Raw genomic sequence first — 56375 nt, 5'->3', positions numbered from 1 at the left:
GGGAGATCTCGGCGTTGATGTCCTCGCGCCGGCGCACCAGGATCTCCAGCTCCCGCTTGCCCTCCTCGACCGTCCGCCGGGCCTCGCGGATCGCCTCCGCCTTCAGCTCCTCGGCCTCCTTGATCAGGCTGGCCTTCTTCTGCTCGGCCTCCTTGAGCAGGCCCTCCGCCTTCTTCACGGCGGCGATCCGTACCTTGCCCGCCTCCGAACCGGCGTCCGAGACCAGCTCCTTCGCCTTCGCCTCGGCCTTCGCCAGCTGCTCCTCGGCGGCCTTGATGAGCGCGTCGCAGCGGTCGCCGGTGGACTTCATCGTCTCGGCGGCCTCGCGGCGGGCCCGCTCGTGCAGCTCCTCGATCTCGCTGGTGATGCGGTCGCGCAGCTCCTCCGCGCGCTGCCGGATCGCGGTGGCGTCCCGGCGGGCGCCGACCAGGAGCTCGTCCGCGTCCGTGCGCGCCTTCTCCACCAGCGAGTTGCCCTCGATGGTGGCCTCGGAGACGATCCGCTCCGCCTCGCTGCGGGCCGCGCCGACCATCGTGTCGGCCTGCGACTCGGCGTCCGCGGTGGTCTTCAGCGCCTGCTTCTGCGCCTCGGTGAGCAGCTTGTCGGCCTCCGCCGTGGTCTCCGTGATGAGCTTGTCGACCTGCTCGGCCGCCTCCGAACGCCGCTTGTTGGCGTCCTTGCGGGCCTCGTCCAGGGTCCGCTCGGCCTCCTCGCGCGCGGAGCCGACGAGCCGCTCGGCCTCCGCCTCCGCGTCCGTCCTGGCGCGTTCCGCCTCGGCCCGCAGCCGCTCGGCGTGCGCCTGTGCGGAACCGACCGTCTCCGCGGCCTCCGCGCGCAGCCGCTCGGCCTCGTCGGTGGCCTCGGCGAGCAGCTGCTCGGCACCCGCGAGCGCCTCGGCACGCACCCGGTCGGCCTCGGCGACGGTCTCGGTCTGGAGCCGTTCGGCCTCGTTGCGGGCCTCGGTGATGAGGGTGTCGGCCTGGGTGGCCGCGTCGGAACGGATGCGGTTGGCGTCCTCGCGGGCCTCCGCGCGGGTACGCGTCGCCGCCTCGTTGGCCTCGGTGAGCGTCTCCGACGCCTCCGCGCGGATCCGCTCCGCCTCGGCGGCGGTCTCCGCCTGGAGCCGCTCCGCCTCCGCGAGCGCCTCCGTGCGCACCCGGTCGGCCTCGGCGACGGTCTCGGTCTGGAGCCGTTCGGCCTCGTTGCGGGCCTCGGTGATGAGGGTGTCGGCCTGGGTGGCCGCGTCCGAGCGGATGCGGTTGGCGTCCTCGCGGGCGTCCGCACGGGTACGGGCCGCCGCCTGGTCCGCCTCGGCCAGCGCGTCCGACGCCTCGGTGCGCACCCGCTGGGCGTAGTCGCCGGCGTCCGCGCGCAGCCGTTCGGCCTCCGCGATGGCCTCCGCCATCGTCCGCTCGGCCAGCGCCTTGGCGGCCTCCGACTCCTCGTCCGCCTCGCGCCGGATCCGGGTGGCGTCCTCGCCGGCCCGCTCCCGCTCCGCGTAGGCGTCGGCGCGGACCCGGTCCGCCTCCTCCTCGGCCTCCCGCTTCGCGCGCTCCGCCGCGTGCTCGGCGGCCGAACGCAGCCCGGCGATCTCCTCCTGCGCCTGCTCGTGCAGCCCGGCGACGGAGTCGCGGACCTGCTGCGCGTGCTGCTCGGCGGCGGTGACCATCTCGGTGGCCCGCCGGTCGGCCTCCTCCACCAGCCGGGTGGCCTCGGCCTGCGCCTCCTCCACCCGCTTGCGGGCGGACGCCAGCAGCTCCTCGCTCTGCTCCCGGGCCCGCTGACGCTCCTGGCCGGCCTCCTCGCGGGCCGCGCCGAGGAGCTCCTCGGCCTCGCGGCGGCGCCGGGCGGCCTCCTCCTGCGCGGCGGCCAGCGTCTCGGACGCCTCCGCCCCGAGCCGCTCGGCGGCGGCCTGCGCCTCCGCGCGCACCCGGTCGGCGGTGTCCTGCGCCTCCGCCTTCAGCCGCTCGGCCTCGGCGGCGGCCTCGGACCGCAGCCGTACGGCGACGGCCTCGCCCTCGGCGCGGGAGGCGGACGCGTCGGACGCGGCCTCGTCGCGCAGCCGCTCGGCCTCGGCCTCGGCCTGCTGCTGGAGCGTACGGATCCGCTCGGCGGACTCCGCGCGCAGCCGCTCGGTCTCCTCGGCGGCCTCCTTGCGGATCCGGGCGGCCGCCTCCCGGGCGTCGGTCAGCGCCTGCTCGGCCGAGGCCAGCCGCTCCTGCGCCTCCGTCTGCAGCCGCGCCAGCTCCTCGGCGGCCTCGGCACGGCGGGCCTCGACGGCCTTCTCGGTCTCCTCGCGCAGCTCCCGCGCGGCCTTCTCGGCGTCCGCGGCGACCGTCTCGGCCTGCTCGGCGGCCTCGGCGCGCAGCCGCTCGGCCTCCTTGCGGGTGCGCTCCAGGGTCTCCTCGGCCTGCCGGCGCAGGCTCGTGGCGCGCTCGATGGCCTCGGTGCGGACCTTCTCGCTGTCGGCGGTCGCGCTCTGCCGCAGCTCGTCGGCGTCCGCCTTGGCCTTCGCCAGCAGCTCCTCGGCGGACTTGGCCGCCTCCTCGATCTGCGCCACCGCCTCCCGGCGGGCCTCCGCACGGATCGACTCGCCCTCGGCGACCGCGTCGGCGCGCAGCTGCTCGGCCTCGCCGCGCAGCCGGCGGGCCTCCTCCTGCAGCTCGACCGTCTTGGCGCGGTACTCCTTGGTGTCGTCCTTGGCCGCGCCCTTGAGCTGCTCGGCGATGTCGTGCGCCTCGGCGCGCAGCCGGTCCGCCTCGGTCTCGGCCTCCGAGCGGATCCGCTCGGCCTCCTCGGCGGCGGCCCTGGTGGTCTTCCGGGCGTCCTCGGACGCCTTGTTGAGGACCTCCTCGGCGGTCCTGGCCGCCTTGGACAGCTGGGTGGCCGTCTCCTCGGCGGTGATCGTGCGGGCCTTCTCGGCGGCCTCGGCGACGATCTTCTCGGCCTCGGCCCGGGCATCCGCGACCAGCTGCTCGGCCTCGGACCTGGTGTGCTCGGCGTCCTTGGTGGCCTCCTCGACCAGCCGGGCGACCTGCTCCTTGGCGGTGCGCGTGCGGGTCTCGTTGGCGGCCTCGGCGCCGGCGAGGGCCTTGGCGGCGGCCTCCTTCGCCTCGGTGACCACCTTCTCGGCCTCGGCCTGCGCCTTGCGCAGCGCCTCCTCGGCCGCGGTCATCCGCTCCTCGGCGGCCCGGCTCAGTTCGGCGGCCTGCCGGCGGGCCGCGTCCGACTCGGTGACCGTCGCCGTGCGCAGCTGCTCGGCGTGCTCGGTGGCCTCCTGGGCCTGCGTGGAGGCCGCGTTCAGCAGCCGCTCGGCGTCCGTGCGGGCCCGGCGCAGGATCTGCTCGGCCTCCGCGCGCGCCGACTCGGCCTCGCTCTGCAGCCGCTCCCGGGCCTCCCGGGTCAGCCGCTCGGCCTCCGCGCGGGCGGCGGCCATCGCCTGCTCGGCCTCCGCGCGGGACTCCTCCAGCAGCCGGCGAGCCTGCTGCTCCGTCCGGGCGCGCAGCTGCTCCGCCCAGGCGACGTTCTCGTTGACGTGCGACTCGACGGTGGCGCGGCGCTCGGCCAGCTCCTGGTCGAGCTGCTGGCGCCGGGTCACCGCCTCCTGGTGCAGCTCGGCCTGGAGCCGGGCGGCCTGCTCGGCGTGCTCCTGGAGGATGCGCTGGGTCTGCGCCCGGGCCTGGCTCAGCTCCCGCTCGGCGTCCTGGCGCAGCTGCTCGGCCTGCATCTGGGCGTTGCGGAGCAACTGCTCGGCCTGGTAGCCGATGTCACCCGCGTCGTAGGCGGGCCGGGTCATGAGGGTGCGCCGCGCCTCGTGCAGCTTGGCGCGCAGCACCTCGACCTGGTAGCCGAGGTCCTCGGCGTGCTGGATCGCCTTCTCGCGCTCGGTCCTCAGCCGCTTCATCTCGGCCTCGAACCGAGAGAGGTGGTCGACGTCAGCCGCCGGCTCTCGCTCCTGGCTCTCGTAGCCCCGCACTGCGCGGTCCCATCCGTCCCCTGGTCAGCTTCTCCAACGAGCCTCGTCCTCCGCCGAACGGGGCCCCCGGGGAATGGTGTCAGATCAACGGCGGAGCACGGGCTGCTGCCCCGACGCACGTCCCCCGAAACCCGGACCCCGGCATGCGACCGTCCCCGTTTCGGGGACGATCGCCCCCAACCCTACCGGCCCTTATGTACGGGGGTCAGTGCTCAGGTGACTCAACAGGGGCCGAAGTGACCAGTTCTGTCAGAACACCATGGCAGTCCTTGGGGTGGAGGAAGGTGATCCGCGACCCCATGGAGCCCTTCCGCGGCTCCTCGTAGAGCACCCGGACGCCCTTGCCGCGGATCTCCTCGGAGTCCGCGTCGACGTCCGCCGTGCCGAAGGCGATGTGGTGGACGCCCTCCCCGTTCTTGGCGAGCCACTTGGCGACCGTGGAGTCCTCACGGGTCGGTTCCAGCAGCTGGAGGTAGGAGGCGCCGCCGTCCGAGGTCTCGTTGATCTTGAGCATGGCCTCGCGCACGCCCTGTTCCTCGTTGACCTCGGTGTGGAACACCTCGAAGCCGTACGTGGCCCGGTAGAACTCGACGGTCGCGTCGAGGTCGTGGCAGGCGATCCCGATGTGGTCGATTCGCGTCAGCATGAACTCAGTGCAGCGCTCCGGGGGTGGTTACGCAACGTGCGCGCGATCACACCGGCAGGCCGGTGACGCCGTGTCCAACCGCTCAGTACATTCGAAGTAAACCCTCGTTCACTCCTCGGCTGCGCGGCAGCTGGAAGGGGATCGCACCTCATGTCTTCTGGAACGACCAGCTCGGTGATCGTCGCGGGCGCCCGGACGCCCATGGGGCGGCTGCTGGGCTCGCTCAAGTCCTTCTCCGGAGCCGACCTGGGCGGCTTCGCGATCAAGGCCGCCCTCGACCGTGCGGGGATCGGCGGCGACCAGGTGCAGTACGTGATCATGGGCCAGGTCCTGCAGGCCGGAGCGGGCCAGATCCCGGCCCGCCAGGCCGCCGTCAAGGCCGGCATCCCCATGAACGTCCCGGCGCTCACCATCAACAAGGTGTGTCTCTCCGGCCTCGACGCCATCGCCCTCGCGGACCAGCTGATCCGCGCCGGCGAGTTCGACATCGTCGTCGCGGGCGGCCAGGAGTCCATGACCAACGCCCCGCACCTGCTGCCCAAGTCCCGCGAGGGCTTCAAGTACGGCGCGGTGCAGATGCTCGACGCGATGGCCCACGACGGCCTGACCGACCCGTGGGAGAACATCCCGATGGGCGAGTCCACCGAGAAGCACAACGCCCGCCTCGGCATCAAGCGCCCCGAGCAGGACGAGATCGCCGCGCTGTCCCACCAGCGGGCCGCCGCCGCACAGAAGAACGGCCTGTTCGAGGCCGAGATCACGCCGGTGGAGATCCCGCAGCGCAAGGGCGACCCGGTGCTGTTCAGCAAGGACGAGGGCATCCGCGGCGACACCACCGCGGAGTCCCTGGCCAAGCTCCGCCCGGCCTTCGCCAAGGACGGCACCATCACCGCCGGCACCTCCTCGCAGATCTCCGACGGCGCCGCCGCGGTCGTCGTGATGAGCAAGGCCAAGGCCGAGGAACTGGGCCTGACCTGGCTCGCCGAGATCGGCGCGCACGGCAATGTGGCCGGCCCGGACAACTCGCTGCAGTCCCAGCCGTCCAACGCCATCCGGCACGCCCTGAAGAAGGAGGGGCTGGACGTCTCCGACCTGGACCTCATCGAGATCAACGAGGCCTTCGCCGCCGTCGCCGTGCAGTCAATGAAGGACCTCGGCGTGTCCACGGAAAAGGTGAACGTCAACGGCGGCGCGATCGCGCTGGGCCACCCGATCGGCATGTCCGGCGCCCGGATCGTGCTCCACTTGGCGCTGGAGCTGAAGCGCCGCGGCGGCGGTGTCGGCGCGGCCGCGCTGTGCGGCGGCGGCGGCCAGGGCGACGCCCTGATCGTGCGGGTACCGAAGGCCTGAGACACCGTGGGCCTGGTCCCGGTACCCCAGGCCTGATTCCGGTACGTCGGTGAAGTGAACGGAGCTGTGATGCAGGACGTCTCCTCTCTGGTGGCCCAGGCCAGGGAAGGCCGGCCCCGGGCCGTGGCCCGGCTGATCTCCCTCGTGGAGGGGGCGTCCCCGCAGCTCAGGGAGGTGATGGCGGCGCTCGCGCCGCTCACCGGGAACGCCTATGTGGTCGGCCTGACCGGCTCGCCCGGCGTCGGCAAGTCCACCTCCACTTCCGCCCTGGTCACCGCCTACCGCAAGCAGGGCAGACGGGTCGGCGTCCTGGCCGTCGACCCCTCGTCCCCGTTCTCCGGCGGCGCGCTGCTCGGCGACCGGGTCCGGATGTCGGACCACGCCTCCGACCCCGGCGTCTACATCCGCTCGATGGCCACCCGCGGTCACCTCGGCGGCCTCGCCTGGGCGGCCCCGCAGGCCATCCGGGTGCTGGACGCGGCGGGCTGCGACGTGATCCTGGTCGAGACGGTCGGCGTGGGCCAGTCGGAGGTGGAGATCGCCTCCCAGGCGGACACCAGCGTGGTCCTGCTGGCCCCCGGCATGGGCGACGGCATCCAGGCGGCGAAGGCCGGGATCCTGGAGATCGGCGACGTGTACGTCGTCAACAAGGCCGACCGGGACGGCGCCGACGCCACCGCCCGCGAGCTGAACCACATGCTGGGCCTGGGCGAGGCCCGCGGCCCCGGCGACTGGCGGCCGCCGATCGTGAAGACCGTCGCGGCCCGCGCCGAGGGCGTCGACGAGGTGGTGGAGGCCCTGGAGAAGCACCGGGCCTGGATGGAGGAGCGCGGCGTCCTCGCCGAGCGCCGCAGGGCCCGCGCGGCCCGCGAGGTGGAGACCATCGCCGTCACCGCGCTGCGCGAACGCATCGGCGACCTGCACGGCGACCGCCGCCTCAGCGCCCTCGCCGAGCGGATCGTCGCCGGCGAACTCGACCCGTACCGCGCGGCCGACGAGCTGGTCGCGGGCCTGACACAGGGCTGACCCTGGCCGGTCCGCCGGCGTACTGCTAGCTTGACCGCCATGTTCCTCTCCCAGGCGTAGAGCGCACCCGGGAGCGCGGGGCCGTCGGAAAAGGCCACCGCGCCCTTCGGTGTCCCTCTTTCGCCTCTCCCGGAGGAACCCCCGCGTGTCCACGCACCCCTCGCGGCCCTCGTACGCCGCCGTCCTGCGCGTCCCGCACGCGCGCCGCACCTTCACCGCCGCGCTGGCGGCCCGCCTGTCCTACGGCACCGTCTCCCTCGCCGTCCTGCTGTCCGGCACCCGGGCCACCGGCTCCTGGGCCGTCTCCGGCCTCACGCTGTCCCTGTTCGGGGCGACGACGGTCTTCCTGATGCCGCTGAGGGCCGCCCTGATCGACCGCTCGCACGCCCGGCCCGGCCCGCGCGGGGGGAGGCCGGCCGGCCCGCGCCGGGTCCTGCTGACCATGTCCGTGCTCTACGGCGCCCTGCTGACCGTCCTGGCCGCGCTGACCTGGCGCCCCGGGGCGCCGGCGGCGGCCGTCGCCGCGGCGGCCGCGCTCGCGGGCTGCTGCGCGCCGCCGCTGGGCCCGGTCATGCGCGCCCTGTGGTCCGAACTGGTCGCGGACCGGGCGCTGCTGCAGCGCGCCTACAGCCTGGACGGCGTCGCCGAGGAACTGCTGTACGTCTCCGGCCCCGCCCTCGTCGGCGGGCTCGTGCTCTTCGCCCCGCCCGCCGCCGGCATCCTGCTGAGCGCCGCGCTGAACACGGTCGGCACCCGGGCCTTCGTCACCTCCCCGGCGATGACCGCCCCCCGCCCCGCCGCCCGCGGCGAACGGCGGCAGGCCCCGGTGCGGGGCCTGCTGCCGCCGGTCGCGGTCGCCCTGGCCGTGGGGCTCGCCCTCAGCTCCGTGGAGCTGCTGGTGATGGCGTTCGCCACCGAGCGCTCCTACGATCCCGCCCTGGTCCCCTGGGTGCTGGGCGCGCTCTCGGCGGGCAGCGCGCTGGGCGGTCTGGCCAACGGGGCACTGCGCTGGCGCATGACCGCCCGCGCCCGGCTGTACCGGTTCGCCGCGGCCCTGGGTCTGACCCTGGCGGCGGCGGCGGCCCTGGCCCCCGGCCTGTGGACCCTCACCGGGGTGATGGCCCTCGCGGGCGCGTTCGTCGCTCCCGCCCTGACCACGGCCTACCTCCTGGCCGACGAGTCGGCGACCGAGGCCACCCGCACCCGGGCCGGGGCCTGGGTGAACATGGCGGTCAACACGGGGAGTTCGGGCGGGGCGATGGCGATGGGCCTGCTGATCGGCCGGGTGCCGCTGGGGGCGTGCTTCCTCCTGGCGGGAGGGGTGGCCGTACTGCCCGCCGTGGCCGCGGGCCGCGGGTTCAGGGACGCCCCCGCTGCCCTCTCAGGTGCTCGGCGATCGGCTTGAGCGCCTTGTCGAGTTCCATCAGCGCGTCGGCCGACAGCAGGTCGATGAAGTGCCGCCGGACCGACGACACGTGGTGCGGCGCGACCTTCCGCATCGTCTCCATGCCGTGCTCGGTGAGCACGGCGTAGAGCCCCCGCCGGTCCGACTCGCAGTTCTCCCGGCGCACCAGGTTCGCGTTCTCCATGCGCGTGATCTGGTGCGAGAGCCGGCTCTTGGACTGGAGGGTCGCGGAGGCGAGGTCGCTCATCCGCATCCGTACGTCTTCCGACTCGGACAGGTTCACGAGGATCTCGTAGTCGTTCATTGTCAGGCCGAACGGCTGCAGATCCTTCTCGAGCTGGTACGTCAACAGCCTGTTGACCTCCAGGTGGGTGCGCCAGGCGCACTGCTCCGCATCGGTCAGCCAGCGCGTGGCCGTCTCGGTCTCCATGAATGAAGTCTACCTAAGAAGTTGAATGACGAACTACTTCGGGTGGTGTGACTGTGCGCACGCGTTCGACGTCACACTCCGCAGACTACCGCTCACAGCCCGAAGCGACGCTGGAGGTCTCCCAGCTGTCCGGGAAGGCGCGGTGCACCCGACGATTGCGGACCGTGTCCGCCTGGTGCCGTTCCGCCACCTCCGGGGACCCCGGGTTCGGGCGGAACCGCCCCTGTCGCGGCCTCGGCCATCAGGGTCTCCGTCGACTGCAGCAGGACCGTCCCGGCGCCCGCGAACTCGAACTGGTGCTCCTCCCCGGAGACCCCGCCGAAGCCCGTCATCGCACGTAGACCGCCCAGTACACCCGTCAGGTACCCGTGGTCGTAGTGATGGCACGGGGACGGGCAGTCGGCCCACCCGACGAGCGCCTGAGGGTCGACCCGGACCGGAGGTTCCACGAACACCACCGGACCGTTAGATGCGGCCACGAACTTCCCGGTTCCGATAAGGGTCAGAAAACCCGGCACGATCGATTGCTTCAGCGCGAGACTTGGCTGAAAAGCGAGCAGGTTGCCCGCGCGAATGGTCAAGTTCCCGTCGTCCAGGTCGTAGGAGTTGACGTCGAAGGCCCGGTCGGCCAGCAGCATCTTCCCGGAGCCCTCCGCCACCACCCAGTCGCTCGCGTGCAGTGGTGAATGAAAGGAACTCCGGACAAGTCGGTCGAGTCGCCCGAGTCCGATGCCGTTGAACTCGATCGCCCCGTAGTAGGCGATCATCTTTCCCTTCTGCAGGAACCACTGCCCGCTCTTCAGCTCCACGCAGAAGGTGTAGGGGTTCACGTTGTCGTCGGCCGGCAGGGTCACCGGGTCGTACACGACCGGTCCGGCGCCCGGAGTTCCGTAGGTGCTCACAGCTTCTCCTCCGACGCCTGGACGTAGACCGTGCCGGTGCCGCTCAGCTCCAGCTGGAAGGCCTCGCCGGAGCCCCGGCCGACCATCTCGCGCCAGCCCAGCGCCGTGGACAGCTTGTTGCGGATCTCGCCGTGGTGGGCGACGTAGGCCTGGGGATCGACATGGACCGGGCGCTGCGGGGTGACCGGGATCTCGAAGACTCCGCCGTGCGCCATGACGGCCACCGAGCCGTGCCCCTGGAGGGTCGTGGTGAACAGGCCCTGCCCCGTCACCTGCCCCCGCACCATGCCCATGACGCCGCCCTGCGATCCGAGGAACATCGTGCCCTGCCGCAGCGTGCCCTCGAAGGCGAGCAGCCGGTCCGCCTCGACGCAGAGGGTGTCCCCGGAGAGGGTGATCACATGGACGTGGTGACCGCCGTGCCCGAAGAAGACCGTGCCGCTGCCCTCCACGGTCATCAGCGGGGCCGCCTCGCCGGCCACCCGGCGCCCGATCATGGACATCAGCCCGCCCTGGCCGCCCTGCACGTTGGGCGTGAAGGACACCTCGCCCCGGTAGGCGAGCATCGCCCCGCGCTGGCTGAACAGCCGCTGCCCGGGCGCCACGGTCGCCTCGACCATCTTGGAGTTGATCTCTCGGAAGGTCATCTCACACGTCCCCCGCGATCGTGTTCCGCTCGCTCGGCTGCACGTACACCAGCCCGTCGCCCTCGAAGCGGATCTGGAACGCCTCGCCGCCGCCCTCCCCGAGGAGCGTGCGGAAGGTCACACCGGACTGGAAGGACTGCCGGACATCGCCCTGGTGCGCCACATAGGCGCCCGGGTCCACGATCAGCGGGTACTGCGGGCTGACCCGGAGGACGACCGCCGGGCCGTCGGAGAGGATCGCCGCCTGGCCGTGGCCCTCCCCGGTCGTGGTGAACAGGCCGTTGCCCTGCGAGGCCCCGCGCAGCCCCGTGAACGTCGTGCCCGTTCTCAGCCCCGCGTCCGTCGCCAGCAGGTTGCCCGCCTCGACGCAGAGCCTGTCGCCCTGGAGGCTGACCAGGTTGATCTCGGACGCCCGGTCCGCGAACCAGCAGGTCCCGTGTCCTTTCACCTCCATCACCGTCATCTGTTCGCCGGTGAGCCGCCGGGTCACCATCCCGCGCAGCCCCTCGCCGCCGCCGCTCAGCTTCTTGAAGGCCATCCGCCCGTCGTACGCGACCATCGAGCCGTTCTTCGCCTTGACGGCGTCCCCGGTCATGTCGACGGCGAGCACCTTGCTCCCTTGGAGTCGGAACATCGCCACGCTGCGAACGTAGCCGCCGGGCGGGTGGACGGAACAGGGCCCGTGGGTGGATACCCACCCTGAGCGGACCCCTAGGGACGAGGTTTGCCACAATGGGGGAACGCTTGTGCGTGCGTTCACAAACGACTCTCCCACCGAAGGTGAACCGTGGACCTGAAGACAGCCTCCGCCATCCGCCGCCTGCGCCTGGTCTCCGTGCCGGAGGGCATCTCCTGGATCGTGCTCGCGACGTGCACGGTCATCAAGTACACGGTGGCCTCCGGCTTCGACGTCGCCCCGGTGCTCGGCCCGATCCACGGCGTGCTGTTCGTCCTCTACGTGCTCTTCTGGCTGGACGCGTGGAACCGCACCAAGTGGAACAAGGGCAAGGCCGCCCTCTACTTCGCCTACTCCTTCATCCCCGGCGGCGGGTTCGTCATCGAGCGCGCGCTGCGCCGCGAGGCCGAGGACGCCGTCATCGCCGCCCGCGCCCGCAAGGAAGGGGTCGTGAACGCATGATCGTCGCCTTCTCCGTGACGCCCCTCGGTGTCGGTGAGGACGTGGGGGAGTACGTCGCCGACGCCGTGCGCGTGGTCCGCGAGTCGGGGCTGCCCCACCGCACCGACGCCATGTTCACCTCCGTCGAGGGCGAGTGGGACGAGGTCATGGACGTCGTCAAGCGCGCCGTCGCCGCCGTGGAGGCGCGCGCGCCCCGCGTCTCCCTCGTCCTCAAGGCCGACATCCGGCCCGGCGTGACGGACGGCCTCACCTCGAAGGTCGAGACCGTCGAGCGGTACCTGGCCGGGTAGCCCCGCCCGTCTCCCGCTCCGGCGGCCAACCCCGGTCCTGAGGGCCGGGGTTTTTCCGTTCCGCATGTTTGAGCGATCGCTCAAATAGGTGTACGTTCGGCGCCAGACGATTTGAGCACTCGCTCAAACACCGTGCTGACGTGGGGGAACACATGGGTCTCTACATAGAGACACACATCCGCGCCGACCTGGACGAGCTGTGGGCCCGCACCCAGGACCCGGCCCGCCACCAGCGCTGGGACCTGCGCTTCACCGAGATCGCCTACCTCCCGCGCGCGGAGGACGAGCCCCAGCGCTTCCGGTACGCCACGCGCGTCCTGCCGTTCCTCACGGTCTCCGGCACCGGTGTCGCCGCCGGGGAGAAGGAGCGCCCCGACGGCACCCGCACCTCCGCCCTGCGCTTCGCCTCCCCGCACCCCCTCTCCCTGATCGCCGAGGGCAGCGGCTACTGGCGCTACGTCCCCGACACCCAGGGCGTCCGCTTCCTCACCGGCTACGACTACCGCCCCCGGTGGGGAGCGCCCGGCGCCCTCGCCGACCGCCTGCTGTTCCGCCCGCTCATGGGCTGGGCGACCGCCTGGTCCTTCGACCGGCTCCGGCTCTGGCTGGAGCGGGGCATCAGCCCCGAGCGGGCCCTCGCCCTCCGCGCGCTGCTGCTCGCCGGCTGCCTGGCCGGGCTGCTGCGCGGCTCCCTCCCCGGCCCGCTCGGCCCCCTCGCCGACAGCACGGCCTACCTCTGCCCGCTGCTGCTCGTGGTCGGCGTCTGGTGCGCCCTGTTCAAGGCGCCGCTCGCCGGCACCCCGGCCGCCCGCCGCTGCCTGCGCGCCCCCGCCGGCCACGCCCGCGCGCCGCGCCTCCTGACGACGCTCCAGCCCCTGCCCCCGGAACCCTGGGCGACCTTGGAGAAGAACGCATGACCTCGATCTTCCAGACCGCGATGGGCCCCGACTTCCACCGCCTCCACCCGGCCCTGCGGCGCCGCTTCTCGGTGGGCCTGGACAGCGGCGAGGCCTGCACCGGCCGGGGTGTGATGGACCGGATCTGGCACGGACCGGCGTTCGTGAAGCCGTTCCTCGCCCTCGGCGCCACCCGGAACATCCTGGTCCCCCGGGCCGGCCGCCACGTTCCCTTCGTGATCGAGAACGTGCCCTACGCCGACACCTTCGGGCGTGAGACGGTGAGCTTCGTGCGCACCTTCCACCTCCCCGGCCGCGCCCGCCGCTTCGACGCGCAGATGGTGCTCGGCCCCCGGGGCGACCGCGTCCTCGACTACCTCGGCACCCACCAGCACCTCGCGAGCGACCTCCACTTCCGCGCCGAGCCCGACGGCTCCCTGCTCATCCGCTCCGGTGTCCACCGGTTCCGGGAGGGGCCGGTGGACGTCCGCGTCCCCGAGCTGGTCGGCGCCACGGCCGAGGTGCGGGAGGCGTACGACGAGCGGGCCGGGCGCTTCCGCATCCGGGTCCGGGTGGTGAACCGGTACGTCGGGCCGCTCTTCGGCTACGAGGGCTCCTTCACCGCGTCGTACACCGACGTCCGCGCGCGCGGGGTGCGGCCCGGGCTGCGGCCGGTGCGGGAGGAGGCGCGCGCATGAGCTCGGAGACCGCGAAGGCGCAGGAGACCAAGACCAAGCTGCTGGAGGGGGCGCTGCGGACGCTCACCGAACAGGGCATCGCCAAGACCTCGGCCCGTACGGTGGCGGCGGCGGCCGGCGTCAACCAGGCGCTCGTCTTCTACCACTTCGGATCCGTGGACGAGCTGCTGGCGGCGGCCTGCCGGTACGGCGCGGAGAAGGCCGTGGGCCGCTACCGCGAGCGGCTCGCCGCGGTGGGCTCGCTCTCCGAGCTCCTCGCGGTCGGGCGCGAGATCCACGAGCGCGAGCGGGCCGGGGGACATGTGGCGCTGCTCGGACAGCTGCTGGCCGGCGCGCCGGCCCACCCGGCGCTGGGTCCGGCCACGGCGGCCGGGCTCGACCTGTGGATCACCGAGATCGAGCAGGTGCTCGGGCGGGTGCTCACGGCGACGCCGTTCGGTGAGTTCGCCGACCCGGCGGGGCTGGCGCGGGCCGTGGCGGCGTCCTTCGTAGGGATCGAGCTGTACGAGGGGGTGGACGAGGCGGGGGCGCACGCGGCGCTGGACGCGCTGGAACAGCTGGGCGCGCTGGTGGCCGCGGTGGAGTCCCTGGGGCCCGTCGCCCAGCGGGCCGTCCGCCACCACCTGCGGCGCCGCGGGCGCCCCTGACCGCCCGGGCCCGGCCCCTCGGCGCGCGCCCCCGTGACCGCCCGGGGACCGAAAGGCGAGACGGAGCTGACCGGCATATGACCGGCCGGTAGGGTCTGATGACGTGCCGAAGCCTCTCAGCCTTCCGTTCGACCCCATCGCCCGTGCCGACGAGCTCTGGAAGCAGCGCTGGGGAAACGTGCCGCCCATGGCCGCGATCACCTCGATCATGCGGGCCCAGCAGATCCTGCTCGCCGAGGTGGACGCGGTGGTCAAGCCGTACGGGCTGACGTTCGCCCGCTACGAGGCACTGGTGCTGCTCACCTTCTCCAAGGCCGGCGAGCTGCCGATGTCCAAGATCGGTGAGCGGCTGATGGTGCACCCCACGTCCGTGACGAACACCGTGGACCGGCTGGTGAGGTCGGGCCTGGTCGCCAAGCGGCCCAATCCCAACGACGGGCGCGGCACGCTCGCCGTCATCACCGACAAGGGCCGCGAGGTGGTCGACGCGGCCACCCGCGACCTGATGGCCATGGACTTCGGGCTCGGGGTGTACGACGCGGAGGAGTGCCGGGAGATCTTCGCGATGCTCCGCCCGCTGCGGATCGCGGCACACGACTTCGAGGAGCAGTGACCCCGGGCAAGATCTCCCGGAACGGGTGGTTACGCTCGTCTCCATGAAAAAAAGCGTGCTGACCCGCTACCGCGTCATGGCCTACACCACCGGCGTGCTGCTGGTGCTGCTCTGCCTGGGCATGATCGCGAAGTACGGGCTGGACGTCGACGGTGCCGCCGACTTCACCCGGGTCGTCGCCATCGCCCACGGCTGGCTGTACGTCCTCTACCTGATCTTCGCCTTCGACCTGGGCTCCAAGGCCAGGATGCCGGTCGGCCGCCAGCTGTGGGTGCTGCTCGCGGGGACGATCCCCACCGCCGCCTTCTTCGTGGAGCGGAAGATCAGCCGCGAGCTGGAGGCCCGGGTCGACGGCCAGGCCCCGGCCGTCGCCAAGGTCTAGCGGACACCGCCGTACGGAGCCGTGCGGCGGTCTGCCATCGACATTTACTAGGACGTCCAAGTAAATTCGAAGGTATGGACGCTCACGCCATCGAGGAGGGCCGCCGACGCTGGCAGGCCCGCTACGACGCCGCGCGCAAGCGCGACGCGGACTTCACCACGCTCTCCGGCGACCCCGTGGAGCCGGTGTACGGGCCCCGGCCGGGTGACACGTACGAGGGATTCGAGCGGATCGGCTGGCCCGGGGAGTACCCCTTCACGCGCGGGCTCCATCCGACCGGCTACCGCGGCCGCACCTGGACGATCCGGCAGTTCGCCGGGTTCGGCAACGCCGAGCAGACCAACGAGCGGTACAAGATGATCCTCGCCGCCGGCGGCGGGGGTCTGTCCGTCGCCTTCGACATGCCGACGCTCATGGGGCGCGACTCCGACGATCCCCGTTCGCTCGGCGAGGTCGGGCACTGCGGGGTCGCCATCGACTCGGCCGCCGACATGGAGGTGCTGTTCAAGGACATCCCGCTGGGGGACGTCACCACCTCCATGACGATCAGCGGTCCGGCCGTGCCCGTCTTCTGCATGTACCTGGTCGCCGCCGAGCGGCAGGGCGTCGACCCGGGTGTGCTCAACGGGACCCTCCAGACCGACATCTTCAAGGAGTACATCGCCCAGAAGGAGTGGCTCTTCCAGCCCGAGCCCCACCTGCGGCTGATCGGCGACCTGATGGAGCACTGCGCGGCGGGCATCCCCGCGTACAAGCCGCTGTCCGTCTCCGGCTACCACATCCGCGAGGCCGGGGCCACGGCGGCGCAGGAGCTGGCGTACACGCTCGCGGACGGGTTCGGGTACGTCGAGCTGGGGCTCAGCCGCGGTCTCGACGTCGACGTCTTCGCGCCCGGGCTGTCCTTCTTCTTCGACGCCCACGTCGACTTCTTCGAGGAGATCGCGAAGTTCCGGGCGGCCCGCAGGATCTGGGCCCGCTGGATGCGGGACGTGTACGGGGCGAAGAGCGACAAGGCGCAGTGGCTGCGGTTCCACACGCAGACCGCGGGTGTCTCGCTGACCGCGCAGCAGCCGTACAACAACGTGGTGCGTACGGCGGTGGAGGCGCTGGCCGCCGTGCTCGGCGGGACCAACTCGCTGCACACCAACGCCCTGGACGAGACCCTGGCGCTGCCGAGCGAGCAGGCCGCGGAGATCGCGCTGCGCACGCAGCAGGTGCTGATGGAGGAGACCGGGGTCGCCAACGTGGCCGATCCGCTGGGCGGGTCCTGGTACGTCGAGCAGCTGACGGACCGGATCGAGGCCGACGCGGAGAAGATCTTCGAGCAGATCAAGGAGCGGGGCCTGCGGGCTCACCCGGACGGGCGACACCCGATCGGGCCGATCACGTCCGGGATCCTGCGCGGGATCGAGGACGGCTGGTTCACCGGGGAGATCGCGGAGTCCGCGTTCCGGTACCAGCAGGCGCTGGAGAAGGGCGACAAGCGGGTCGTCGGCGTCAACGTCCACACCGGGTCCGTCACCGGTGACCTGGAGATCCTGCGGGTCAGCCACGAGGTGGAGCGGGAGCAGGTCCGGGTGCTCGCCGAGCGGAAGGCGGCGCGGGACGAGGCGGCGGTCCGGGTGGCGCTGGACGGGATGCTCGCCGCCGCGCGGTCCGGGGCCAACATGATCGAGCCGATGCTGGACGCCGTGCGGGCCGAGGCGACGCTGGGCGAGATCTGCGGCGTGCTGCGGGACGAGTGGGGGGTGTACACGGAGCCCGCCGGTTTCTAGGGGCAGCCCCGGATTCCCGGGCGTCTCCGGGGATTCCCGGGGGCCCGGGTTCCCGGGCGGTTCCCGGACCCCTAGGCGGTTCCGGCGGACGAGGTCAGGCCCAGCAGCAGGACCCGGGTGAAGCCGCGCACCCACTCCTCGTCCGCCGGTTTGCCGCTGACCAGGGTGCGGTGGACCACCGCGCCCGCCACCACGTCGAAGATGAGGTCGCCCGTGCGGGCGGCCTCGGCGGCGTCCGGTTCCGGGGGGAGTTCGCCGCGCCGCTGGGCCCGGGCGCGGCCCGCCAGCACCAGGCGCATCTGCCGGTCCACGATGGAGGCGCGGATGCGTTCGCGCAGCGCGTCGTCGCGGGTGGCCTCGGCCACCACCGCCATCAGGCCGCTCTTGGCCTCCGGGCGGGCCAGGATGGCCGCGAACTGCAGCACGACGCCCTCGATGTCGGCGGCGAGGCTGCCGCGGTCGGGCAGTTCCAGCTCGTCGAAGAGTTCCGCGACGGCGTCCACGACCAGTTCGTTCTTGCCGGCCCAGCGCCGGTAGAGCGTCGTTTTCGCAACCCCGGCCCGGGTGGCGACGTCTCCCAGGGTGAGTTTCGACCAGCCGAGCTCGACCAGAGCCGCGCGGGTCGCGGCCAGGATCGCGGTGTCCGCCGCGGCGCTGCGCGGGCGCCCGGTACGGCTGGCGGGGGTGCGGCTCTGCATTCCTCGACCATAACCGGCGAGATCTGTGCGGTCGTGAGGGAGATCACCGGGGTGCGGTGTCGCGCGGTGCCCTCCGGGTATTACGCTACGGGTCGTAGCGAAAGCTCGTGTGGGACGTACACGGGCGGCAACCGCACGGCGTGGGTGGGGACCCGGCGCCGCACATCGCTTTTTCCATTCAGGCGCGGGATCGGGGGAGGATAGACGCATGCAGCCACGGAACATGTCCATGAGCGGTGTCGTCGACCTCGCCGCGGTCAAGGCGGCCCAGGAGGCCAAGACCAAGGCCGAGCAGGCACGCGCCGAAGCCGCCCGTCAGGGCGGGACGGGGGCCGTCTCCCCGGCCGATCTCGTCATCGACGTCGACGAGGCGGGGTTCGAGCGGGAGATCCTGCAGCGCTCCGCCGAAGTCCCCGTCGTCATCGACTTCTGGGCCGAGTGGTGTCAGCCCTGCAAGCAGCTGAGCCCGGTCCTGGAGCGGCTGGCCGTCGAGTACGACGGACGCTTCCTCCTCGCCAAGATCGATGTCGACGCCAACCCGATGCTGATGCAGCAGTTCGGGATCCAGGGTGTCCCGGCCGTGTTCGCCGTCGTGGCCGGACAGGCCCTGCCGCTGTTCCAGGGGGCGGCCCCCGAACAGCAGATCCGGCAGACCCTGGACCAGCTGGTGCAGGTCGCCGAGCAGCGCTTCGGGCTGACCGGCCTGACCGTCGACCCGGACGCCGAGCCGGGCGGCACCGCGCCGGCCGCGGCGACCGAGGGGCCGTACGACGCGTTGCTGAACGCCGCCGCACAGGCGCTGGACGCCGGCGACCTCGCCGGGGCCGTCCAGGCGTACAAGAACGTGCTGGCCGACGACCCGGCCCACCCGGAGGCCAAGCTCGGCCTGGCCCAGGCCGAGCTGCTCCAGCGGGTGCAGGGCATGGACCCGCAGAAGGTGCGCCGGGAGGCCGCCGAGAAGCCGAAGGACAGCGCGGCGCAGATCGCCGCCGCCGACCTGGACCTGGTGGGCGGGCACGTCGAGGACGCCTTCGGGCGGCTGATCGACACCGTGCAGCGCACGGCGGGCGACGACCGGGACGCCGTACGGCTCCGGCTGCTGGAGCTGTTCGAGGTCGTGGGTCAGGACGATCCGCGGGTGGTGGGCGCGCGCAGGGCGCTCGCGCGGGCCCTGTTCTGACCAGTCGCTAAACGCCCCGGCATGTGATGCCGGGGTGAAAGGTTGGCCGACCAGGCACCACGGCGACCGCACTTTGCCAAATCTTGGTAATCGCGGTGGCTGTTACTGGGAGTAAATCGAAGCCGTTGGTCTGTCTGGATTCGTCCAGGGATCAACGGCTTTGCTCTGCCCCTCGATGCCACCGAGCGTCGCACTCCGAGACCGGTCGGTCGTCCTCCGGTTATCCGGCCGTTACTAGCCAGTAACGAACCCCCTTGTGTCCGGGCCGAGAATGCACCACGATCGGCGACGCTCGGTCCATTCCCGCACCCCGGCAGCCGGCCGGGTCGCCGGGAGACTCTGGGTCCCCACCGAGCAGAGCCGGCGGCAGTGGCGCCGGCTCTTGGGCAGGGGGGTCTTCGCCGGCCGGTGAAGCCTGTCCAGCAAGGTTGTGCGTGATGCGTGTCAGGCGCGACCAGTGGTTGTCGCTCGGGGGTGATCGCCGGTGATTCGGGCGCGGTTCGCGCCGCCGAGCGCGGGCGCTCTCCTTCCCGAGGACGTAGCACTTCTCCCATCCCTGCCCGGTGAAGCCCCCGACTCGGGGCGGGTCCGGGCCAGGAGATGTACGTCCGAGAAGGAGGAAATATGGAGTCCCAGGTGCGTGGCGGGACCAGATGGAAGCGGTTCGCTGTGGTCATGGTGCCCAGCGTCGCCGCTACGGCTGCGATAGGTGTCGCCCTCGCGCAGGGTGCTCTCGCCGCCTCGTTCAGCGTTTCCGGTCAGTCGTTCAAGGTGTCGGCGGACCAGCTGGTCGGTACCGGCTTCGCGCAGTACGGCGCGATCGACAGCGGCTACACGATGGACGGCAAGAAGACGGCGCACCCGGTGGCCGTCTCGGCGTTCAAGCACGCGGAGATCACCAACCTGTGTCAGTCCGTGGTCACGCCCGACGTGCCGATCTTCGGCAACGTCAGCCTGATCCTGCGGGCCGGCGGTGACGGTGCCGAGAAGGTCCAGGCCGACAACATCTACATCGACGTCGCCGACCTCGCCGCCGATGCGACGTTCGACAACATCGACATCGGCGTGGCCGCCAAGGACGCCTCCAAGGGTCCGGGCATGAAGGGTGGCGGCGAGCAGTCCAACCCGTGGGGCTTCGCGCAGCAGGCCGACAAGGCCACGCTGAAGAACGTGAAGCAGACCGCGTGGGCGACCACCGCCGGCACCTTCAAGCTCAGCGGCCTGAAGATGTCGCTGTCGACGGGTGTCAAGGAGTGCTTCTAAGCACTCGCTGACGGGCGGGGGAGCCGGTGGCGCCCCCGCCCGTCCACACTCCGGCCGCGTCCTCACGCGCGGCACACATCACCACCACAGCAACGCCGCACCAGGGAGCTGTTTTCCATGAGCGCCGAGACCCCTGCCGCCGAGCCCGGCCAGTTCACCCGCCGGAGGCAGCAGTTCCGCGCCTGGCGGGGCACGCGTCCGTTCTGGGCCGGTCTGTTCGTCATGCTCGGCGGCTTTCTCATCCTGTACTTCCCGTACGCCCACGTGCAGCTGGGCCACATCTCGATGACGATGGGGACGCCCGGCGGCTCCAGTTCCCTGATCATCGGCGGACTGCTCTTCGTCCTCGGGATCATCCTCTGGTTCCAGCAGCACATCCGGGTGTTCGGGGGCGTCGCGGCGATCCTGCTGGCGCTGGTGTCTCTCCCGCTGTCCAACGTCGGCGGCTTCATCGTGGGCTTCCTGTGCGCGCTGACCGGCGGGGCGATGGCCATCGCCTGGGCGCCGGGCGCGCCCGCGCAACCGCAGCCGCCGGCCGGGCCGGTACCGGCCCAGGGCGGTTCGCCCGCCGCCGCACCCCAGCCGGAGCAGCGCGTGTACGGACTGGACGAGCCGAACGACCTGTCAGGAACGAACCCGGCCAACGGGGCGAACGGGAGGCACAGTGCCGGCTGACGAGGTGACCCGCGGGACCGATGTGGACGGGTCCCGCGCGAGAACCGGGCCCCGCCACGCGGCTCCCCGCAAGCCGCTGTTCACCAGGTTCCACATGCCGGCCGGCAAGGCCATAGCCTCCGTGGCGATGCCCACCGCGGTGCTCATGGGCATGGGCTTCACGTCCACGCTCGCCCTCGCCGACAACAACGGCGGCCCGTCCCCGTCGACGTCGGCGAAGAGCCTGACGGCCGACGAGTACAAGGACTGCGTCAAGGCGCTGGGCGACGACAAGAAGGACGCCTCGGCCTCGCCGTCGCCGTCCGCGTCGCCGAGCACGTCGGCCTCGCCGTCGCAGACCGCCGACAGCGGCAAGACGGAGGAGGGCGGCTCCTCTTCATCGGGTTCGTCGGGTTCGTCGGGTTCGTCGGGTTCGGGTTCCGGCGGCTCCGGCGACACGAAGACGTCCGAGTCGACCGCCCCTTCGGACTCCGGTTCGTCCGGCTCCTCCGGTTCCTCCGGTTCCGAGACGGGTTCGTCCGGCTCCTCCGGATCGGGCACGGGGCCGTCCGGCTCCGACTCCGGTTCTGCCGGCTCGGGTTCCGGTTCCGGTGACACGACCACGCCGTCGCAGCCTCGGACCCAGAGCGGCGGCGGGGGCGTCCTGGACACCATCGGCGACACGGTCGGTGACATCCTCACCGGCGGCGGTGGCAAGGACACGGACTCCGGTACGTCGACGCAGACCGCGACGCCGACCCCGACCGCCTCCGCGTCGCCCTCGCCCACGGGCACCTCGTCCGGCGGTGGCGAGGACGCGGGCGGCAGCGCCTCCGACACCGTGAAGGACACGGCCGAGAAGGCCAAGGACACGGCGGGGAAGGCCAAGGACACGGCCGGGAAGACCTCGGACACGGTGAAGGACACCACCGGCACCGTCTCCAAGACCGGCAAGGACACCGCCGGGACGGCCGGGGACGCGACCGCGTCGGCCACGCCGAGCCCGTCCGCGAGCGAGTCCCCCTCCGCCGAGGACTGCCCGGTGGCCACGGACGACAAGGGCGGCGTCGACAACAAGGTGCCGGTGGCGGACGACCCCTGGTACCTGAACGCCAGCTCACTGCTCCTCAAGGGCGCCGACTACCAGGGCATAGTCGAGGTGAGGACCGCGGGCGGCACCACGAAGAAGGTGCTGAAGTACGTCATCTCCGGCGGCACCGACATCGGCGACCTGCACCAGACGGTGAACGACAAGCAGGCGAACAAGACCTACCACGTCCAGGCGGCCAAGGGCTCGACGTCCACCATCACCGGCGGCGACACGGTGATGTACACCGAGAGCATCTCGGGCAACCTGTTCGGGCTGATCCCGGTGACGTTCAGCCCCGACAGCCCGCCCCCGCTGAACATCCCGCTGATCTACTTCACCCACGTCAAGGTGGTCCAGGCGGCGCAGTTCGGCGGCAACCTGCACGTGCCCGGCATGCACGTGTACACGACCGACTGAGCGGTCGTACGAGCCGGTTCGGGAGCCGCACACCACCGAGGGCGCCCCCTGTCGAAGGGGGCGCCCTCGGTGTCGTCCAGGGCCCGTGCGGAACGGGTCAGCTGCTCTGGCCGCCCAGGTGGTGGACGCGGAGCATGTTGGTGGTGCCGGGGACCCCGGGGGGCGAGCCGGCGGTGATGATGAGGGTGTCGCCCGGGCTGAAGCGGCCGAGCCGGGCGATCTCCTGGTCCACCAGGTCGACCATCTCGTCCGTGGTGTTCACGAACGGCACGACGTGCGACTCCACGCCCCAGCTGAGGGTGAGCTGGTTGCGGGTGCCCTCGTCCGTGGTGAACGCGATGATCGGCTGGATCGCGCGGTAGCGGGACAGCCGGCGGGCGGTGTCACCGGACTGCGTGAAGGCGATGAGGCCCTTGCCGCCGAGGAAGTCGGCGATCTCGGCGGCCGCGCGGGCCACCGAACCGCCCTGGGTGCGCGGCTTCTTGCCCGGCACCAGCGGCTGCAGGCCCTTGGAGAGCAGCTCCTGCTCGGCCGCGGTGACGATCTTCGACATGGTCTTGACCGTCTCGACCGGGTAGGCGCCCACGCTGGACTCGGCCGACAGCATGACCGCGTCGGCACCGTCCAGGATCGCGTTGGCGACGTCGGAGGCCTCGGCGCGGGTCGGGCGGGAGTTGGTGATCATCGACTCCATCATCTGGGTCGCGACGATCACCGGCTTGGCGTTGCGCCGGCACAGCTCGATCAGGCGCTTCTGCACCATGGGGACCTTTTCGAGCGGGTACTCGACGGCGAGGTCACCGCGGGCCACCATGACGGCGTCGAACGCCGCGACGACGTCCTCCATGTTCTCGACCGCCTGCGGCTTCTCCACCTTGGCGATCACCGGGACCCGGCGGCCCTCCTCGTCCATCACGCGGTGGACGTCCTGCACGTCCTTGGCGTCCCGGACGAAGGACAGCGCGACCATGTCGCAGCCCATGCGGAGGGCGAAGCGCAGGTCCTCGACGTCCTTCTCGCTCAGCGCGGGCACGTTGACGGCCGCGCCGGGCAGGTTGATGCCCTTGTGGTCGGAGACGACACCGCCCTCGATGACGATCGTCCGCACCCGCGGGCCCTCGACGTCCAGGACCTTCAGCTCGACGTTGCCGTCGTTGATGAGGACCTGGTCGCCGCGCGAGACGTCGCCCGGCAGCCCCTTGTACGTCGTACCGCAGACGTGCTTGTCGCCCGGCACGTCCTCGGTCGTGATGACGAACTCGTCACCGCGCTCCAGCTCGACCGGACCCTCGGCGAAGGTCTCCAGGCGGATCTTCGGGCCCTGCAGGTCGGCGAGGACGCCGATGGGACGGCCGGTCTCCTTGGAGGCGGCCCGGACGCGGTCGTACCGCGCCTGGTGCTCGGCGTGGGTGCCGTGGCTGAAGTTGAAACGGGCTACGTTCATGCCCGCCTCGATCATGGCGACGAGCATCTCGTGGGAGTCGACCGCGGGGCCGAGAGTACAGACGATTTTCGAACGGCGCATGGAGCGATCCTATCGGTTTGTTTCGCTACGGAATATTCCGTCTGGTGGAAGATACAAATGAGTGCCACACCGCTCAGGTGCTATTCAGTTGTTCTTTCCGACCAGTGCGTAGGTCTGCGTCGCGATCTCCAGTTCTTCGTCCGTCGGCACCACGGCGACCGCGACCCGGGCGGACTCGGGCGAAATGAGCCGCGGTTCGCCGCCGCGCACGGCGTTGCGTTCCGGGTCCACCGCCAGGCCCAGCCCCTCCAGGCCCGCGATCGCCGCCTGACGCACCTCGGCGGCGTTCTCGCCGACCCCGGCGGTGAAGGCCACCGCGTCCACGGTGCCGAGCACCGCGTAATAGGCGCCGATGTACTTCCTGAGCCGGTGAATGTAAATGTCGAAGGCGAGCGCGGCCTCTTCGTCGCCCTCGTCGATCCGGCGGCGGATCTCCCGCATGTCGTTGTCCCCGCACAGACCGAACAGACCGCTCCTCTTGTTGAGAAGAGTGTCGATCTCGTCCATGGACATATCGCCAACCCGGGCCAAATGGAAGATGACGGCGGGGTCCACATCACCGGAGCGCGTACCCATCACGAGCCCCTCCAAAGGCGTCAGCCCCATGGAGGTGTCCACGCACCGGCCCTTCTCGACCGCGGACGCCGAGGCGCCGTTGCCCAGGTGCAGCACGATCACGTTGACCTCGGCCGGGTCCTTGCCCAGCAGCCGCGCGGTCTCCCGCGAGACGTAGGCGTGCGAGGTGCCGTGGAAGCCGTAGCGGCGGATGCGGTGCCGGTCGGCGATCCTCGGGTCGATCGCGTAGCGCGCCGCGGACTCCGGCATCGTCGTGTGGAACGCGGTGTCGAAGACGGCGACCTGGGGCAGGTCGGGGCGCAGCCCCCGCGCGGTGCGGATGCCGGTCAGGTTGGCCGGGTTGTGCAGCGGGGCCACCGGGATCAGCCGCTCGATCTCGGTGAGCACCTCGTCGTCGACGACGGTGGGCTCGGTGAAGAACATCCCGCCGTGCACCACCCGGTGGCCGATCGCGGCCAGCTCCGGGGAGTCCAGGCCCAGGCCGTCCCGGCTCAGCTCCTCGGCGACCGCCTTGAGGGCGGCGTCGTGGTCGGCGATCGGACCGGTGTGCTCCCGGGTGTCCCCACTGGTGAGGCAGGTGTGCTTGAGCCTGGAGGTCTGCTCGCCGATGCGCTCGACCAGGCCCACCGCGAGCCGGCTGCTGTCCCGCATGTCCAGCAGCTGGTACTTCACCGACGAGGAGCCGGAGTTGAGGACGAGGACACGGGTGGGGGAGGTCACTGCTGGGACGCCTTCTCGCTGGGGGACGGGGTGCCGCCGGGGGACGGGGCGGGGTTCTGGGCCTGGATCGCCGTGATGGCGACGGTGGAGACGATGTCCTGGACGAGGGCGCCCCGGGACAGGTCGTTGACCGGCTTGCGCAGACCCTGGAGGACCGGGCCGACGGCGATCGCGCCGGCCGAACGCTGCACGGCCTTGTAGGTGTTGTTGCCGGTGTTGAGATCGGGGAAGATCAGCACGGTGGCCTGGCCGGCGACGTCGGAGCCGGGCAGCTTGGTCGCGGCGATGGACGGCTCCACCGCCGCGTCGTACTGGATCGGGCCCTCGATCTTCAGGTCCGGCCGGCGCGCGCGGACCAGCTCGGTGGCCTCGCGCACCTTGTCCACGTCGGCGCCCGAACCGGACGTCCCCGTGGAGTACGACAGCATCGCGATCCGCGGCTCCACGCCGAACCGCGCGGCCGTCGTCGCCGACTGGACGGCGATGTCCGCGAGCTGCTCGGCGTTCGGGTCCGGGTTGACCGCGCAGTCGCCGTAGACCAGGACCTTGTCGGCCAGGCACATGAAGAACACCGACGAGACGATGGACGCCTCGGGCTTGGTCTTGATGATCTCGAAGGCGGGCCGGATGGTGGCCGCCGTGGAGTGCACCGAGCCGGACACCATGCCGTCGGCCAGGCCCTCCTGGACCATCAGCGTGCCGAAGTAGTTCACGTCGGAGACGACGTCGTAGGCCAGCTCGACGGTGACGCCCTTGTGGGCGCGCAGCGCCGCGTACTTCTCCGCGAAGGCGTCGCGCAGCTCGGAGGTGGCCGGGTCGATGAGCCGGCTGTCGCCGAGGTCGATGCCGAGGTCGGCGGCCTTCTTGCGGATGCGGTCGGCCGGGCCGAGGAGGGTCAGGTCGCACACGCCCCGGCGCAGCAGCACCTCGGCCGCGTGCAGCACCCGTTCCTCGGTGCCCTCGGGGAGGACGACCCGGCGCTTGTCGGCGCGGGCCTGCTCCAGCAGCTTGTGCTCGAACATCATCGGGGTGACCCGGTCGCCGCTCGGCGCGGAGACCCGGCGGGCCAGGTCGGCGGTGTCGGTGTACCGCTCGAACAGGCCGAGCGCGGTCTCCGCCTTGCGCGGGGTGGCCGCGGTCATCTTCCCCTCCATGGAGAAGAGCTGCTCGGCGGTGGGGAAGCTGTTGCCGGACACCGAGATCACCGGTGTGCCCGGGGCGAGGCGGGCGGCGAGGGTGAGGATCTCCTCGCTCGGCACCTCGTTCAGGGTGAGCAGCACGCCGGCGATCGGCGGGGTGCCGGCGCTGTGCGCGGCGAGGGACCCCACCACCAGGTCGGCGCGGTCGCCGGGGGTGACGACCAGGCAGCCCGGGGTCAGGGCGGACAGGAAGTTCGGCAGCATGGCGCCGCCGAAGACGAAGCCGAGGGCGTCCCGGGCGAGCCCGGAGTCGTCGCCGAGCAGCACCTTGGCGCCGAGGGTCTGGGAGATCTGGGCGACCGTCGGCGCGGACAGGGCGGGCTCGTCGGGAAGGACGTACGTCGGCACCGGCAGCCGGCTGGCGAGCCGCTCGGCGATCTCGTCGCGGTCCTCGCGGGCCACCCGGTTGGCGACCATGGCGAGCACGTCGCAGCCGAGGCCGTCGTAGGCGCGGTAGGCGTTGCGGGTCTCGGCCAGTACGGACTCGGCGGACTGCCTGCGGCCCCCGACCACCGGGATCACGGAGGCGCCGAACTCGTTGGCGAGCCGGGCGTTGAGGGACAGCTCGTCCGGCAGCTGGGTGCCGGCGTAGTCGGTGCCGAGGACCAGGACGACGTCGTAGTCCCGGGCCACCAGGTGGAAGCGGTCGACCAGGGCGGAGACCAGTTCGTCGGTGCCCTGCTCGGCCTGGAGCGCGGAGGCCTGGTGGTAGTCCATGCCGTAGACCGTCGCCGGGTCCTGCGAGAGGCGGTAGCGCGACCGCAGCAGCTCGAACAGGCGGTCGGGGCCGTCGTGGACGAGCGGGCGGAACACACCCACCCGGTCGACCTGCCGCGTCAGGAGTTCCATGACCCCCAGCTCCACGACCTGGCGGCCGTCACCGCGGTCGATCCCGGTGACGTACACGCTGCGCGTCACGTGTCCACTCCGTTCCTCATATCGCTCTGTCGCTTCTGTCGCGTCTTCGGCATAAAAATCACCCACCGAGGTGAGTGGAACCCTCTTGACAATACCCCTGCCGACGGATAAGGCGCCCGTCAAGGCTTCACCTGACCGGCGGACGTGAAACAATCGACACCGGCTCACCGGTACACGACAGCGAGCAGGAGACACAGCACGATGCGCATCGGAGTTCTCACCGCAGGCGGCGACTGCCCCGGCCTGAACGCCGTGATCCGGTCGGTCGTGCACCGGGCGGTGGCACAGTACGGCGACGAGGTCATCGGCTTCGAGGACGGCTACCGGGGTCTGCTGGACCGCCACTACCGCACCCTCGACCTGGACGCGGTCAGCGGCATCCTGGCCCGTGGCGGCACCATCCTCGGCTCCTCCCGGCTGGAGCGGGACCGGCTGCGCGAGGCCTGCGAGGGCGCGGCCGACATGGTCGAGGAGTTCGGCATCGACGCCCTGATCCCGATCGGCGGCGAGGGCACCCTGACCGCGGCCCGCATGCTCTCGGACGCGGGCCTCCCGGTCGTCGGCGTCCCCAAGACCATCGACAACGACATCTCCTCCACCGACCGCACCTTCGGCTTCGACACCGCCGTCGGCGTGGCGACGGAGGCCATGGACCGCCTGAAGACCACCGCCGAGTCCCACCAGCGCGTGATGGTCGTCGAGGTCATGGGCCGGCACGCCGGCTGGATCGCGCTGGAGTCCGGCATGGCCGCCGGCGCCCACGGCATCTGCCTGCCCGAACGCCCCTTCGATCCCGCCGACCTGGTCAAGATGGTCGAGGAGCGCTTCGCCCGCGGCAAGAAGTTCGCCGTCGTCTGCGTCGCCGAGGGCGCCCACCCCGCCGAGGGCACCATGGACTACGGCAAGGGCGAGATCGACCAGTACGGCCACGAGCGCTTCCAGGGCATCGGCACCGCCCTCGCCTACGAGCTGGAGCGGCGCCTCGGCAAGGAGGCCAAGCCGGTCATCCTCGGACACGTCCAGCGCGGCGGCGTCCCCACCCCCTACGACCGTGTCCTCGCCACCCGCTTCGGCTGGCACGCCGTCGAGGCCGCGCACCGCGGGGAGTTCGGCAGGATGACCGCGCTGCGCGGCACCGACATCGTGATGGTGCCGCTCGCCGAGGCGGTCACCGAGCTGAAGACGGTCCCGAAGGACCGGATGGACGAGGCCGAGTCGGTCTTCTAGGACTCGTCGGCCAGACCCGTCTCAGGTCCGCTGTTCCACCGCCGCCCAGAAGTTCTCCACGATCCCGTCGAGGAACTCCTGGCCGGACCGGCTGGCACTCCTGCTGCCGCCGCCCCAGCTGAGGGTGGCGGCCATGTGCCCCTGGTAGTCCTGGTGCAGCGCCTGAAGCACTCCTTCGAGGACGTCCGTGTCCACCGGGGCCAGTTTCCGCACCGGCCGCACGTACGCCTGCCAGCGGGTGGTCACCGCGCTGTGCAGCAGCTCGGCCAGCTTCGCCTCACGGCCGGTGACGGCGACGAAGTCGGGCAGGGCGAGGTCCAGGATCCGCGCGAGCGCGGCCGACTGGCGCTCGTTCCCCTTCCACTGCCCGCTCTCCTCCGCCCGCAGGTACGCGCGCAGATCCATGCCGACGGCGTGGGCGACGTCCTCGGGCGCGACGGCGCGGGCGATGCGGTGCTCGCGCAGGGTCCGCGGGCGGCCGAGGAGTTCGCCCGGGGAACACCACAGCACGCCCGCGAGGGCGGTCAGTTCGGGATTGCTCGGGGCGGTGACACCGCGTTCCCAGGCGATCACCAGATCGGGTGTGACGTACGGCAGCCCGTACGAGGCCCGCAGGCCGTAGGCGACGTGCTCGGGTCCCATGCCGAGCGCGGCGCGCAGCCGGCGGGCCGCCGGGGCGTTGAACGGAGGAGCTGAGGGTTGGCGCACCCGGCACAAGCTAGGGGCGCCCCGCCGGGATGGCTACGGTCCGTTCGGACAGGATCACGGATCGTCGGAACGTACGGGTTGATCGCACCCGGCGAGCTGACACTCAGTGTCACCCCCTGTGACCTGGTGTTACTTCCGGTCACCCCTTGACCGCGCCGCCCAGCGCGAACCCGCCGCCCAGTCGCCGTGCCACCAGAACGTACAAAAGGACCACCGGCGTCGAGTAGATCACGGAGAACGCGGCGAGCTGGCCGTACGCCACCATGCCCCGGTTGCCGAAGAAGTCGTTGATGCTCACCGAGGCCGGCATCCGGTCCGGGGTGAGCAGCAGCATGAACGGGACGAAGAAGTTCCCCCACATCATCACGAACGAGAACACGGTCACCACCGCGAGCCCCGGTCCCATCAGCGGCAGCACGATCCGCACCAGGGACTGCAGCGCTGAGGCCCCGTCCGTCCAGGCCGCCTCCTCCAGCTCCCTCGGCACGCCGTCCATGAAGTTCTTCGTCAGCCAGATCGCGAACGGCAGCTGGGATGCGGCGAAGAAGAGGATCGTGCCCTGGAGGGTGTCGATCAGGTTCACCCGGACGAACAGGGCGTACACCGGCACCATGACCGCCGTGACGGGCAGGCTCGTCGCGAACAGGATCGTCAGCAGGAACGGCCGGTTCAGCCGGGACCGGAACCGGGACAGGGGATAGGCGGCGAGGGCGGCGCACCCCACGGTCAGCGCCGTGGCGCCCCCGCACAGGAGCAGGCTGTTGAGCAGCGGGGTATAGGTGACGTCCGGGGTCAGGACCGCCCGGAAGTTGTCCAGGGTGAGGCCGTCCGGGACCCTGACCCGGAGCCCGGCGTGCGGATCCACGGCCGACAGCAGCACCCAGGCCAGCGGCAGAGCGAAGGCGGCGGCCACGGCCAGCAGCGACAGGTCGGCGGCGAGCCGCCGGACGGAGCGCGTCCCGGCCATCAGACCTCCGTCCGCAGCAGCCGCAGGTAGACCACGGAGAACAGCGAGCCGACGACCAGCAGGAGCAGGGCGACCGCGGTGGCGTACCCGATCATGCTGTTCTGGAAGGCCTGTTCGTACATGAACAGCGGCAGCGTCTGGCTCCTGTTCCCCGGCCCGCCCCGCGTCATCACCCAGATCAGCCCGAAGACGGAGAGCGTCTGGAGGGTGTTGAGCATGAGGTTGGTGCCGATGGAGCGCCGGATCATCGGCAGCGTGATGTGCCACAGCCGCCGCCACCCGCCGGCCCCGTCCACCTCGGCGGCCTCCGCGATCTCGGCGGGGATCTCGTCCAGCGCGGCGGAGTACACGAGCATCGAGAACGCCGTCCCGCGCCAGACGTTGGCGAACGACACGGCGAGGATCGGCAGGGTGAACAGCCAGTTCTGCCGCGGCAGGTGCAGCAGGTCCAGAACCGCGTTCAGGGTGCCCTCGCGGCGGAAGAACGCGTACAGCAGGAACCCGGCGACGACCTCCGGCAGCACCCAGGCGGTGACGACGACGGCGCCGGTGAGGGTGCGGACGGGTTGCGAGGCACGCTTCATGAGCACGGCCAGCGCCAGCCCCAGCGTGTTCTGCCCGACCAGCGAGGACACCACCGTGAACACCAGGGTCAGCCGGACGGCGTTCAGGAAGGCGTCGTCCCGGAAGGCCCGGCGGAAGTTGGCGAGGCCGACGAAGGAGGAGTGGGCCTGCCCGGTCAGCTGGAGGTCGGTGAAGGCGATCCAGACGCAGTAGGCGATCGGCCCGGCGAGGAAGAGGAGCAGCAGGACGACGGCGGGAGCGAGGGGGAGCGCCCTGACCGCCCGGGCGCCCCGGTGTCCGCGCCTCACTTCTCGACCACTTGGCCGCCGGTGACGTCCTTGACCGTGGCGTCGTACGCGCGCGCCGCGTCCTCCACGGACAGGTCACCGGTCGTGACCGCCTCCATGGCCTCCTGCACGGCGGTCGACACCTTGGGGTACGCCGGGAACGCGGGCCGGTAGTGCGTGCTCGCGACCAGATCGGTGAAGAATCTGATGCCGGGCTGGGCGCGGGCGTAGGCCGGATCGGCGGCGACGTCCTTCCGTACGGCGATCCCGGAGTTGGCGATGTACCACTTCCGGGCGTTGTCCTTCGTCTGCATCGTCCGGACGAACTGGAAGGCGAGGTCGGCATTGCCCGCCTTGGCGGGGATGGACCAGGTCCAGCCGCCGGACATGCTCACCTTGCCCGGCGCCTGCCCGTGCCGGGTCGGCATGGCGGCGAGCCCCAGCTGCTCGGACCAGTCCGGCCACTCGTGCCCGCTTCCCGGCAGCCAGGCCTGCGGCAGCCAGGAGCCGTCGAGGGCGATGCCGAGCTTCCCCTCGGGGAGCAGCTCCCCGTTGACGGTGGTGTTGAAGTTCGGGTCGAGGGCGTCGGAGACGTCGGGGCCGAGCTTGTCCCTGTAGACGGTCTCGACGAAGCGGAGGGAGTCCTTGAAGGCCTGCGACCCCGTGATCCACTTCTTGCTTCCGCTGTCGTAGAGCGGATCGTGCGTGCCGTCGCCGGTGCCGTACAGGAGCATCTCGAAGCCCTGCATGGTCGCCCGTTCACCGGCGGGTTTGCCGGTGTAGACGTTGAACGGGACGACGCCGGGGACCTTGCGCTTGATGGTGCGGGCGGCGGCGAGGACGTCGTCCCAGGTCTTCGGCTGCCAGTCGGCGGGCAGCCCCGCTTTCCGGAACACCCGCCTGTCGAACCAGAGTCCGCGGGTGTCGGTCCCGTCCGGAACGCCGTACGTCTTCCCGTCCTCGCCTCTGGCCGCCGCCTTCGCGGTGCCGATGAACTGCCCCCAGTCCCGCCACTTGGCGAGGTACGGGTCGAGCGGCTTCAGGTACCCGCTGGTGATGTCGGAGTTGATGAGGAACGTGTCCTCGTAGACCAGGTCCGGCGCGGTGCGCGGCGAGCGCAGCATCTGCTGGAGCTTGGTGTAGTACTCGGCGTCCGGCGCCTTGATCGGCACGAACCGCACCTTCTTGCCGGGGTGTTCGTGCTCGAACTGCTTCTTGATCCCGGCGAGGTAGGTGTCCATCACCTTGACCGAGTTGTCGGTGGACTGCTTGTACGACACCTTGACCGTGTCCGGGTCGCTGCCGGATCCGCCACCGCAGGCGGTGAGGGCGGTGGCGGCGAGGGCGAGGGCGGTGACGAGGGGGGCGGCGGTGGGGCGCACGGGCATGACCTCCTGAGCGCACGTGGGGGTGGGCGCGGAGATTGCTGCCGTGTGAAGGTAAGAGGAGTGGTCTAGTCAGGTCAATGCGCGTGCGCGGTATTGGCCACCGGTGGGCTACAGGAGGTGGTCCGCCTCGCCGGCCTTGATCCCGCGGATGAGGGCGCGGAGGGCTTCGCGGGAGTCGGTGAGGGGGCGGTCCTCCTGACCGGCCACGGCGATGTAGGCGTTGCCTTGGGGGTCGGTGCCTATGCGGAAGCAGTTGTTGCCTTCGGCGCAGAAGGGTTCTTCCCAGGTGATGTCGGCCATGGGTGTCTCTCCGGGATCAGAGTTCGCGGGCGATGGCGTGGATGAGGTCCCGTGAGTCGTCGGGACTCAGCGTGTGGGCGTGCCACCAGTCCATGTGCGCTCGATATTTGGCGAGTTGGGCATCGGAGTGAGTGAACTCGCCGCCGTGGGCCGAGTCCAGCTGTACGGTGTCGAGCTGGGGAACGGCTCCGTGGGCGTAGAGCACCGCGTGTCCTGCGCCGGGGAAGGCGCCGGCCTCCACGGGGAGCACGCGGATCTCGACGTTGGGGCGCTCGGAGACCGCGCAGACGTGCAGGAGCTGCTCGCGCATGGCGCGACGCCCGCCGAACTGCATGCGCAGGGCCCACTCGTGCACGTACGCGACGTAGTCGACGGGCGTCGGCTGCTCGCGGTCGAGCACCTGTTGCCGCCGCAGGCGTTGTACGACACGGAGCTCCACCTCTGAGGAGGGCAGCGGCGGGAGCGCGGCGGTGAAGATGGCGCGGGCGTACTCGGAGAGTTGCAGCAGCCCCGGGATGTGTACGGTCTGATAGCTCCGCAGCCGTGTGGCGAACCACTCCAACTCGGCGACGTCCAGGAGGCCTTGCGGGAGAGCGCCTCTGAACTGCTGCCACCAGCCCTTCTGACGCGTGTCAGCCATGGCGGCCAGCGCCTCTACGTACGCCTCGTCCGCGCACTCGTAGTTGCTGGCGAGTATCCGGATCCGCTCCGGTGAGGTGGCGCGGACTCCCGACTCCATGTTGGACACCTTCGTGCGGTCCAGTCCCAGCAGCCCGGCGGCGTACTCCGTCGTCCGCCCGGCCGCGAGCCGCATCCGGCGTAGTTCTGCGCCCAGGCGTTTCTGCCGTTCCGTCGGTGCGGGCCTTGTCGGCATCAGTGCCCTTTCTCCCCGGCAAGTCGGAGTCAGTCTGCACTGCACGGGAGTGCTGGTCCAATTCGAGGGAGGCAATAAGCAGGAGTAGGTGGCACGTGTGCCACCTCAGTCTCTACAGTTGGTGATGAGTCGCTTACGGAACGGCGCCGTCGGAAGCGCATCGCGCGAGCTGCCCGCGTTCTCCTCCCCTGGGAGGGGCGGACCCGTGCCAGGGAGACAAGCCACCGGCCGCCGGTCGAGTCATCGGCTCATTCGGAACCACACCCACCTGTACCTGTTGAAGGAGTCGCCGTGTCCGCACGGGTCACCGTCTCGGCCTGCCCGCTCTCCACCGACGAGCCGCGGACACCGCCGCCGTCCCCCGCCGCGCTCGCCTACAGCCTCACGCTGCCCGCCGGGCCGACCAGTCCCCGCGTCGCCCGTGCCGCCGCCGAAGTGGTCCTGCGGACGCACGCCCTGGCCGACATGACGGACGCGGTGGCTCAGGTGGTCGGCGAACTGACCGCATGCGCCTGGAAGTTCACACCCGACAGTGAGGTGTACGTGTCCCTGCGGTACCGGGACGGCGACGTACGCGTCATCGTCTACGACGGACACCCCCGGCACTCCCACCCCCGGCTGGCGGCGGCCTGCGACACCCGGAGGCGGGCGGCGCTGCGGGTGCTCGGGTGCGTGGTGCGGGCGTGTGAGGGGGACTGGGGGTTCGGGGAGGCGCGGGAGCCCGGGGGCGGCACGCGGATGTGGGCGGTGGTGCCCTGGCGGGGGGCTCGGGGGTATGCGGGGGCGGGGTGAGGCGAGGTGTCAGTCCGGTAGTTCGGCGGCGCGGGCGCGGGCCTGGGCGGCTCGGTCGGGGGCGTTGGCGCGGGTGAAGGCGTCGGCGGCCTGGAGGTAGGCGGAGCGGGCTTCGGCGGGGCGGTGGGCGCTCTGGTGGGCGAGGGCCAGGTTGTGGAAGGTCAATCCGTCGCCGTACCAGTCCTCGAACTCCTGACGGCATCCGAGGGACTTGACGTACGCCTTGATCGCCTCTTCCACCCGACCCGCCTCCCGCAATGCGATGCCGAGGTTGTTCCACCCCATGGCCTCGCCGTGGCCGTTCCCGACGGTCTGGTACAGGCCGAGGGCCCGTGTGTGGGCGTCGATCGCCTCTTCCACCCGGGCCGCCCTCACCAGGGCGAGGCCGAGGTTGTTCCATGCGCTGGCTTCATCGCGGGGTTTCTCGGCGGCCTGGAACAGGTCGCGGGCCCGTGTGTGGGCGTCGATGGCCTCTTCCACCCGGGCCGCCCTCACCAGGGCGAGGCCGAGGTTGTTCCATGCGCTGGCTTCATCGCGGGGTTTCTCGGCGGCCTGGAACAGGTCGCGGGCCCGTGTGTGGGCGTCGATGGCCTCTTCCGCTCGGCCCGACTCCCGCAGGGCGATGCCGAGGCTGTGCCACGCAATGGCCTCGCCCAGCTGGTCCCCCCTGAGGCGGGCGGCCTTCCGTGCCACCTCCGCCACTGTGATCCAGTCGTCGAAGTACCGCCGCCAGAGCAGGTACTCCCCCAGACACTGGGCCAGCCTCACCGCCGCGTTCGCGAACCGCTCCTCCCGCCCCCACTCCACCGCAGCCACCAGACCCGCCCGCTCCCCGTCCAGCCACGCCAAAGCCTGGCCCCGCTCCGCGAACCGTTCCGGCTCCTCCATCCCCGGCAGCCACCGCAACCGGTCGTCGGCCGCATCCGCCCACCGCCAGTAGAAGTCCAGCACCCGTTCCCGCGCTGCCTCCGCCTCCTCCCGCAACCCCGCGTCCCCCGTCACCACACGGGCCCCGAACCCCCGCACCAAGTCGTGCAACCGCCACCGCACTGCGGAGGCCGCCCCGCCTCGTACCGGCGCGACGAGATGGGTGGCGGCCAGGTCCTCCAGCAGCGACAGCACGGTCTCCGTGTCGAGGCCCGCGAGAGCCGCGACCGCCTCCGTCCCGGTCTCCGCGCCCGGAGCCAGGCAGAGCAGACGTAGCAGGCGAGCCTGATCCGGCGGCAACCGGCGATATGAGGTCTCCAGTACCGGGCGCAGGACGAGCGAGCGCCCGTACAGGTCTGGTCCAGGACTGCCGTGGTCGAGGACCGCGGTCGCATCTCCGGCGTCCCGAATCTCGGTCACCACGGACGAGATGTCCCGATGGCGGCGCCGGCGCAGCATGCCGGCCGCGATCTGCAGCGCCAGGGGGAGGTGGCCACAGAGGTCCGTCAGTGCACGCAGTGCAGAGGGTTCCCGTACGGGGCGGTCGTCACGTTCGTCGGTGCCGTGCAGGGCACGGGTCACCAGGGCGACCGAGTCTTCGGGATCGAGCGTCTCAAGGTCGATCAGGCGTACGGGAAGGGCGTCGGGACGGTCCCGGGAGGTGATGAGCACCCGGTGCCGGTCCGTACCGGGCAGCAGCGGCACGTACTGGGACGGGTCCGACGCGTTGTCCAGGATCAGCAGCATTCGGTCCCGCCGTTCGGCGAGGAGCGCACGGTAGGCGTCGTACTGGCGCTCGGTCGTCGGCGGCAGATCCTGTTCCCGTACGCCGAGCGCGTCGAGCAGCGCCAGCACTGCCTGATCCGCCGTGACCGGGTCGTCGTCGTACCCGCGCAGGTCCACGAAGAGCGTCCCGCCCGGGAACCAGCCCTGCGTGCAGGCCCGATGCGCCGCCTCCACCGCTAGCGCCGTCTTGCCGATGCCACCCATGCCGGTGACGGCGAAGATGAGGAGCGGGGGAGCGGCCTCGCCGTCTTCACCGGGTGCGAGATGGGGGAGCAGGCGGTCCAGCTCCGCCGAGCGGCCGGTGAAGCCGAGGGGGCGGGGCGGCAGGGTGGAGGTCGCGCGCGGGACCGGGCCGTGGACCGTGCCCTTACCGGCCTCCGACCTGCTTGCCGATGACCGTCCCGAAGAAGGTCCCGCCCCGGAAGTCGATGTGGTCGCCGTCCCCGTGGCGTGCTTGGGGCCCCTCCTCGGAGTCGCCGGAACCCGCGCCCCCACGGCGGTACTTGTGCAGGACCGCCACCGCGACGGCGGCGGCCTGAGCCGCCGCCCGCTCCTGCGAGCCGCCCTTGTCGGCCGCCGCCTTCCCCGCGTCGGCGTGGTCGCTGATGCCACGGATGACCAGGGCGTCCCGGCCCTCCAGGTGGGCCGCGTGCGCCACCCCCAAGCCCTCCATCTCGAACGCGACGGCGTCGTTGTACCGCTCGCGGACGCGCCGGGCGACCTCGGACTCCGCGTCGGCGAGCACCACGTCTCCCGTGGCGATCGGCTTGAAGTGCGCCCGTACGTCGGGCATGTCCCGTACGGCGGCACGTGCGGCCGAGAGCAGGGCGTGGGAGCCGTGCCAGGCGTCGGGCCGGTCCAGCAGCCCCTCGGGGGTGACCTTGCCCCCGTGGATGCCGTACACCTTCGTGCCCACCACCACGTCCCCCAGGCCGATGTCCTCCTTGAGACCGCCGGCCACGCCGACGAAGAGGACCGCCCGGGGGCGCAGCCAGCCTATGAGGGAGGAGGTGAGCGCGGCGGTGCTGCGAGAGCCCTCGCCCAGCTCGGCGGCGGCCACCCGCCACGACGTACCGCGCAGGCGGCCCACCTCCACGAAGGTCCCGTTGTCGGGGTGGGACCGTTCCTCGCGGTCCTCGATGTACGTCCGTACGGCCGCGTACTCCAGCGGGAGCGCGGTCAGGACCAGAACGGTGGGTCGAGTCTCCGGCACACTCATAAGGTACTGCCGGGGGAAGGGGTTCGCGTGCCGGAACGAGACGTCACCGTGGGGCAGTTGCTGCTCACCGAGTACCAGACCGTCAAGGACGAGCAGAAGACACGGATCGGGTTCCGGGACAACCTGCTGTACGTCACCCTGACCGTCGTGGCCGCCGTCATCGCCGCCGCGGCGCAGGCCAGGCAGACGGCGATGCTGCTCGCGCTGCCGCCGGTGTGCGTCGTGCTCGGCTGGACGTATCTGGTCAACGACCAGAAGATCTCCGCGATCGGGGCGTACGTCCGGGGTGAGCTGGGACCCCGGCTGGCTGCGCTGGCACAGGCCGAGGGGGACGAGGTGTTCCGCTGGGAGACCACGCACCGGGGGGACGCCCGGCGCGTCTCCCGCAAGGTCGTGCAGTGCGTGGTGGACCTGCTGGCCTTCTGCGTCGTGCCGTTGAGCGCGCTCGTCGTGTACTGGGCGGGGGGTGACCTCTCGGCCGGGCTGGTGGTGGTGTCCGTGCTGGAGGCGGTCACGGTCGTGGGGCTGGGGGTGTGCGTCGTGCAGTACGCCGTGCCGTTCGGGGTGGGGGGCGGGGCCGGGTGAGCGATGTCGTCGACTTCCGGGGCGGGGACTTCCGTGGGCCCGTCATTGGGAAGGCGGAGTACCGGCAGCAGGCGCCGGCGCCCACGGCCTTGGACGCGCTGCCGCCGCCGGCCGCGGGGTTCACCGGCCGGGACGAGGAGCTGGCCCGGCTGTGTGCCGCCCTGGACCCCGCGGGCTCAGGGCAGGAGCAGGCCGTCCTCGTCACCGCCGTCTCGGGGCTTGGCGGCATCGGCAAGACGGCACTGGCGGTGCAGGCGGCGTACGCGGCGCGGGAGACCGGGTGGTTCCCGGGCGGTGTGCTCTTCGTGGATCTGCACGGCTACGACGACGTGCCGGTGACTGCCGACCAGGCGTTGCAGTCCCTGCTGCGGGCGCTCGGAGTGGAGCCGGAGCACATTCCGGCCACGGCGGACGAACGGGCCGCGCTGTACCGGTCGGTGCTGGCCGAGCGGGCGGCGGTGCTGATCCTCGCCGACAACGCGTCGTCGCCGGAGCAGGTGCGGTTGTTGCTGCCGGGGGGTGGGCGGCGGCATCGGGTGTTGGTCACTTCCCGGGACCGGTTGCCTCAACTGGGAGCACGGCTGGTGCCGCTGGATCAGCTGACGCCCGCGGCGGCGTACGAACTGCTCGATCGAGCCCTGAGGATCGCCGATCCGGATGACGACCGGGTCGTGGAGGAGGCGGCCGCGGCGGCGCGACTGGCGGAGTTGTGCGGGTACCTGCCGCTGGCTCTTCAGATCGCGGTGGCCTTGTTGGCGGAGGATCCCGGTAAGTCGGTGGCGGAACTCGCCGAGGAACTGGGCACGTCGTACGACCGGCTCGCCGCGCTCGATGACGGCGACCGCAGTGTGCGTGCCGCGTTCGACCTCTCGTATCGGCGGCTCCCGGCCGACCGGGCGCGTCTGCTGAGCCTGGTCGCCCTTGCGCCGGGGCCGGAGGTGAGTGAGGAGGTGGCTGCCGTGCTGGCCGGGGTGGAGGAGGCTCCGCTCCGGGACCTCAGGGCTCTGGCGAGGGCGCATCTGGTGGAGCGGGGGAACAGCCGGGGGTGCTGGCGCATGCACGACCTGGTGCGGGCCTTCGGCGTGGGTGTTGCGGTGGGGGCCGCAGAGGCTCGGCAGCGGCTGCTCGTGCACTACTACCGGTCGGTCGACGCGGCCGACGATCGGTTGAGGTGGTTTCCGGGCAGGCTGGAGCCGATGCGCTTCGCGACCCGGGCCGAGGCACTGGCCTGGCTGGACAGGGAACGCGCGGGTCTGGTGGCTGCAGTGCAGTGGGGGCGGGAGGAACAGTACGCGGACACAGCCTGGCGGCTGGCCCTGCCCCTGCACTACTACCTCAAATGGCGGCGGTACCGCGATGACCTGGTGACGGTCGGGAGATTCGCTCAGGAGGCTGCGCACCGCGCCGGTGACCGAGTGGGGCAGGCCATGGCGTGGAACAATCTCGGTCTTGCCCTGCGGGAGTCCGGCGACGTGGAAGCGGCCATCGACGCCCACGTTCGTTCACGCGAGCTGAATCAGGGCCTCGGCGACCGGGCCGGGGAGGCCAAGGTGTGGAACAACCTCGGGTACGCCCTGCACGAGGCGAACCGGTTCGAGGAGGCCATCGATGCCTACCTTCGATCACGCGAGCTGCATCAGGAGCTCGGGGACCGGGCCGGGGAGGCCAGGGTGTGGAACAACCTCGGCAACACCCTGCACGAGGCGAACCGTCTCGAAGAGGCCATGGAAGCCTTCGTCCGCTCGTGCGATCTGCACGAGAATCTCGGCGACCGCCACAGCGCGGCGTCGGCGTGGAACAACCTCGGCGTCTTGCTGTCGGAGCTGGGGCAGACGGACGACGCCAAGGAGGCCTACGGCAAGGCTCTGGCCATCCGGCAGGAGTTCGAGGACTGGTATGGAGCCGGGCAGACCCTCGAAAACCTGGCACTCGAGTACAAGGAGACCTATCGCCCAGCCGAAGCCCACACCCACTACCTGCGGGCCGCCGACGCCTACACCCGTGCCAATGCCCCGGCTGAAGCCGCCCGAGCCCGAGCCCGCGCCAAAGCCCTCACCGCCCCTGAGAAACCCACCGATACACCAGCTCCGGCCTCCCCACCTGCCCGTACAACGGACGCCGCCCCGCCCTCCCCGCATCCACCAGATGCTCCAGATACCGCCGTGCGGTGATCCGCGAGATCCCCACCGCCTCGGCCACCCCGGCCGCCGTGAGCCCCTCCGTGGCTCCCTCCCGCAGCGCGGCCGTCACCCGTTCCAGCGTCGGCCCGCTGAGCCCCTTCGGCAGGGCGGCCGGCGAGGGTGCCCGCAACGCCGCCAGTGCGCGGTCCACCTCGTCCTGCCCGCTCGCCTCGCCCACCGCCGCGTGGAACTCGGCGTACCGCACCAGCCGGTCCCTCAGCGTCGCGAACGTGAAGGGTTTGAGGACGTACTGGACGACGCCCAGGGAGACGCCTTCCCGCACCACCGCCAGGTCCCGCGCCGAGGTCACCGCTATCACGTCGGCGTGGTGACCGGCGGCCCGTAGCGACCGGGCCAGCTGCAGGCCGTGCACATCCGGCAGGTGGAGGTCCAGCAGGAGCAGGTCCACCGCCGTGCGGTCCAGGATGCGGCGTGCCTCCGCTCCCGTGTGCGCCTTTCCGACCGCGACGAAGCCCGGGACCCTGCCGACGTACATCATGTGCGCGTCGGCGGCCACCGGGTCGTCCTCGACCACCAGGACGCGGATCGGCTGCTGCCCGCTCGTCATCCGCCGCCGCCCGCCGACGCGCGCAACGGCAACCGCACCTCGAACACCGCTCCCGCCTCGCCGTCCTCACCGGACTCCGTCACCGTCAACGTGCCCCCGTGGCGGGTCACCGCCTGCCGGACCAGGGCCAGCCCGAGTCCCCGCCCGCCCGGTCCGGCCGGCTTGGTGGAGAACCCCCGCTGGAATACCAGGTCGGCATGGGCCGGGTCGAGCCCCGGACCGGTGTCCGAGACGCGCAGCACCACCTCGGCGGCCGTGGCGTACGCCGTCACGGTCACCCGGGCGCGGGCGCTGCCCTGTGCCGCGTCCACCGCGTTGTCGATCAGGTTGCCGAGGATCGTCACCAGGTCGCGGGCGGACAGGTCGTGGGGCAGTACGCCGTCGTCCAGGCGGCTGTCCGGCGAGACCACCAGCTCCACGCCCCGCTCGTTCGCCTGGGCGGTCTTGCCGAGCAGCAGCGCGGCCAGTACCGGCTCGCTCACCGCCGCCACCACCTGGTCGGTCAGGGCCTGCGCCAGCTCCAGCTCGGCCGTGGCGAACTCCACCGCCTCCTCGGCCCGGCCCAGCTCGATCAGGGAGACCACCGTGTGGAGGCGGTTCGCGGCCTCGTGCGCCTGGGAGCGCAGGGCCTGGGTGAAGCCCCGCTCGGAGTCCAGCTCGCCCATGAGGGACTGGAGCTCGGTGACGTCGCGGAGGGTGGCGACCGTGCCCCGGCGTTCGCCTCCCGACACCGGGGACGTGTTCACCACCAGGACCCGGGACGCCGTCAGGTGCACCTCGTCCACCCGGGGCTCGGAGGAGAGCAGGGCGCCCGTCAGCGGGGCCGGCAGGCCGAGGTCGGCGACCGAGCGGCCGATCGTCTCCTCCTCCGGGCCGACGCCCAGGAGCTCCCGGCCGCCGTCGTTGATCAATGCCACCCGGTACCGGCCGTCCAGCATCAGCAGCCCTTCCCGGACCGCGTGCAGCGCCGCCTGGTGGTAGTCGTGCATGCGGCTCAGCTCGGTGGCGTTCATGCCGTGGGTGTGGCGGCGCAGCCGGGCGTTGATCACGTACGTGCCGACCGCCCCCAGCAGCAGGGCCACGGCGGCCACCCCGAGCAGGGCCGTGAGCTGGTCCTGGGCCCGGGCGCTGATCGTCTCCACCTTGATGCCGGCGCTGACCAGGCCGACGGTCCGGCCGTGGTCGGTGACGGGGGTCACCGCGCGGACGGACGGGCCGAGCGTGCCGGTGTAGGTCTCGGTGAAGGTGCGGCCGTGCAGGGCGGGGCCGATGTTGCCGAGGAAGCGCTTGCCGATCTGGTCCGGGTCGGGGTGGGTCCAGCGGATGCCGGACGGGTTCATGATCGTGACGAAGTCGACGTTCGCGTCCCGTACGACCTGGAGGGCGTACGGTTCCAGCCGGGCCGTGGGGTCGGGGGTGCGGATCGCCGCGCGGACCGAGGGGGAGTCGGCGATCGACCGGGCCACCGCCGTGGCCTGCCGGGCGGCGGAGTCCTCGGCCTGCCGCTGGTCGCTGACGTAGGTGAAGAGCGCGTACCCGGCCACGACCACCGCGATGAGCACGGCCTGCATGGCGAACAGCTGGCCGGCCAGGCTGCGGGGTCGGGGGAGGGCGGGGACGCGCATGTCAGCAGTGTGCCTCTCCGGCCGAGTGTGAACTAAATGAACGGAAGGGTGACCGGCTTCACAGGGCGGGAGATAGTCACGGCATTCCCCAACAACGCCCGGACGTGAGCCGCACGCCGGTTGTTCGCCGACGAAGACGTCAAGGAGGGCAGTCGTGGCCGCCAGCACTGCCGACACGGCACCTGCCGCACCCCGCGCCAAGCGGGACCGGACCCATTACCTGTACATCGCCGTCATCGTGGCGGTCGCGCTCGGCATCGCCGTGGGTCTCATCTGGCCCGACGCGGCGGTGGAGCTGAAGCCGCTGGGCACCGGGTTCGTGAACCTGATCAAGATGATGATCTCGCCGATCATCTTCTGCACGATCGTGCTCGGTATCGGTTCCGTACGGAAGGCCGCCAAGGTCGGTGCCGTCGGCGGGATCGCCCTCGGCTACTTCCTCGTGATGTCGCTCGTCGCGCTCGCCATCGGCCTCGTCGTCGGGAACGTGCTGCACCCCGGGGACGGGCTGCACCTCACCAACGCCCTCAAGGCCACCGGGCACGACCAGGTGTCCGCCGACGCGCTGCCGCCCGTCGACTTCGTGCTCTCGATCATCCCGACCACGTTCGTGTCCGCCTTCACCCAGGGCCAGGTGCTCCAGACGCTGCTGGTGGCCCTGCTCGCCGGGTTCGCGCTCCAGGCCATGGGCTCCGCCGGACAGCCGGTGCTGCGCGGCATCGAGCACATCCAGCGGCTGGTGTTCCGCATCCTGTCCATGGTGATGTGGGCCGCGCCGGTCGGTGCGTTCGGCGCCATCGCGGCGGTGGTCGGCTCGGCCGGCATCGACGCGCTCAGGAGTCTCGCCGTGCTGATGCTCGGCTTCTACGTCACCTGCTTCCTGTTCGTCTTCGTCGTCCTCGGCGCACTGCTCCGCATCGCCGCGGGTCTCAACGTCTTCTCCCTCTTCAAGTACCTCGGCCGGGAGTTCCTGCTGATCCTGTCGACCTCGTCGTCGGAGTCCGCGCTGCCCCGCCTGATCGCGAAGATGGAGCACCTGGGCGTCAGCCGGCCGGTCGTCGGCATCACGGTGCCGACCGGGTACTCCTTCAACCTCGACGGCACGATGATCTACATGACCATGGCGTCGCTGTACATCGCGGACGCGCTGGGCACGCCGATGTCGGTCGGCGAGCAGATCCCGCTGCTGCTCTTCCTGCTGCTGGCGTCCAAGGGCGCGGCCGGCGTCAGCGGCGCGGGGCTCGCCACCCTGGCCGGCGGTCTCCAGTCGCACAAGCCCGCGCTGGTCGACGGCGTCGGTCTGATCGTCGGCATCGACCGGTTCATGAGCGAGGCACGGGCCCTGACGAACTTCGCGGGCAACGCGGTGGCGACGGTGCTGGTGGGCACGTGGACCAAGGAGATCGACAAGGCCCGGGTGCGCAGCGTGCTGGCCGGGGAGCTGCCGTTCGACGAGACCACGCTGCTGGACGAGAGCCGTCCGGCGGTGGACGAGGCTCCCGAGGCCCGGGAGGGCGAGAAGGAACTCGCCAGGGCCTGAGCCACCGTGAGCTCCGGACGTCCGGCCCCGCCTGAACCCGGGCCGGGCGTCCGGTACCGCCGCCGGGCGGCCGAGTCTCCCCCGTACCTCGGCCGCCCGGCTCCGTCTTCGCCGGTGGACTTTTGCTACGACACCTCGGCCACCAGCTCGGTGGCCCGTGAGGCGGGTACGCCCGCCGCGGTCAGTACGGCGACCGTGGCGGAGCGGCCCGCCTCTTCCGCTGCCAGCAGGCCGTCGTTCACGGCCTCCGTCACCGCGAACAGCATCTGCTCGACCACGTAGGCGAGGGCCGGCGCGGGCAGCGGGGAGACGAAGGCGCCCTCGTCCAGTCCGCGTTCCAGGAGGCGGACCTTGTCGTCGCGCAGTGGCGCGAGGCGGTCGCGGATGCCCTGCACGGTGACCGTGCGCTGGGCCAGGGCGATCAGCAGCCGGTAGCGGTCGGCGACCGGCCACAGGGCGAGTACCGAGCGGGCCAGCGCCTCCGCCGGGTCGGTCACGCCGGCGCGGGCCCGCGCGTCCGCGTCCGCCAGCGCCGCCACGGCCCCGTCGATCAGGGTGCTGATCAGCGCCTCCCGGCTGGGGAAGTGGCCGTACACCGTCCGTCGTACGACGCCCGCGGCGCGCGCGATCTGGTCCATGGAGGCGTCGGGATCGCGCAGCAGTTCCACGAGGGCGACGTCGAGGATGCGGCGTCGGTTGGCGTCGGCGCGGCTGCTGTTACCCGTGGTCATGGCGGTCATTCTGCCTCCCCGAGGTCTCCTCGACGCCCTCCCGGGCGGTCCCCGGCCGACTTGCACAGTGATGTGCAACGGGCGTACATTGCACATGGTTGTGCAATTGCACGCCACTGTGCAAGTACTGTCGCGTACCGAGGAAGGCGATCCCTGCCATGCGACTCGTCATGACCGAACCGGTCGAGAGGACGGACCGGCCCTACGCCCGGCGCTGGTGGGCGCTGCTGGTGCTCTGCCTGAGTCTGCTGATCATCGTGATGGCGAACACCGCCCTCACGGTCGCGGCGCCCGACATGACCCGGGACCTCGGGCTCTCCAGCGCCGACCTCCAGTGGGTGATCGACGGCTACACCGTCCCGTACGCGGCGCTGATGCTGCTGCTCGGCGCGATCGGCGACAAGTACAGCCGGCGCGGGGCGCTCGTCCTCGGCCTCGTGGTGTTCGGCGGCGGAGCCGTCTTCGGCTACCTCGCCGACAGCTCCGCGACCGTCATCGCGGCCCGCGCCGTGATGGGCGTCGGAGCGGCGCTGATCATGCCGGCCACGCTGTCGCTGCTCGCCGCGACCTTCCCGCGCGCCGAGCGCGCCAAGGCGATCACCCTGTGGACCGCCACCGCCGGGCTGGCCATCGCCGCCGGACCGGTGGTCGCCGGCGCCCTGCTGCGCGACCACGGCTGGGCCTCGACCTTCCTGATCAACGTGCCCATCGCGGCCGTCGCCATCGTCGGCGCCTTCGTCCTGGTCCCGCCGTCCAAGGCCGGCCACCACGACCGCATCGACTACGTCGGCGGACTGCTGTCGGTCGTCTGGACCGGCGCGCTCATCTACATGATCATCGAGGGTCCGCACTTCGGGTGGGGTGCCAAGGCGGTGACGGCGGCCGTGGTCGCCGGGGTGGGCCTGGTCGCCTTCGTCGTCTGGGAGCTGCGCCACCCGCGCCCGATCCTGGACGTGCGCCGCTTCACCGGCCGCCGGTTCGCCGGCTCCAACCTCGCCGTCGCCCTGTTCTTCCTCGCCGTCTTCGGCGCCTTCTACTACCTCACCCAGCACCTGCAGTTCGTCCTCGGCTACGACGCCCTGGAGACCGGTGTGCGCATGCTGCCGCTCGCCGGTGCCGTCTTCGCCGGCTCCGCGCTGACCGGCTGGCTCACCCCGCGCGCCGGCATGAAGTGGACCGTCGGCGCGGGCATGGTCGGCGGTACGGTCGCCCTCGCCCTGCTCACCCGGGTGGACGCGGGCTCCACGTACGGCGACTTCGTGGCGCCCCTGGTCATCCTGGGTCTCGCCATCGGCCTCGCCCTCTCGCCCTGCACCGACGCGATCATGGGTGCGTTCCCGGAGTCCGAGCTGGGGGTCGGCGGCGCCGTCAACGACACCTCGCTGGAGCTGGGCGGCTCGCTCGGCATCGCCATCCTCGGCTCGCTGCTCGCCACCTCCTACGGCGACCACCTGTCCGACGCCACCGCCGGCAGCAAGCTCCCGGCGAGCGCCCTGGACACCGCACAGGACTCGGTCGGCGCGGGGTACGCCGTCGCGCACGGCATCGGTGAGAAGGCCCAGCAGGCCGCCGCGCAGGCCCAGCAGGCGGGGGACCCGCAGCAGGCCGCGCAGCTCAAGCAGCAGGCGGCCGAACTGGCCGCCGGCGCCCGGCAGATGACCGACGCGGTGGGCTCCGCCTTCTCCGACGCGGTCGCCCACACCAGCCTGGTCGGCGCGGTCATCCTCGGCATCGGCACGGTCCTGGTGGTCTTCCTGCTGCCGCGCCGCGAGGCCCAGGCACCGGAGCCGGCGAAGACGGAGGAGCGGGAACCGGCGGACAGCACCGTCGGCTGACGTCTCCCGGCCCTCCCACACGGGTCGCGGCCCGCCCGGTCCACGAGCCCGGACGGCCCGCGACCCGCTGCGCGTCCCTGCGCCGTCCGGCCTGCACCGACCCCACGCGGACCTCCCCGGCCCCGCCCGGCACCCGTTCGGTTCTCTCGCGCTGCACTGGACCCGCAGCCGGCCACCGCATGCGAGGCGACCGAGGGAGCCCCTCCCGCCGGGCCTGATGGGGTCGCCTGGCTCGGGTTCCGCCGGGTTCTCACCAGCCCCGTTCGGGCCCCGCTCAGGCTGCGCTCGGCCCTCCGCCGGCCGCGGCATGGGAGGCGACCGCGGGGTTCCCTGCCGCCGGGGCCGCCGGGGCCGCCGGGGCCGCCGGGGCCGCCGGGGCCGCGGGCCTGCCGGGGCCACCGGGCCTGCCGGGGCTGCCGGGGTTGCCTGGTTCGGGTTCCGCTGGGTCTTCTCGGGCTGCGTTCAGCCCCGCTTCGGCTGCGCCGGGTCCTCAGCGGACCGCGGCACGCGAGGCGACGGCGGGGGCTCCCTCCTGCCGGGGTCGTCGGGCCCGCCGAGCCCGCCGGGGCCGCCCGGCTCGGGTCTCGCTGGGCTCGCTCGGGCCTCGCCCTGGCTCCGCTCGGCCGCGACCGCCTGCCGTAAGCGGCGTGACCGAGGCCGTCGCGCCCCCGCCGGGGTCGCCTGGCTCTGGTCCCGCTCGGTTCTCACCAGCCCCGTTCGGGCTCCGCCGGGGCTCCGCTCGGCCGCGACCGCCTGCCGTACGCGGCGCGACCGAGGCCGTCCCGCCCCCACCGGGGCCGCCTGGCTCGGGCTCCGCGCGGGCTGCGCTGGGCCCCCGCCGGGGTCGCCTGGCTCGGTCCCGCTCGGTCCTCACCAGCCCCGTTAGGGCCCCGCGCGGGCTGCGCTCGGCCCCCAGCCGGCCGCCGTTTGCGGCGCGACCGTGGGGGTCCCCTTCCGCCGGGGCCGCCGGGCCCGCCGCGCCGCCGATCGGTGCCGCGCCCGGTCGTCCGGCCGAGCGCCTGGCCGGTGCACCGGGGCCGCCCGGTGCGGAGGCGTGGGACCGGCTCGCGGACCTCGTGGCCGGAGTCTCGGCGCCGCGGCACCCCGGTAACGTGCCGGACCGATCAACCGGAACGGGATGTTCGCCTCCGGCGTCAGTACATGTGTGTCAGTGACTATGTGGAGGCACGGGGGATGAAGATCGACTGGGACCGGCGGACCTGCGCGCGCAAGGGGCATGTGACCTACGCGCCCGACGATCCCCGGCTGCGCATCCGGCTGCACGCCCGGACCGCGCTCGGGGACGTCTGGCGGTGCCTGCGCTGCGGTGACTTCGTACTCGGCGAGCCGCGCGCTTCGGGGCCGGCCAGCGACGCCCCGCTGGTGCCGCGCGGCAAGGTGCTCCGGGACCTGTTCGTCCTGCGCTTCCTCGCCGTCGAGCGGGCCGTGCGCGGGGTGTTCATCGTGCTGGTCGCGGTCGCGGTGTGGAAGTTCAGCAACAGCCGGGACGCGGTGCGCCGCCTGTTCGAGGAGTACCTCGACGTGTTCCGCCCGGTCTTCCGGCACTTCCACTACGACCTCGACCACTCACCGGTCGTCGGCTCCCTGCAGAAGGCCTTCGGCTACCAGCGCTCCACGCTGCTCCTGGTGGCCGGCCTGCTGCTGGCCTACGCGCTGATCGAGATCGTCGAGGCGGCCGGCCTCTGGTACGCCAAGCGCTGGGCGGAGTACCTGACGGTCGTCGCCACGGCGGCCTTCCTCCCGCTGGAGATCTACGAACTCACCGAGCACGTCAGCTGGCTGAAGATCGCCACCCTGGTGCTGAACATCCTCGCGGTCCTCTACATCGCCCTCACCAAGCGCCTCTTCGGCCTGCGCGGCGGCCGCCGCCGGTTCGAGGAGGAGCGGCACAGCGCCTCCCTGATGGAGGTCGAGGAGTCGGCGGGGCTGGTGGACGCCTAGGGCCTCTCTTCCGGATCCTGCCGGGGTCGCGGGGTCCGGCACGCACATCCGCGGCGTTGTCGTCGGTTGTCGGCTCCCCCACGCTCGACGTCGCTCGCGCGGGGGGACCCCCCTCGCGTCGACGCCCTCCTCCGCCGTGCAGCCGCACGCACCAGACCCCGCTCGGGTCGGCCGACAGGCACCGTCGCGCGGAGCCGGCCTGATCCGACAGAGAGACCCTGGCGGCACCGCGGTCTTGCCTTGACGTCGGCGTCAAGCCGTACCGTCGGGTGCATGCGAATCGGCGAGCTGGCCGCGCGGGCCGGGACCACGACACGCACCCTGCGGTACTACGAGTCGCGAGGGCTGCTGCCGGCCCGGCGGGACGGCAACGGACACCGTACGTACGACGAGAGCGACCTCCGGCTGCTGCGGCAGATCCGCACGCTGCAGGACTTCGGGTTCGACCTGGAGGAGACCCGGCCGTTCGTGGAGTGTCTGCGGGCCGGGCACCCGGAGGGCGACTCCTGTCCGGCCGCGCTCGTGGTCTACCGGCGCAAGCTGGCCGAGCTGGACGCGCTCATCGGGCAGCTGACGGCGGTCCGTGAGACGGTCGCGGGGCAGTTGGCGCGGGCCGAGCGGGCGCGGGACGAACTGGCCGTCGAGGCGCTGGTTCCGGGAGGTCCGGAGCCGTTGTGCGAACTGGGAGGGCAGGAGCGGTGACGAAGGCGGCGGGTGTACCCGAGGTGGGGGACGCGGACTTCGACAAGGAGGTACTGGCATCGGAACTGCCGGTGCTGGTGGAGTTCACGGCGGACTGGTGCCCGCCGTGCCGGCAGATGGCGCCGGTGCTCAGCGCCCTCGCCGCGGAGGAGGGCGAGCGGCTGAAGGTCGTCCAGCTGGACGTGGACCACAACCCGGAGACCACGAACGCGTACAAGGTGCTGTCGATGCCGACGTTCATGGTCTTCCAGGGGGGTGAGCCCGTGAAGTCCATGGTGGGGGCGCGGCCCAAGCGGCGCCTGCTGGAGGAGCTGGCCGACGTGCTGTAAAGCGGCCCCGCTCGCAGAAAATCCCCCGGGTAATTGCGCCCGGGGGATTCCTGTGCGTATATTCAATGATTCGTGACTTCATTTCGGCGAGCCGTACATGAGGGCCACGAATGACGTTTACTGGGCACAGTATATCCGGGCGGGAGCGGAATTGTCAAACACCGAATTTCCAGACGATGAAATCCGGCACGAACAGGAATTCATCGACGGACTGTACGCGCGCGTGGACGTGCTGCGCGGCGAGACCGAGACCTCCGTCGCGGACGCGCTCGCCCAGGGCGACAAGCCCATGCAGGCCCGGCTGGAGCGGGACATCCTGGTCGCCGAGCGCTCGGGGCTGCTCGCCGCGCTGAACGCCGTGGACGGCTCGCTCTGCTTCGGCCGGATCGACCTCGCCGACGGCACCGGGCACCACATCGGCCGGATCGGGCTGCGCGAGGAGGACGCCGAGCGCACCCCGCTCCTCGTCGACTGGCGGGCCGACGTCGCCCGCCCGTTCTACCTGGCCACCGGCCACACCCCGATGGGCCTGCGCCGCCGCCGGCACATCGCCACCGAGGGCCGTACCGTCACCTCCCTGCACGACGAGATCCTCGACCTCGGCGACACCACCCGCACCGGGCACGAGGACCCGAGCGGCGACGCCGTGCTGCTCGCCGCGCTGAACTCGGCCCGCACCGGCCGGATGAGCGACATCGTGCAGACCATCCAGGCCGACCAGGACCGCATCATCCGGGCACCGCACCGGGGCGTGCTGGTCGTGGAGGGCGGCCCCGGCACCGGCAAGACGGCGGTCGCCCTGCACCGCGCGGCCTACCTGCTGTACGAACACCGGGAGCTGCTGGCCCGCCGCGCGGTCCTCATCGTCGGCCCGAACCCGGCCTTCCTCGGCTACATCGGCGAGGTGCTGCCCTCCCTGGGCGAGACCGGCGTCCTGCTGGCCACCGTCGGCGAGCTGTTCCCCGGCGTGAAGGCCACCGCCGCCGACAGCCCGGAGGCCGCCGCCGTCAAGGGCCGCGCCGGCATGGCCGACGTGCTCGCCGCCGTCGTACGCGACCGGCAGGCGCTGCCCGACCCGGTCATCGCGATCGAGCACGACCGCGAGGTGCTCATGCTGGACGACGGCCTGGTCGGCGTCGCCCGGACACGCACCCGCGCCGCCAAGCTGCCGCACAACGTCGCCCGCGAGCACTTCGAGGGGCACATCCTCAACACGCTCACCGAGCTGTACGCCGAGCGCGTCGGCACCGACCCCTACGACGGCAGCAGCCTGCTCGACGCCTCCGACATCACCCAGATCCGCGACGAACTCGCCGAGAACCCGGAGGTCTGGGACGCCATCGACCGGCTGTGGCCCCGGATCACCCCGCAGCGGCTGGTCGCCGACCTCCTCGCCGAGCCGGACGGCTACCTGTCGCAGGAGGACGCCGACGCGGTCCGCCGTCCGGTGACCCGCGCCTGGTCCGTCGCCGACGTGCCCCTGCTGGACGAGGCGGCCGAACTCCTCGGCGAGGACGACCGGCCGGCCAGGGCCCGCGCCGCACGCGAGCGCGAGACCCAGGTCGCCTACGCGCAGGGCGTGCTGGACGTCTCCTACGCCTCCCGGACCTACGAGTTCGAGGACAAGGAGGCCGACGACCCGGAAGCCTCCGAGGTCCTGTCCGCGCACGACATCATCGACGCCGAGCGGTTCGCCGAGCGGCACGAGGAGGCCGACCACCGCAGCGCCGCCGAGCGGGCCGCCGCCGACCGCACCTGGGCGTTCGGGCACATCATCGTGGACGAGGCGCAGGAGCTGTCGCCGATGGCCTGGCGGCTGCTGATGCGGCGCTGCCCGACCCGCTCGATGACCCTGGTCGGCGACCCCGCCCAGACGGCGGAGGCGGCCGGCGTCGGCTCCTGGGCGGACATCCTCGCTCCTTATGTCGAGGACCGCTGGGAGCACACCCGCCTCGGCGTCAACTACCGCACCCCCGCCGAGATCATGGACCTGGCGGCGGCCGTGGTCCGCGCCGGCGACCCGGACTTCCGGCCGCCCAGCTCGGTCCGGTCGACGGGGGTACGGCCCTGGGTGCGCCGGGTCCCGGACGACCTGCCCGGCGCGGTCGCCAAGGCGGTCGCCGAACTCGCCCCGACGGACGGGCGGCTCGCGGTGATCGCCCCGCGCGCCCTGCACCGCTCCCTGGCCGCGCACCTGGACGGCGTCACGGCCGGCGGCGAACCCGACCTGACCCGCGCGGTCGTCCTGCTCGACCCCCGCCAGTCCAAGGGCCTCGAATTCGACTCCGTCCTGGTCGTCGAGCCGGGCGCCTACGGCACGAGCGACCTGTACGTGGCCCTGACCCGGGCCACCCAGCGGCTCGGCGTCCTGCACACCGGGGCGCTGCCGCCGGGCCTGGCCGACGCGGAGTGACCGCAAGGGGCCCGGGAACAGCCGCTCCCGGGCCCCTTACTCCGTCGTCCTCCGCAGCTTCATGCCCTTCGGGGAGGTCAGTCCCTTCTCCGGATGCACCCGGAAGGACGCCGTCCAGGCCGTGGGCGGGCAGGAGCGGCCGTTGGGGTGGTCCTCGGTGAGCCGCGCCCGCCGGCTGTCCTGGACGACGACCCGGCCGTCCTGCCCGGCGGTCACCGTGAGCTTCACCGGGACCGGGCCGGCGCCGACGTCGTCCGGGAGCCGTACCGACAGGGTGCGGACCGGATCACCGGGATCGCCGGACGCCCGCCGCACACACCTGCCGTCCACGCACAGCCGGACCGTCACCGCGTCCCGCTGCTTCCCGAAGTCGGCCGGCCGCCACACCACGCCGACGCCCGACTCCATGTCCATCAGGGTGCACGCCCTGTCCGGCGCACAGCCCGTCAGCGCAGCCGCCACCGCTCCCAGAGCCACGACGATCCGCCGCATGTCCTCCCCCTCCGCCGCACCGGGCGCCCGAGCCTAGGCGCGGGCCGGGCGGAAGGCAAAGGGCAGGTCAGGCGGGACGCAGCCACACCGTCGCCAGCGGGGGCAGGGTCAGCCGGATGCTCGCCGGGCGGCCGTGCCACGGGTGCGGCTCGGGCTTGACGACGTCCGGGTGGGTGACACCGCTGCCGCCGTAGCGGGCCGCATCGGTGTTCAGGACCTCCACCCAGGCCGGCACCTCCTCCGGCACCCCCAGCCGGTAGTCGTGGCGGACCACCGGGGACAGGTGGGAGACCGCGAGCAGCGGGGTGCCCTCGGCGTCGTGGCGCAGGAACGCGAAGACGTTGTCCTCCGCCGCGTCCCCGGTGATCCACTCGAAGCCCGCGGGGTCGGTGTCCCGCTGCCACAGCGCCGGAGCCGACCGGTACACCGCGTTCAGGTCCCGCACGAGGTCCCGCACGCCCCGGTGGTCCGCCTCGGCGCCGTACTCCGGGTCGAGCAGCCACCAGTCCGGGCCGCGCGCCTCGGACCACTCGGCGCCCTGCGCGAACTCCTGCCCCATGAAGAGGAGTTGCTTGCCCGGGTGGGCCCACATGAAGCCCAGGTAGGCGCGCAGGCCGGCGCGCTGCTGCCACCAGTCGCCCGGCATCTTCGCGACCAGGGACCCCTTGCCGTGCACGACCTCGTCGTGGGAGATCGGCAGGACGTAGTTCTCGCTGTACGCGTACACCATCGAGAAGGTCATCTCGTGGTGGTGGTACTTGCGGTGGACCGGCTCGTGGGACATGTACTGCAGCGAGTCGTGCATCCAGCCCATGTTCCACTTCAGCCCGAAGCCCAGCCCGCCGAAGCCGCTCGGGCCCCTGTGGTGGGTGGGCCGGGTGACACCGTCCCAGGCGGTGGACTCCTCGGCGACGGTGACCACGCCCGGGCAGCGCCGGTACACGGTGGCGTTCATCTCCTGGAGGAACGCCACCGCGTCCAGGTTCTCCCGGCCGCCGTGCTCGTTCGGCCTCCACTGGCCCGGTGCGCGCGAGTAGTCCAGGTAGAGCATCGAGGCGACCGCGTCCACCCGCAGCCCGTCGATGTGGAACTCCTCGCACCAGTACACGGCGTTCGCGACGAGGAAGTTGCGCACCTCGCGCCGGCCGAAGTCGAACTCGAGCGTGCCCCAGTCGGGATGGGCAGCCCGCAGCGGGTCGTGGTGCTCGTACAGCGGACGCCCGTCGAACGCGGCGAGCGCCCAGTCGTCGCGCGGGAAGTGTGCCGGGACCCAGTCCATCAGCACGCCGATGCCGGCCTGGTGCAGCCGGTCCACCAGGTACTTGAAGTCGTCGGGGGTGCCGAGGCGGGCCGTCGGGGCGTAGAACCCGGTGACCTGGTAGCCCCAGGAACCGCCGAAGGGGTGCTCGGCGACCGGCATCAGCTCCACGTGGGTGAAACCCATCTCGCCGACGTAGGCGGGGAGTTCCTCGGCCAGTTGGCGGTAGGTCAGCCCCGGGCGCCAGGACGGCAGGTGCACCTCGTACACCGAGAAGGGCGCCTCGTGCACCGGGGTGTCCGCCCGGTGCGCCATCCACTCGGCGTCGCCCCACTCGTGGTGCGAGGCGTGCACGATCGAGGAGGTGGCGGGCGGGACCTCGGTGCGGCGGGCCAGCGGGTCGGCGCGCAGGGTGCGTGAGCCGTCCGGCCGGGTGATCTCGAACTTGTACAGCTCGCCCTCGTCGACCCCCGGCACGAACAGCTCCCAGACGCCGGTGCCGCCGAGCGAGCGCATCGGGAACGCGGTGCCGTCCCAGAAGTTGAAACCGCCCGTGACCCGCACGCCCCGCGCGTTCGGCGCCCACACCGCGAACCGGGTCCCGGTGACCCCCTGGTGGGTGGTCACGTGTGCGCCGAGGGCCTGCCACAACTGCTCGTGCCGGCCCTCCCCGATCAGGTGCAGGTCCAGCTCGCCGAGGGCGGGCAGGAAGCGGTAGGCGTCCTCGGTCTCGTGCACCGTGCCGTCGTACGTCACCAGCAGCCGGTAGACGGGGACCTCGGTGAGCGGCAGCAGGCCGGAGAAGAAGCCGTCACCGTCGTCGTGCAGCTCCGCCCGCAGCTCGCCCGCGACCACGGTGACCGCCTGCGCGCGGGGGCGGAAGGCACGGAAGGCGACCCCGCCGGGGACCGCGTGCGCGCCCAGCACGGAGTGCGGGTCGTGGTGGGTGCCGTGCAGCAGCCGTTCCCGGTCGTCCGCGTCGAGTGCCGGGGACAGGGCGGCCTCCACGGCCGGCGCCGGAGCCTGCGCGGGGACCCCGGTCTTCTTCTTGGCCTTGGGGCTCACGGACGGACCTCCTGGTCGGGCAGGGAGAGCCGGCGTACCGCGCTCAGCGGCACGGACAGCCAGTCGGGGCGGTGCCGGGCCTCGTAGACGACCTCGTAGACCGCCTTGTCGGTCTCGAAGGCCCGCAGCAGTACCGGATCGGTACGCGGATCGCGGCCGGCCACCTCCGCGTACCCGGAGCAGTAGGCGGCCCGGCAGACGCGCGCCCAGTCCGGGGCGGGCGGGGTCGCCGAGTGGGCCGCGTAGTCGAAGGAGCGGAGCATCCCCGCGATGTCCCGCGCCGGCGGCTGCGGCATGCGCCGCTCGGCCAGCGGCCGGGCCGGCTCGCCCTCGAAGTCGATCAGCGACCAGCCCCCGGACGGCGAGCGCAGGCACTGCCCCAGGTGCAGGTCGCCGTGTACGCGCTGCGCGGTCCAGGTCCGGCCCTCGGCGGCGAGCGAGCCCAGCGCCCGGTACGCCGAACGCAGCCCGTCCTCGTACGGCCGCAGCGCCGGAACCGCCTGCACGGCCGCCGCCAGCCGCTCGGTCATGCCGTCCACCAGCAGCTCCAGCTGGGCGCGGCCGAGGGTGACCGTGGGCAGTGCCCGGGCGAGCGAGGTGTGCACCTCGGCGGTGGCCCGGCCCAGCTCCCGGGCCTCGGCGGCGAAGTCCTCGCCCTTGGCCAGCTCGCGCAGCGCCAGTTCCCAGCCGTCGGCGGCACCGCTCACGAACGGCTGCAGCACGGCCAGGACGTACGACCCCCCGCTCACCTCGGCGTGCAGCCAGGCCGTCGGCGCGGGCACCCGGGGGCAGCCCTCGCGGGCCAGGGCGAGGGGTATCTCCAGGTCGGGGTTGACGCCGGGCACGACCCGGCGCAGCACCTTCAGAATAAACGTATCTCCGTAGACGACCGACGAGTTGGACTGCTCGGCGGTCATCAGCCGGGGCACCAGCCCCGACCGGATGTCCTGCGCGGGGTCCCGTTCGAAGCGCAGCCCGCCGATGCGGGCCCGGCTGCGCAGGGCCTCCAGCAGCACGTCGGCGGGCCGGGGGTCGTACAGGGCCTCGTACACCGTGCGTCCGGCGAGCGGGCCCTCCGTCACGTGTCCGATCAGCGCGGGCGCCAGCCGCGGTGGCAGCGCCTCGCGCACGCCTATGAGGAGCTGGTAGCAGTCGCCGGGATGCGGCGGCGCGCCCGGCGCGGCGGGCTGGTGGACGCGCAGCAGCAGGTGGTACAGGCCCAGCCGGCCGTCGGGCGGCAGCAGTTCGGTGACGGACACGGGGCTGAACCCGCTGATGGGGCGTCCCTTGCCCGCGAACCAGCGCTGCCGGGGCAGCCAGGCGCGCAGCAGGGGGTCGAGCGAGGTGAGCAGTGAACCGGTGGTGCCGGAAGAGATGACCGTTTCCGCCATGGGCGTCAGTCCTTTCCCCGGGGGGCGTCGGGGTGTTACTGATGCGTGCCCCGGGTGGGGCGGTGAAAACTCCGCACCGCCCCACCGGGCCGCTGTTCGGGTTCCTCTATACGGGTTCCCCGCGCAGCCGGAACCAGTAGAAGCCGTGACCGGCGAGGGTGAGCAGGTACGGCAGTTCGCCGATCGCGGGGAACCGGACCCCGCCGAACAGCTCGACGGGGTGCCGGCCGCCGAACCGGCTCAGGTCCAGCTCCGTCGGCTGGGCGAAGCGGGAGAAGTTGTGGACGCACAGCACGAGGTCGTCCTCGAACTCGCGCAGGAAGGCGAGGACCGCCGGGTTCGACGACGGCAACTCGGTGTAGGAGCCCAGTCCGAAGGCGAGGTTCTGCTTGCGGATCTCGATCATGCGGCGGGTCCAGTGCAGCAGCGACGAGGGCGAGGACATCGACGCCTCGACGTTCGTCACCTGGTAGCCGTACACCGGGTCCATGATCGTGGGCAGGAAGAGGCGTCCCGGGTCGCACGTGGAGAAGCCGGCGTTGCGGTCGGGCGTCCACTGCATGGGGGTGCGGACGGCGTCGCGGTCGCCGAGCCAGATG

At 72.0% G+C, this 56375-nt stretch carries 50 protein-coding genes (1 of these 50 running past the window's edge); 25 read left to right on the top strand and 25 right to left on the bottom strand.

Annotated elements, in window-relative coordinates:
* Both scy and mce read right to left on the bottom strand, forming a co-directional pair.
* Nucleotides 1-3976, bottom strand: the 5' portion of a protein-coding gene (gene scy / locus ACZ4VF_RS36765) for a polarized growth protein Scy (RefSeq protein ID WP_467931508.1). It extends 125 nt beyond the left edge of the window; the window shows 3976 of its 4101 coding nt (coding positions 1-3976); it begins with the start codon at nt 3974-3976; the stop codon falls past the left edge of the window.
* Nucleotides 3977-4181: 205 nt separating this feature from the next.
* Nucleotides 4182-4622, bottom strand: coding sequence for a methylmalonyl-CoA epimerase (mce, locus tag ACZ4VF_RS36760; protein WP_467931507.1), 441 nt, complete (start codon nt 4620-4622; stop codon nt 4182-4184).
* Between the two features lie 150 nt (nt 4623-4772).
* Between mce and ACZ4VF_RS36755 the strand changes: the two genes are divergently transcribed.
* The 3 genes from ACZ4VF_RS36755 (at nt 4773) to ACZ4VF_RS36745 (ending at nt 8403) form a co-directional block, all read left to right on the top strand.
* Entirely contained in the window at nt 4773-5972 is a 1200-nt protein-coding gene (locus ACZ4VF_RS36755) for an acetyl-CoA C-acetyltransferase (protein WP_467931505.1), read from the top strand.
* Nucleotides 5973-6041: 69 nt separating this feature from the next.
* Entirely contained in the window at nt 6042-6998 is a 957-nt protein-coding gene (meaB, locus tag ACZ4VF_RS36750) for a methylmalonyl Co-A mutase-associated GTPase MeaB (protein WP_467931504.1), read from the top strand.
* A gap of 145 nt (nt 6999-7143) precedes the next feature.
* Nucleotides 7144-8403: an MFS transporter gene (locus tag ACZ4VF_RS36745; RefSeq protein ID WP_467931503.1), complete on the top strand. Its 1260-nt coding sequence runs from the start codon at nt 7144-7146 to the stop codon at nt 8401-8403.
* Here the strand turns inward: ACZ4VF_RS36745 and ACZ4VF_RS36740 are convergent.
* The 4 genes from ACZ4VF_RS36740 to ACZ4VF_RS36725 form a co-directional block, all read right to left on the bottom strand.
* Nucleotides 8357-8833, bottom strand: coding sequence for a MarR family winged helix-turn-helix transcriptional regulator (locus ACZ4VF_RS36740; protein WP_189306123.1), 477 nt, complete (start codon nt 8831-8833; stop codon nt 8357-8359). The genes ACZ4VF_RS36745 and ACZ4VF_RS36740 overlap by 47 nt on opposite strands.
* A 92-nt stretch (nt 8834-8925) precedes the next feature.
* A complete protein-coding gene (locus tag ACZ4VF_RS36735; protein ID WP_467931501.1) occupies nt 8926-9735 on the bottom strand; it encodes an AIM24 family protein in 810 nt (269 codons plus the stop codon).
* Nucleotides 9732-10382, bottom strand: coding sequence for an AIM24 family protein (locus ACZ4VF_RS36730; protein WP_467931500.1), 651 nt, complete (start codon nt 10380-10382; stop codon nt 9732-9734). The genes ACZ4VF_RS36735 and ACZ4VF_RS36730 overlap by 4 nt, the downstream gene beginning before the upstream one ends.
* A 1-nt stretch (nt 10383) precedes the next feature.
* Nucleotides 10384-11016, bottom strand: a complete 633-nt coding sequence (locus ACZ4VF_RS36725; RefSeq protein WP_467931539.1) for an AIM24 family protein — start codon at nt 11014-11016, stop codon at nt 10384-10386.
* 153 nt (nt 11017-11169) lie between these two features.
* Between ACZ4VF_RS36725 and ACZ4VF_RS36720 the strand changes: the two genes are divergently transcribed.
* The 8 genes from ACZ4VF_RS36720 (at nt 11170) to ACZ4VF_RS36685 (ending at nt 16821) form a co-directional block, all read left to right on the top strand.
* Nucleotides 11170-11520: a DUF3817 domain-containing protein gene (locus tag ACZ4VF_RS36720; RefSeq protein ID WP_467931499.1), complete on the top strand. Its 351-nt coding sequence runs from the start codon at nt 11170-11172 to the stop codon at nt 11518-11520.
* Nucleotides 11517-11810 (top strand): MTH1187 family thiamine-binding protein, encoded by a 294-nt coding sequence (locus tag ACZ4VF_RS36715; protein WP_467931497.1) that lies wholly within the window; start codon nt 11517-11519, stop codon nt 11808-11810. Before ACZ4VF_RS36720 ends, ACZ4VF_RS36715 begins: the two co-directional genes overlap by 4 nt.
* 152 nt (nt 11811-11962) lie before the next feature.
* Nucleotides 11963-12727, top strand: a complete 765-nt coding sequence (locus ACZ4VF_RS36710; RefSeq protein WP_467931496.1) for a hypothetical protein — start codon at nt 11963-11965, stop codon at nt 12725-12727.
* The gene (locus ACZ4VF_RS36705; RefSeq protein WP_467931495.1) at nt 12724-13404 is read left to right on the top strand and encodes a DUF4166 domain-containing protein; all 681 of its coding nucleotides are present in this window, start codon (nt 12724-12726) and stop codon (nt 13402-13404) included. Before ACZ4VF_RS36710 ends, ACZ4VF_RS36705 begins: the two co-directional genes overlap by 4 nt.
* Nucleotides 13401-14051: a TetR/AcrR family transcriptional regulator gene (locus tag ACZ4VF_RS36700; protein WP_467931494.1), complete on the top strand. Its 651-nt coding sequence runs from the start codon at nt 13401-13403 to the stop codon at nt 14049-14051. Before ACZ4VF_RS36705 ends, ACZ4VF_RS36700 begins: the two co-directional genes overlap by 4 nt.
* A 103-nt stretch (nt 14052-14154) precedes the next feature.
* On the top strand, nt 14155-14664 hold the full coding sequence (locus ACZ4VF_RS36695; RefSeq protein ID WP_467931492.1) for a MarR family winged helix-turn-helix transcriptional regulator: 510 nt from the start codon (nt 14155-14157) through the stop codon (nt 14662-14664).
* Nucleotides 14665-14707: 43 nt separating this feature from the next.
* Complete coding sequence (locus ACZ4VF_RS36690; protein WP_467931491.1) at nt 14708-15046, top strand: DUF3817 domain-containing protein; 339 nt, start codon at nt 14708-14710, stop codon at nt 15044-15046.
* Nucleotides 15047-15120: 74 nt separating this feature from the next.
* Nucleotides 15121-16821 carry an acyl-CoA mutase large subunit family protein gene (locus ACZ4VF_RS36685; protein ID WP_467931489.1) on the top strand — a complete coding sequence of 567 codons (1701 nt, stop codon included), beginning with the start codon at nt 15121-15123 and terminating at the stop codon, nt 16819-16821.
* Nucleotides 16822-16892: 71 nt separating this feature from the next.
* Here ACZ4VF_RS36685 and ACZ4VF_RS36680 read toward each other — a convergent pair whose 3' ends face one another.
* Nucleotides 16893-17519: a TetR/AcrR family transcriptional regulator gene (locus ACZ4VF_RS36680; RefSeq protein ID WP_467931488.1), complete on the bottom strand. Its 627-nt coding sequence runs from the start codon at nt 17517-17519 to the stop codon at nt 16893-16895.
* 208 nt (nt 17520-17727) lie between these two features.
* On the opposite strand from ACZ4VF_RS36680, the gene ACZ4VF_RS36675 reads away from it, so the two are divergent.
* From ACZ4VF_RS36675 to ACZ4VF_RS36660, 4 genes are all read left to right on the top strand, one after another.
* Nucleotides 17728-18699, top strand: coding sequence for a tetratricopeptide repeat protein (locus ACZ4VF_RS36675; RefSeq protein WP_467931487.1), 972 nt, complete (start codon nt 17728-17730; stop codon nt 18697-18699).
* Nucleotides 18700-19323: 624 nt separating this feature from the next.
* Nucleotides 19324-19962, top strand: coding sequence for a DUF6230 family protein (locus ACZ4VF_RS36670; RefSeq protein ID WP_467931486.1), 639 nt, complete (start codon nt 19324-19326; stop codon nt 19960-19962).
* A 117-nt stretch (nt 19963-20079) separates the two neighbouring features.
* Nucleotides 20080-20637: a DUF6114 domain-containing protein gene (locus ACZ4VF_RS36665; protein ID WP_467931484.1), complete on the top strand. Its 558-nt coding sequence runs from the start codon at nt 20080-20082 to the stop codon at nt 20635-20637.
* Nucleotides 20627-22123 carry a hypothetical protein gene (locus tag ACZ4VF_RS36660; protein ID WP_467931483.1) on the top strand — a complete coding sequence of 499 codons (1497 nt, stop codon included), beginning with the start codon at nt 20627-20629 and terminating at the stop codon, nt 22121-22123. Before ACZ4VF_RS36665 ends, ACZ4VF_RS36660 begins: the two co-directional genes overlap by 11 nt.
* Before the next feature lie 97 nt (nt 22124-22220).
* Here ACZ4VF_RS36660 and pyk read toward each other — a convergent pair whose 3' ends face one another.
* The 3 genes from pyk to pta form a co-directional block, all read right to left on the bottom strand.
* The gene (gene pyk, locus ACZ4VF_RS36655; RefSeq protein ID WP_467931482.1) at nt 22221-23648 is read right to left on the bottom strand and encodes a pyruvate kinase; all 1428 of its coding nucleotides are present in this window, start codon (nt 23646-23648) and stop codon (nt 22221-22223) included.
* A gap of 84 nt (nt 23649-23732) precedes the next feature.
* Nucleotides 23733-24944: an acetate kinase gene (locus tag ACZ4VF_RS36650; RefSeq protein WP_467931480.1), complete on the bottom strand. Its 1212-nt coding sequence runs from the start codon at nt 24942-24944 to the stop codon at nt 23733-23735.
* Nucleotides 24941-27061: a phosphate acetyltransferase gene (pta, locus tag ACZ4VF_RS36645; RefSeq protein ID WP_467931479.1), complete on the bottom strand. Its 2121-nt coding sequence runs from the start codon at nt 27059-27061 to the stop codon at nt 24941-24943. Before pta ends, ACZ4VF_RS36650 begins: the two co-directional genes overlap by 4 nt.
* A gap of 201 nt (nt 27062-27262) precedes the next feature.
* Between pta and ACZ4VF_RS36640 the strand changes: the two genes are divergently transcribed.
* On the top strand, nt 27263-28288 hold the full coding sequence (locus ACZ4VF_RS36640) for an ATP-dependent 6-phosphofructokinase (protein ID WP_467931478.1): 1026 nt from the start codon (nt 27263-27265) through the stop codon (nt 28286-28288).
* 21 nt (nt 28289-28309) lie between these two features.
* On the opposite strand, the gene ACZ4VF_RS36635 is transcribed toward ACZ4VF_RS36640, so the two are convergent.
* The 6 genes from ACZ4VF_RS36635 to ACZ4VF_RS36610 all read right to left on the bottom strand — a co-directional run bounded on the left by ACZ4VF_RS36635 (nt 28310) and on the right by ACZ4VF_RS36610 (nt 33376).
* Nucleotides 28310-28996, bottom strand: coding sequence for a helix-turn-helix domain-containing protein (locus ACZ4VF_RS36635; protein WP_467931476.1), 687 nt, complete (start codon nt 28994-28996; stop codon nt 28310-28312).
* Nucleotides 28997-29135: 139 nt separating this feature from the next.
* Nucleotides 29136-29963 (bottom strand): carbohydrate ABC transporter permease, encoded by an 828-nt coding sequence (locus ACZ4VF_RS36630; protein ID WP_467931475.1) that lies wholly within the window; start codon nt 29961-29963, stop codon nt 29136-29138.
* Nucleotides 29963-30835, bottom strand: coding sequence for a carbohydrate ABC transporter permease (locus tag ACZ4VF_RS36625; RefSeq protein ID WP_467931474.1), 873 nt, complete (start codon nt 30833-30835; stop codon nt 29963-29965). Before ACZ4VF_RS36625 ends, ACZ4VF_RS36630 begins: the two co-directional genes overlap by 1 nt.
* Nucleotides 30832-32202, bottom strand: a complete 1371-nt coding sequence (locus tag ACZ4VF_RS36620; protein WP_467931472.1) for an extracellular solute-binding protein — start codon at nt 32200-32202, stop codon at nt 30832-30834. The genes ACZ4VF_RS36625 and ACZ4VF_RS36620 overlap by 4 nt, the downstream gene beginning before the upstream one ends.
* Nucleotides 32203-32310: 108 nt before the next feature.
* Entirely contained in the window at nt 32311-32502 is a 192-nt protein-coding gene (locus ACZ4VF_RS36615; RefSeq protein WP_467931471.1) for a hypothetical protein, read from the bottom strand.
* A 16-nt stretch (nt 32503-32518) separates the two neighbouring features.
* Entirely contained in the window at nt 32519-33376 is an 858-nt protein-coding gene (locus ACZ4VF_RS36610; protein WP_467931470.1) for a helix-turn-helix domain-containing protein, read from the bottom strand.
* Between the two features lie 291 nt (nt 33377-33667).
* On the opposite strand from ACZ4VF_RS36610, the gene ACZ4VF_RS36605 reads away from it, so the two are divergent.
* Nucleotides 33668-34168, top strand: coding sequence for an ATP-binding protein (locus ACZ4VF_RS36605; RefSeq protein ID WP_467931468.1), 501 nt, complete (start codon nt 33668-33670; stop codon nt 34166-34168).
* Nucleotides 34169-34177: 9 nt separating this feature from the next.
* Here the strand turns inward: ACZ4VF_RS36605 and ACZ4VF_RS36600 are convergent, their stop codons facing one another.
* Both ACZ4VF_RS36600 and ACZ4VF_RS36595 read right to left on the bottom strand, forming a co-directional pair.
* Nucleotides 34178-36103 (bottom strand): tetratricopeptide repeat protein, encoded by a 1926-nt coding sequence (locus tag ACZ4VF_RS36600; RefSeq protein ID WP_467931538.1) that lies wholly within the window; start codon nt 36101-36103, stop codon nt 34178-34180.
* A gap of 145 nt (nt 36104-36248) precedes the next feature.
* Entirely contained in the window at nt 36249-37100 is an 852-nt protein-coding gene (locus ACZ4VF_RS36595) for a 5'-methylthioadenosine/S-adenosylhomocysteine nucleosidase family protein (RefSeq protein WP_467931467.1), read from the bottom strand.
* 27 nt (nt 37101-37127) lie between these two features.
* Here ACZ4VF_RS36595 and ACZ4VF_RS36590 point away from each other — a divergent pair, with 27 nt between their 5' ends.
* Both ACZ4VF_RS36590 and ACZ4VF_RS36585 read left to right on the top strand, forming a co-directional pair.
* Nucleotides 37128-37685, top strand: coding sequence for a hypothetical protein (locus tag ACZ4VF_RS36590; protein WP_467931466.1), 558 nt, complete (start codon nt 37128-37130; stop codon nt 37683-37685).
* Nucleotides 37682-39856 carry a tetratricopeptide repeat protein gene (locus ACZ4VF_RS36585; RefSeq protein ID WP_467931464.1) on the top strand — a complete coding sequence of 725 codons (2175 nt, stop codon included), beginning with the start codon at nt 37682-37684 and terminating at the stop codon, nt 39854-39856. The genes ACZ4VF_RS36590 and ACZ4VF_RS36585 overlap by 4 nt, the downstream gene beginning before the upstream one ends.
* Here ACZ4VF_RS36585 and ACZ4VF_RS36580 read toward each other — a convergent pair.
* Nucleotides 39738-40433: a response regulator gene (locus tag ACZ4VF_RS36580; protein WP_467931463.1), complete on the bottom strand. Its 696-nt coding sequence runs from the start codon at nt 40431-40433 to the stop codon at nt 39738-39740. The genes ACZ4VF_RS36585 and ACZ4VF_RS36580 overlap by 119 nt on opposite strands.
* Complete coding sequence (locus ACZ4VF_RS36575; RefSeq protein WP_467931462.1) at nt 40430-42058, bottom strand: ATP-binding protein; 1629 nt, start codon at nt 42056-42058, stop codon at nt 40430-40432. Before ACZ4VF_RS36575 ends, ACZ4VF_RS36580 begins: the two co-directional genes overlap by 4 nt.
* A gap of 154 nt (nt 42059-42212) precedes the next feature.
* On the opposite strand from ACZ4VF_RS36575, the gene ACZ4VF_RS36570 reads away from it, so the two are divergent.
* Nucleotides 42213-43598: a cation:dicarboxylate symporter family transporter gene (locus tag ACZ4VF_RS36570; protein ID WP_467931461.1), complete on the top strand. Its 1386-nt coding sequence runs from the start codon at nt 42213-42215 to the stop codon at nt 43596-43598.
* Between the two features lie 125 nt (nt 43599-43723).
* Here ACZ4VF_RS36570 and ACZ4VF_RS36565 read toward each other — a convergent pair whose 3' ends face one another.
* Nucleotides 43724-44338, bottom strand: a complete 615-nt coding sequence (locus tag ACZ4VF_RS36565; RefSeq protein WP_467931459.1) for a TetR/AcrR family transcriptional regulator — start codon at nt 44336-44338, stop codon at nt 43724-43726.
* A gap of 149 nt (nt 44339-44487) precedes the next feature.
* Here ACZ4VF_RS36565 and ACZ4VF_RS36560 point away from each other — a divergent pair, with 149 nt between their 5' ends.
* The 5 genes from ACZ4VF_RS36560 (at nt 44488) to ACZ4VF_RS36540 (ending at nt 51570) form a co-directional block, all read left to right on the top strand.
* Nucleotides 44488-46164, top strand: a complete 1677-nt coding sequence (locus tag ACZ4VF_RS36560) for an MFS transporter (RefSeq protein ID WP_467931458.1) — start codon at nt 44488-44490, stop codon at nt 46162-46164.
* Between the two features lie 1194 nt (nt 46165-47358).
* Entirely contained in the window at nt 47359-48126 is a 768-nt protein-coding gene (locus tag ACZ4VF_RS36555) for a DUF2127 domain-containing protein (protein WP_467931457.1), read from the top strand.
* A gap of 273 nt (nt 48127-48399) precedes the next feature.
* On the top strand, nt 48400-48828 hold the full coding sequence (locus tag ACZ4VF_RS36550; protein ID WP_467931455.1) for a MerR family transcriptional regulator: 429 nt from the start codon (nt 48400-48402) through the stop codon (nt 48826-48828).
* Complete coding sequence (gene trxA / locus ACZ4VF_RS36545; RefSeq protein ID WP_189306060.1) at nt 48825-49157, top strand: thioredoxin; 333 nt, start codon at nt 48825-48827, stop codon at nt 49155-49157. Before ACZ4VF_RS36550 ends, trxA begins: the two co-directional genes overlap by 4 nt.
* A gap of 97 nt (nt 49158-49254) precedes the next feature.
* The gene (locus ACZ4VF_RS36540; RefSeq protein WP_467931454.1) at nt 49255-51570 is read left to right on the top strand and encodes a HelD family protein; all 2316 of its coding nucleotides are present in this window, start codon (nt 49255-49257) and stop codon (nt 51568-51570) included.
* Nucleotides 51571-51606: 36 nt separating this feature from the next.
* Here the strand turns inward: ACZ4VF_RS36540 and ACZ4VF_RS36535 are convergent, their stop codons facing one another.
* The 4 genes from ACZ4VF_RS36535 to ACZ4VF_RS36520 form a co-directional block, all read right to left on the bottom strand.
* Complete coding sequence (locus tag ACZ4VF_RS36535; protein ID WP_467931453.1) at nt 51607-52062, bottom strand: hypothetical protein; 456 nt, start codon at nt 52060-52062, stop codon at nt 51607-51609.
* Nucleotides 52063-52129: 67 nt separating this feature from the next.
* Nucleotides 52130-54385, bottom strand: coding sequence for a 1,4-alpha-glucan branching enzyme (glgB, locus tag ACZ4VF_RS36530; RefSeq protein WP_467931451.1), 2256 nt, complete (start codon nt 54383-54385; stop codon nt 52130-52132).
* Nucleotides 54382-55776: a maltokinase N-terminal cap-like domain-containing protein gene (locus ACZ4VF_RS36525; RefSeq protein WP_467931450.1), complete on the bottom strand. Its 1395-nt coding sequence runs from the start codon at nt 55774-55776 to the stop codon at nt 54382-54384. The genes glgB and ACZ4VF_RS36525 overlap by 4 nt, the downstream gene beginning before the upstream one ends.
* Nucleotides 55777-55882: 106 nt before the next feature.
* Nucleotides 55883-56375, bottom strand: a 493-nt coding sequence (locus tag ACZ4VF_RS36520) for an alpha-glucosidase C-terminal domain-containing protein (RefSeq protein WP_467931449.1), incomplete at its 5' end; no start/stop codon positions are given.

It is taken from the genome of Streptomyces sp. NPDC029151, from assembly GCF_055564315.1.
This window is presented reverse-complemented; position numbering and strand designations above follow the sequence as displayed.

Excerpts from the sequence above, each read along its gene's own strand:
- mce (WP_467931507.1), bottom strand. The coding sequence starts at position 4,622 with ATGCTGACGCGAATCGACCACATCGGGATCGCCTGCCACGACCTCGAC.
- ACZ4VF_RS36755 (WP_467931505.1), top strand. The coding sequence starts at position 4,773 with ATGTCTTCTGGAACGACCAGCTCGGTGATCGTCGCGGGCGCCCGGACG.
- meaB (WP_467931504.1), top strand. The coding sequence starts at position 6,042 with ATGCAGGACGTCTCCTCTCTGGTGGCCCAGGCCAGGGAAGGCCGGCCC.
- ACZ4VF_RS36740 (WP_189306123.1), bottom strand. The coding sequence starts at position 8,833 with ATGGAGACCGAGACGGCCACGCGCTGGCTGACCGATGCGGAGCAGTGC.
- ACZ4VF_RS36730 (WP_467931500.1), bottom strand. The coding sequence starts at position 10,382 with ATGACCTTCCGAGAGATCAACTCCAAGATGGTCGAGGCGACCGTGGCG.
- ACZ4VF_RS36725 (WP_467931539.1), bottom strand. The coding sequence starts at position 11,016 with ATGTTCCGACTCCAAGGGAGCAAGGTGCTCGCCGTCGACATGACCGGG.
- ACZ4VF_RS36715 (WP_467931497.1), top strand. The coding sequence starts at position 11,517 with ATGATCGTCGCCTTCTCCGTGACGCCCCTCGGTGTCGGTGAGGACGTG.
- ACZ4VF_RS36710 (WP_467931496.1), top strand. The coding sequence starts at position 11,963 with ATGGGTCTCTACATAGAGACACACATCCGCGCCGACCTGGACGAGCTG.
- ACZ4VF_RS36705 (WP_467931495.1), top strand. The coding sequence starts at position 12,724 with ATGACCTCGATCTTCCAGACCGCGATGGGCCCCGACTTCCACCGCCTC.
- ACZ4VF_RS36700 (WP_467931494.1), top strand. The coding sequence starts at position 13,401 with ATGAGCTCGGAGACCGCGAAGGCGCAGGAGACCAAGACCAAGCTGCTG.
- ACZ4VF_RS36690 (WP_467931491.1), top strand. The coding sequence starts at position 14,708 with ATGAAAAAAAGCGTGCTGACCCGCTACCGCGTCATGGCCTACACCACC.
- ACZ4VF_RS36685 (WP_467931489.1), top strand. The coding sequence starts at position 15,121 with ATGGACGCTCACGCCATCGAGGAGGGCCGCCGACGCTGGCAGGCCCGC.
- ACZ4VF_RS36680 (WP_467931488.1), bottom strand. The coding sequence starts at position 17,519 with ATGCAGAGCCGCACCCCCGCCAGCCGTACCGGGCGCCCGCGCAGCGCC.
- ACZ4VF_RS36675 (WP_467931487.1), top strand. The coding sequence starts at position 17,728 with ATGCAGCCACGGAACATGTCCATGAGCGGTGTCGTCGACCTCGCCGCG.
- ACZ4VF_RS36670 (WP_467931486.1), top strand. The coding sequence starts at position 19,324 with ATGGAGTCCCAGGTGCGTGGCGGGACCAGATGGAAGCGGTTCGCTGTG.
- ACZ4VF_RS36665 (WP_467931484.1), top strand. The coding sequence starts at position 20,080 with ATGAGCGCCGAGACCCCTGCCGCCGAGCCCGGCCAGTTCACCCGCCGG.
- pyk (WP_467931482.1), bottom strand. The coding sequence starts at position 23,648 with ATGCGCCGTTCGAAAATCGTCTGTACTCTCGGCCCCGCGGTCGACTCC.
- ACZ4VF_RS36640 (WP_467931478.1), top strand. The coding sequence starts at position 27,263 with ATGCGCATCGGAGTTCTCACCGCAGGCGGCGACTGCCCCGGCCTGAAC.
- ACZ4VF_RS36630 (WP_467931475.1), bottom strand. The coding sequence starts at position 29,963 with ATGGCCGGGACGCGCTCCGTCCGGCGGCTCGCCGCCGACCTGTCGCTG.
- ACZ4VF_RS36620 (WP_467931472.1), bottom strand. The coding sequence starts at position 32,202 with ATGCCCGTGCGCCCCACCGCCGCCCCCCTCGTCACCGCCCTCGCCCTC.
- ACZ4VF_RS36615 (WP_467931471.1), bottom strand. The coding sequence starts at position 32,502 with ATGGCCGACATCACCTGGGAAGAACCCTTCTGCGCCGAAGGCAACAAC.
- ACZ4VF_RS36610 (WP_467931470.1), bottom strand. The coding sequence starts at position 33,376 with ATGCCGACAAGGCCCGCACCGACGGAACGGCAGAAACGCCTGGGCGCA.
- ACZ4VF_RS36595 (WP_467931467.1), bottom strand. The coding sequence starts at position 37,100 with ATGAGTGTGCCGGAGACTCGACCCACCGTTCTGGTCCTGACCGCGCTC.
- ACZ4VF_RS36580 (WP_467931463.1), bottom strand. The coding sequence starts at position 40,433 with ATGACGAGCGGGCAGCAGCCGATCCGCGTCCTGGTGGTCGAGGACGAC.
- ACZ4VF_RS36575 (WP_467931462.1), bottom strand. The coding sequence starts at position 42,058 with ATGCGCGTCCCCGCCCTCCCCCGACCCCGCAGCCTGGCCGGCCAGCTG.
- ACZ4VF_RS36565 (WP_467931459.1), bottom strand. The coding sequence starts at position 44,338 with ATGACCGCCATGACCACGGGTAACAGCAGCCGCGCCGACGCCAACCGA.
- ACZ4VF_RS36560 (WP_467931458.1), top strand. The coding sequence starts at position 44,488 with ATGCGACTCGTCATGACCGAACCGGTCGAGAGGACGGACCGGCCCTAC.
- ACZ4VF_RS36555 (WP_467931457.1), top strand. The coding sequence starts at position 47,359 with ATGAAGATCGACTGGGACCGGCGGACCTGCGCGCGCAAGGGGCATGTG.
- ACZ4VF_RS36550 (WP_467931455.1), top strand. The coding sequence starts at position 48,400 with ATGCGAATCGGCGAGCTGGCCGCGCGGGCCGGGACCACGACACGCACC.
- ACZ4VF_RS36540 (WP_467931454.1), top strand. The coding sequence starts at position 49,255 with ATGAGGGCCACGAATGACGTTTACTGGGCACAGTATATCCGGGCGGGA.
- ACZ4VF_RS36535 (WP_467931453.1), bottom strand. The coding sequence starts at position 52,062 with ATGCGGCGGATCGTCGTGGCTCTGGGAGCGGTGGCGGCTGCGCTGACG.
- ACZ4VF_RS36525 (WP_467931450.1), bottom strand. The coding sequence starts at position 55,776 with ATGGCGGAAACGGTCATCTCTTCCGGCACCACCGGTTCACTGCTCACC.